The sequence below is a fragment of the Aquipseudomonas alcaligenes genome (genome assembly GCF_003205495.1).
Taxonomy (GTDB): domain Bacteria; phylum Pseudomonadota; class Gammaproteobacteria; order Pseudomonadales; family Pseudomonadaceae; genus Aquipseudomonas; species Aquipseudomonas alcaligenes_B.
In genome coordinates, this window is sequence record NZ_QJRX01000003.1 from 109535 (window position 1) to 162245 (window position 52711).

62 protein-coding genes (2 of these 62 cut by a window edge) are annotated in these 52711 nt (G+C 67.8%); 31 read left to right on the forward strand and 31 right to left on the reverse strand.

Going from position 1 to position 52711, the window contains the following annotated elements:
- Nucleotides 1-916, forward strand: the 3' portion of a protein-coding gene (sbcB, locus tag DMO17_RS05780) for an exodeoxyribonuclease I (protein ID WP_110681556.1). 518 nt of this gene lie to the left of the window's left edge; 916 of the gene's 1434 nt are visible here — the last part of the coding sequence; its start codon lies off the left edge, out of view; its stop codon occupies nt 914-916.
- Between the two features lie 54 nt (nt 917-970).
- On the opposite strand, the gene mvaT is transcribed toward sbcB, so the two are convergent.
- On the reverse strand, nt 971-1348 hold the full coding sequence (gene mvaT, locus DMO17_RS05785) for a histone-like nucleoid-structuring protein MvaT (protein WP_110681557.1): 378 nt from the start codon (nt 1346-1348) through the stop codon (nt 971-973).
- Nucleotides 1349-1653: 305 nt separating this feature from the next.
- On the opposite strand from mvaT, the gene purU reads away from it, so the two are divergent.
- Genes purU through DMO17_RS19695 form a run of 3 tightly spaced genes read left to right on the forward strand, consistent with a single transcriptional unit; the run spans nt 1654 to nt 3134 of the window.
- Nucleotides 1654-2505, forward strand: a complete 852-nt coding sequence (gene purU / locus DMO17_RS05790) for a formyltetrahydrofolate deformylase (protein ID WP_110681558.1) — start codon at nt 1654-1656, stop codon at nt 2503-2505.
- A 25-nt stretch (nt 2506-2530) separates the two neighbouring features.
- On the forward strand, nt 2531-2959 hold the full coding sequence (locus DMO17_RS05795; protein ID WP_110681559.1) for a CBS domain-containing protein: 429 nt from the start codon (nt 2531-2533) through the stop codon (nt 2957-2959).
- Between the two features lies 1 nt (nt 2960).
- Nucleotides 2961-3134, forward strand: a complete 174-nt coding sequence (locus DMO17_RS19695) for a hypothetical protein (RefSeq protein ID WP_181418739.1) — start codon at nt 2961-2963, stop codon at nt 3132-3134.
- 3 nt (nt 3135-3137) lie between these two features.
- Here DMO17_RS19695 and DMO17_RS05800 read toward each other — a convergent pair whose 3' ends face one another.
- Entirely contained in the window at nt 3138-5015 is a 1878-nt protein-coding gene (locus DMO17_RS05800) for a methyl-accepting chemotaxis protein (RefSeq protein ID WP_110681560.1), read from the reverse strand.
- 128 nt (nt 5016-5143) lie between these two features.
- Here DMO17_RS05800 and DMO17_RS05805 point away from each other — a divergent pair, with 128 nt between their 5' ends.
- Nucleotides 5144-6637 (forward strand): helicase HerA-like domain-containing protein, encoded by a 1494-nt coding sequence (locus DMO17_RS05805; RefSeq protein WP_110681561.1) that lies wholly within the window; start codon nt 5144-5146, stop codon nt 6635-6637.
- A gap of 9 nt (nt 6638-6646) precedes the next feature.
- On the opposite strand, the gene DMO17_RS05810 is transcribed toward DMO17_RS05805, so the two are convergent.
- On the reverse strand, nt 6647-6841 hold the full coding sequence (locus DMO17_RS05810) for a hypothetical protein (protein ID WP_110681562.1): 195 nt from the start codon (nt 6839-6841) through the stop codon (nt 6647-6649).
- Between the two features lie 258 nt (nt 6842-7099).
- On the opposite strand from DMO17_RS05810, the gene DMO17_RS05815 reads away from it, so the two are divergent.
- The gene (locus tag DMO17_RS05815) at nt 7100-7264 is read left to right on the forward strand and encodes a rubredoxin (RefSeq protein ID WP_110681563.1); all 165 of its coding nucleotides are present in this window, start codon (nt 7100-7102) and stop codon (nt 7262-7264) included.
- Here DMO17_RS05815 and DMO17_RS05820 read toward each other — a convergent pair whose 3' ends face one another.
- The 3 genes from DMO17_RS05820 to chrA all read right to left on the reverse strand — a co-directional run bounded on the left by DMO17_RS05820 (nt 7265) and on the right by chrA (nt 10881).
- On the reverse strand, nt 7265-8170 hold the full coding sequence (locus DMO17_RS05820; protein WP_110681564.1) for an extracellular catalytic domain type 1 short-chain-length polyhydroxyalkanoate depolymerase: 906 nt from the start codon (nt 8168-8170) through the stop codon (nt 7265-7267).
- Entirely contained in the window at nt 8170-9429 is a 1260-nt protein-coding gene (locus tag DMO17_RS05825) for an NAD(P)/FAD-dependent oxidoreductase (RefSeq protein ID WP_110681565.1), read from the reverse strand. The genes DMO17_RS05820 and DMO17_RS05825 overlap by 1 nt, the downstream gene beginning before the upstream one ends.
- 93 nt (nt 9430-9522) lie before the next feature.
- On the reverse strand, nt 9523-10881 hold the full coding sequence (gene chrA, locus DMO17_RS05830) for a chromate efflux transporter (protein WP_258371477.1): 1359 nt from the start codon (nt 10879-10881) through the stop codon (nt 9523-9525).
- Nucleotides 10882-11065: 184 nt separating this feature from the next.
- Between chrA and DMO17_RS05835 the strand changes: the two genes are divergently transcribed.
- Nucleotides 11066-12652, forward strand: a complete 1587-nt coding sequence (locus tag DMO17_RS05835; RefSeq protein WP_220034065.1) for a sensor domain-containing diguanylate cyclase — start codon at nt 11066-11068, stop codon at nt 12650-12652.
- Here DMO17_RS05835 and DMO17_RS05840 read toward each other — a convergent pair.
- Nucleotides 12649-13344, reverse strand: a complete 696-nt coding sequence (locus DMO17_RS05840; protein ID WP_110681567.1) for an aspartate/glutamate racemase family protein — start codon at nt 13342-13344, stop codon at nt 12649-12651. The genes DMO17_RS05835 and DMO17_RS05840 overlap by 4 nt on opposite strands.
- A 163-nt stretch (nt 13345-13507) precedes the next feature.
- On the opposite strand from DMO17_RS05840, the gene DMO17_RS05845 reads away from it, so the two are divergent.
- Nucleotides 13508-14392 (forward strand): pseudouridine synthase, encoded by an 885-nt coding sequence (locus DMO17_RS05845; RefSeq protein ID WP_110681568.1) that lies wholly within the window; start codon nt 13508-13510, stop codon nt 14390-14392.
- Here DMO17_RS05845 and DMO17_RS05850 read toward each other — a convergent pair whose 3' ends face one another.
- Complete coding sequence (locus DMO17_RS05850; protein WP_110681569.1) at nt 14393-15307, reverse strand: AraC family transcriptional regulator; 915 nt, start codon at nt 15305-15307, stop codon at nt 14393-14395.
- A 118-nt stretch (nt 15308-15425) separates the two neighbouring features.
- Nucleotides 15426-16166: a substrate-binding periplasmic protein gene (locus DMO17_RS05855; RefSeq protein WP_181418741.1), complete on the reverse strand. Its 741-nt coding sequence runs from the start codon at nt 16164-16166 to the stop codon at nt 15426-15428.
- A 194-nt stretch (nt 16167-16360) separates the two neighbouring features.
- Between DMO17_RS05855 and DMO17_RS05860 the strand changes: the two genes are divergently transcribed.
- Together DMO17_RS05860 and DMO17_RS05865 are read left to right on the forward strand one after the other, a co-directional pair.
- Nucleotides 16361-17098 carry an SDR family oxidoreductase gene (locus tag DMO17_RS05860; RefSeq protein WP_110681571.1) on the forward strand — a complete coding sequence of 246 codons (738 nt, stop codon included), beginning with the start codon at nt 16361-16363 and terminating at the stop codon, nt 17096-17098.
- 49 nt (nt 17099-17147) lie between these two features.
- Nucleotides 17148-17432, forward strand: a complete 285-nt coding sequence (locus DMO17_RS05865) for an antibiotic biosynthesis monooxygenase (protein WP_110681572.1) — start codon at nt 17148-17150, stop codon at nt 17430-17432.
- 9 nt (nt 17433-17441) lie between these two features.
- Here DMO17_RS05865 and DMO17_RS05870 read toward each other — a convergent pair whose 3' ends face one another.
- Nucleotides 17442-17747, reverse strand: coding sequence for an I78 family peptidase inhibitor (locus tag DMO17_RS05870; protein ID WP_110681573.1), 306 nt, complete (start codon nt 17745-17747; stop codon nt 17442-17444).
- 68 nt (nt 17748-17815) lie between these two features.
- Nucleotides 17816-18415 carry a short chain dehydrogenase gene (locus tag DMO17_RS05875; protein WP_110681574.1) on the reverse strand — a complete coding sequence of 200 codons (600 nt, stop codon included), beginning with the start codon at nt 18413-18415 and terminating at the stop codon, nt 17816-17818.
- A gap of 113 nt (nt 18416-18528) precedes the next feature.
- Between DMO17_RS05875 and DMO17_RS05880 the strand changes: the two genes are divergently transcribed.
- Nucleotides 18529-19443 (forward strand): LysR family transcriptional regulator, encoded by a 915-nt coding sequence (locus DMO17_RS05880; RefSeq protein ID WP_110681575.1) that lies wholly within the window; start codon nt 18529-18531, stop codon nt 19441-19443.
- On the opposite strand, the gene DMO17_RS05885 is transcribed toward DMO17_RS05880, so the two are convergent.
- Nucleotides 19433-20356 (reverse strand): LysR family transcriptional regulator, encoded by a 924-nt coding sequence (locus DMO17_RS05885; protein ID WP_110681576.1) that lies wholly within the window; start codon nt 20354-20356, stop codon nt 19433-19435. The two genes, DMO17_RS05880 and DMO17_RS05885, sit on opposite strands and share 11 nt — an antisense overlap.
- Before the next feature lie 110 nt (nt 20357-20466).
- Between DMO17_RS05885 and DMO17_RS05890 the strand changes: the two genes are divergently transcribed.
- The 4 genes from DMO17_RS05890 (at nt 20467) to DMO17_RS05905 (ending at nt 23269) form a co-directional block, all read left to right on the forward strand.
- On the forward strand, nt 20467-21309 hold the full coding sequence (locus DMO17_RS05890) for a type 1 glutamine amidotransferase domain-containing protein (RefSeq protein WP_110681577.1): 843 nt from the start codon (nt 20467-20469) through the stop codon (nt 21307-21309).
- A gap of 189 nt (nt 21310-21498) precedes the next feature.
- The gene (locus tag DMO17_RS05895) at nt 21499-22182 is read left to right on the forward strand and encodes a type 1 glutamine amidotransferase domain-containing protein (RefSeq protein ID WP_110681578.1); all 684 of its coding nucleotides are present in this window, start codon (nt 21499-21501) and stop codon (nt 22180-22182) included.
- Between the two features lie 3 nt (nt 22183-22185).
- The gene (locus DMO17_RS05900; RefSeq protein ID WP_110681579.1) at nt 22186-22605 is read left to right on the forward strand and encodes a VOC family protein; all 420 of its coding nucleotides are present in this window, start codon (nt 22186-22188) and stop codon (nt 22603-22605) included.
- 7 nt (nt 22606-22612) lie between these two features.
- The gene (locus DMO17_RS05905) at nt 22613-23269 is read left to right on the forward strand and encodes a cupin domain-containing protein (protein WP_110681580.1); all 657 of its coding nucleotides are present in this window, start codon (nt 22613-22615) and stop codon (nt 23267-23269) included.
- On the opposite strand, the gene DMO17_RS05910 is transcribed toward DMO17_RS05905, so the two are convergent.
- On the reverse strand, nt 23266-24492 hold the full coding sequence (locus DMO17_RS05910; protein WP_110681581.1) for an NADH:flavin oxidoreductase/NADH oxidase family protein: 1227 nt from the start codon (nt 24490-24492) through the stop codon (nt 23266-23268). The genes DMO17_RS05905 and DMO17_RS05910 overlap by 4 nt on opposite strands.
- 77 nt (nt 24493-24569) lie before the next feature.
- Between DMO17_RS05910 and DMO17_RS05915 the strand changes: the two genes are divergently transcribed.
- The 5 genes from DMO17_RS05915 (at nt 24570) to DMO17_RS05930 (ending at nt 28226) form a co-directional block, all read left to right on the forward strand.
- Nucleotides 24570-24986 (forward strand): MerR family transcriptional regulator, encoded by a 417-nt coding sequence (locus DMO17_RS05915; RefSeq protein WP_110681582.1) that lies wholly within the window; start codon nt 24570-24572, stop codon nt 24984-24986.
- Between the two features lie 92 nt (nt 24987-25078).
- Nucleotides 25079-25519: a YqaA family protein gene (locus DMO17_RS05920; RefSeq protein WP_110681583.1), complete on the forward strand. Its 441-nt coding sequence runs from the start codon at nt 25079-25081 to the stop codon at nt 25517-25519.
- Between the two features lie 145 nt (nt 25520-25664).
- Entirely contained in the window at nt 25665-26621 is a 957-nt protein-coding gene (locus tag DMO17_RS05925) for a hypothetical protein (RefSeq protein WP_110681584.1), read from the forward strand.
- 84 nt (nt 26622-26705) lie between these two features.
- Nucleotides 26706-26828 (forward strand): hypothetical protein, encoded by a 123-nt coding sequence (locus tag DMO17_RS19825; RefSeq protein ID WP_258371480.1) that lies wholly within the window; start codon nt 26706-26708, stop codon nt 26826-26828.
- An 84-nt stretch (nt 26829-26912) separates the two neighbouring features.
- A complete protein-coding gene (locus DMO17_RS05930; RefSeq protein WP_110681585.1) occupies nt 26913-28226 on the forward strand; it encodes an NAD(P)/FAD-dependent oxidoreductase in 1314 nt (437 codons plus the stop codon).
- A gap of 171 nt (nt 28227-28397) precedes the next feature.
- Here DMO17_RS05930 and DMO17_RS05935 read toward each other — a convergent pair whose 3' ends face one another.
- A complete protein-coding gene (locus DMO17_RS05935; RefSeq protein WP_220034066.1) occupies nt 28398-30911 on the reverse strand; it encodes a bifunctional diguanylate cyclase/phosphodiesterase in 2514 nt (837 codons plus the stop codon).
- Between the two features lie 147 nt (nt 30912-31058).
- Between DMO17_RS05935 and DMO17_RS05940 the strand changes: the two genes are divergently transcribed.
- A complete protein-coding gene (locus DMO17_RS05940) occupies nt 31059-31592 on the forward strand; it encodes a hypothetical protein (protein ID WP_110681586.1) in 534 nt (177 codons plus the stop codon).
- 16 nt (nt 31593-31608) lie between these two features.
- Here DMO17_RS05940 and DMO17_RS05945 read toward each other — a convergent pair whose 3' ends face one another.
- Nucleotides 31609-32379, reverse strand: a complete 771-nt coding sequence (locus tag DMO17_RS05945) for an SDR family oxidoreductase (RefSeq protein ID WP_110681587.1) — start codon at nt 32377-32379, stop codon at nt 31609-31611.
- 89 nt (nt 32380-32468) lie between these two features.
- On the reverse strand, nt 32469-32687 hold the full coding sequence (locus DMO17_RS05950) for a DUF3820 family protein (RefSeq protein ID WP_110681588.1): 219 nt from the start codon (nt 32685-32687) through the stop codon (nt 32469-32471).
- A 109-nt stretch (nt 32688-32796) separates the two neighbouring features.
- On the opposite strand from DMO17_RS05950, the gene DMO17_RS05955 reads away from it, so the two are divergent.
- Nucleotides 32797-33216: a bleomycin resistance protein gene (locus tag DMO17_RS05955; protein ID WP_110681589.1), complete on the forward strand. Its 420-nt coding sequence runs from the start codon at nt 32797-32799 to the stop codon at nt 33214-33216.
- Between the two features lie 39 nt (nt 33217-33255).
- On the opposite strand, the gene ahpF is transcribed toward DMO17_RS05955, so the two are convergent.
- The 4 genes from ahpF to DMO17_RS05975 form a co-directional block, all read right to left on the reverse strand.
- Complete coding sequence (ahpF, locus tag DMO17_RS05960; RefSeq protein ID WP_110681590.1) at nt 33256-34809, reverse strand: alkyl hydroperoxide reductase subunit F; 1554 nt, start codon at nt 34807-34809, stop codon at nt 33256-33258.
- Between the two features lie 241 nt (nt 34810-35050).
- Nucleotides 35051-35614, reverse strand: a complete 564-nt coding sequence (ahpC, locus tag DMO17_RS05965) for an alkyl hydroperoxide reductase subunit C (RefSeq protein WP_110681591.1) — start codon at nt 35612-35614, stop codon at nt 35051-35053.
- A 143-nt stretch (nt 35615-35757) separates the two neighbouring features.
- Entirely contained in the window at nt 35758-36366 is a 609-nt protein-coding gene (locus DMO17_RS05970; protein ID WP_110681592.1) for a PilZ domain-containing protein, read from the reverse strand.
- A 47-nt stretch (nt 36367-36413) separates the two neighbouring features.
- Nucleotides 36414-36872 (reverse strand): PAS domain-containing protein, encoded by a 459-nt coding sequence (locus tag DMO17_RS05975; protein WP_110681593.1) that lies wholly within the window; start codon nt 36870-36872, stop codon nt 36414-36416.
- Nucleotides 36873-36975: 103 nt separating this feature from the next.
- Between DMO17_RS05975 and DMO17_RS05980 the strand changes: the two genes are divergently transcribed.
- The 6 genes from DMO17_RS05980 to DMO17_RS06005 all read left to right on the forward strand — a co-directional run bounded on the left by DMO17_RS05980 (nt 36976) and on the right by DMO17_RS06005 (nt 41219).
- A complete protein-coding gene (locus tag DMO17_RS05980) occupies nt 36976-37425 on the forward strand; it encodes a flavodoxin (RefSeq protein ID WP_110681594.1) in 450 nt (149 codons plus the stop codon).
- Nucleotides 37425-37892: a cupin domain-containing protein gene (locus DMO17_RS05985; protein WP_110681595.1), complete on the forward strand. Its 468-nt coding sequence runs from the start codon at nt 37425-37427 to the stop codon at nt 37890-37892. Before DMO17_RS05980 ends, DMO17_RS05985 begins: the two co-directional genes overlap by 1 nt.
- A gap of 96 nt (nt 37893-37988) precedes the next feature.
- Nucleotides 37989-38765, forward strand: a complete 777-nt coding sequence (locus DMO17_RS05990) for a class II aldolase/adducin family protein (protein ID WP_375538007.1) — start codon at nt 37989-37991, stop codon at nt 38763-38765.
- The gene (locus DMO17_RS05995) at nt 38762-39667 is read left to right on the forward strand and encodes an alpha/beta fold hydrolase (protein ID WP_110681597.1); all 906 of its coding nucleotides are present in this window, start codon (nt 38762-38764) and stop codon (nt 39665-39667) included. The genes DMO17_RS05990 and DMO17_RS05995 overlap by 4 nt, the downstream gene beginning before the upstream one ends.
- Complete coding sequence (locus tag DMO17_RS06000) at nt 39646-40176, forward strand: DUF1569 domain-containing protein (RefSeq protein WP_110681598.1); 531 nt, start codon at nt 39646-39648, stop codon at nt 40174-40176. The genes DMO17_RS05995 and DMO17_RS06000 overlap by 22 nt, the downstream gene beginning before the upstream one ends.
- A 131-nt stretch (nt 40177-40307) precedes the next feature.
- Nucleotides 40308-41219: an SDR family oxidoreductase gene (locus tag DMO17_RS06005; protein WP_110681599.1), complete on the forward strand. Its 912-nt coding sequence runs from the start codon at nt 40308-40310 to the stop codon at nt 41217-41219.
- A 138-nt stretch (nt 41220-41357) separates the two neighbouring features.
- On the opposite strand, the gene DMO17_RS06010 is transcribed toward DMO17_RS06005, so the two are convergent.
- From DMO17_RS06010 to DMO17_RS06020, 3 genes are all read right to left on the reverse strand, one after another.
- Complete coding sequence (locus DMO17_RS06010; RefSeq protein ID WP_110681600.1) at nt 41358-42431, reverse strand: alpha/beta hydrolase family protein; 1074 nt, start codon at nt 42429-42431, stop codon at nt 41358-41360.
- A 66-nt stretch (nt 42432-42497) separates the two neighbouring features.
- The gene (locus DMO17_RS06015) at nt 42498-43310 is read right to left on the reverse strand and encodes a SirB1 family protein (protein WP_110681601.1); all 813 of its coding nucleotides are present in this window, start codon (nt 43308-43310) and stop codon (nt 42498-42500) included.
- A 69-nt stretch (nt 43311-43379) separates the two neighbouring features.
- Nucleotides 43380-43718 (reverse strand): hypothetical protein, encoded by a 339-nt coding sequence (locus DMO17_RS06020; protein WP_110681602.1) that lies wholly within the window; start codon nt 43716-43718, stop codon nt 43380-43382.
- Between the two features lie 245 nt (nt 43719-43963).
- Between DMO17_RS06020 and DMO17_RS06025 the strand changes: the two genes are divergently transcribed.
- The gene (locus tag DMO17_RS06025) at nt 43964-44779 is read left to right on the forward strand and encodes an ATPase (protein WP_110681603.1); all 816 of its coding nucleotides are present in this window, start codon (nt 43964-43966) and stop codon (nt 44777-44779) included.
- Nucleotides 44780-44783: 4 nt separating this feature from the next.
- Here the strand turns inward: DMO17_RS06025 and DMO17_RS06030 are convergent, their stop codons facing one another.
- The 7 genes from DMO17_RS06030 to DMO17_RS06060 form a co-directional block, all read right to left on the reverse strand.
- On the reverse strand, nt 44784-45371 hold the full coding sequence (locus DMO17_RS06030; protein WP_110681604.1) for a putative glycolipid-binding domain-containing protein: 588 nt from the start codon (nt 45369-45371) through the stop codon (nt 44784-44786).
- 116 nt (nt 45372-45487) lie between these two features.
- Nucleotides 45488-45826: a HopJ type III effector protein gene (locus DMO17_RS06035; protein ID WP_258371490.1), complete on the reverse strand. Its 339-nt coding sequence runs from the start codon at nt 45824-45826 to the stop codon at nt 45488-45490.
- A complete protein-coding gene (locus tag DMO17_RS06040) occupies nt 45826-46116 on the reverse strand; it encodes a DUF1244 domain-containing protein (protein WP_110681605.1) in 291 nt (96 codons plus the stop codon). Before DMO17_RS06040 ends, DMO17_RS06035 begins: the two co-directional genes overlap by 1 nt.
- A gap of 86 nt (nt 46117-46202) precedes the next feature.
- A complete protein-coding gene (folX, locus tag DMO17_RS06045) occupies nt 46203-46574 on the reverse strand; it encodes a dihydroneopterin triphosphate 2'-epimerase (RefSeq protein WP_110681606.1) in 372 nt (123 codons plus the stop codon).
- Nucleotides 46574-47134, reverse strand: coding sequence for a GTP cyclohydrolase I FolE (gene folE, locus DMO17_RS06050; RefSeq protein WP_110681607.1), 561 nt, complete (start codon nt 47132-47134; stop codon nt 46574-46576). Before folE ends, folX begins: the two co-directional genes overlap by 1 nt.
- 22 nt (nt 47135-47156) lie before the next feature.
- Nucleotides 47157-47867 (reverse strand): dihydromonapterin reductase, encoded by a 711-nt coding sequence (folM, locus tag DMO17_RS06055; RefSeq protein ID WP_110681608.1) that lies wholly within the window; start codon nt 47865-47867, stop codon nt 47157-47159.
- 263 nt (nt 47868-48130) lie between these two features.
- Entirely contained in the window at nt 48131-48694 is a 564-nt protein-coding gene (locus DMO17_RS06060; protein WP_110681609.1) for an antibiotic biosynthesis monooxygenase, read from the reverse strand.
- A 217-nt stretch (nt 48695-48911) separates the two neighbouring features.
- On the opposite strand from DMO17_RS06060, the gene DMO17_RS06065 reads away from it, so the two are divergent.
- On the forward strand, nt 48912-49853 hold the full coding sequence (locus DMO17_RS06065; protein WP_110681610.1) for a MerR family transcriptional regulator: 942 nt from the start codon (nt 48912-48914) through the stop codon (nt 49851-49853).
- 134 nt (nt 49854-49987) lie between these two features.
- The gene (locus tag DMO17_RS06070) at nt 49988-51766 is read left to right on the forward strand and encodes an acyl-CoA dehydrogenase C-terminal domain-containing protein (RefSeq protein ID WP_110681611.1); all 1779 of its coding nucleotides are present in this window, start codon (nt 49988-49990) and stop codon (nt 51764-51766) included.
- Between the two features lie 175 nt (nt 51767-51941).
- On the opposite strand, the gene DMO17_RS06075 is transcribed toward DMO17_RS06070, so the two are convergent.
- Nucleotides 51942-52711, reverse strand: partial view of a fumarate hydratase gene (locus DMO17_RS06075; protein WP_110681612.1) — the 3' portion only. Its footprint extends 754 nt past the window's final position; only the last 770 of its 1524 coding nucleotides appear in the window; its start codon lies beyond the right edge, outside the window; the stop codon is at nt 51942-51944.

Here is a 52711-nt window from a genome sequence, read left to right on the forward strand (position 1 = left end):
GGCCCACGATGCGCTGTCCGACGTGCGCGCCACCATCAGCCTGGCGCGCCTGCTGCGCGCGCGCCAGCCGCGCCTGTACGACTTTCTCTACCAGCTGCGCAGCAAGGCGCGGGTGGCCGAGCAGATCCGCCTGCTGCAGCCGTTGCTGCATGTGTCCGGGCGCTTCGCCGGTGATCGTCATTACCTGGCCGTGGTCCTGCCGCTGGCCTGGCACCCGAGCAACCGCAATGCCCTGATCGTCTGTGACCTGCAGGCCGAGCCGCAGCCGTTGCTGGAGTTGGACGGCGAAACCCTGCGCCGCCTTCTCTACACCCGCCGTGACGAGTTGGCCGAGGGCGAGCTGCCGGTACCGCTCAAGCTGCTGCATATCAACCGCTGCCCGGTGGTGGCGCCGCTGAAGGTGCTGCGGGAGCAAGACCGCGAGCGGCTGCAGCTGGACCTGGACCTGTGCGAGCGGAGGGCTTCCTTACTGCGCGACAACCAGCCGCTCTGGCAGGCCAAGCTGGCGGACATCTATGCCGCCGAGGAGTACGCCGGGCTGGACGATCCCGAGCAGCAGCTGTACTCGGGATTTCTCGGCGAGCGTGACCGCCGTCTGTGCGAGCAGGTGCGGCAGGCCTCGGTCGAGCAATTGGCGCGGGATAACTGGGCATTCAGCGATATGCGCCTGCCCGAATTACTGTTTCGCTACCGCGCGCGCAACTTCCCGGGTTCGTTGAACGGCGCCGAGCAGCAGCGCTGGCAGGAATTCTGTCGGATGCGCTTGGAACAGGCGGAAATGGGCGCGCCCAATACCCTGAACAACTTCATGAGCGCCCTGGCGCTGGAGTGGCAGCAGGCGGATGAGGCGCAGCAGGCGGTATTGCGGGCCTGGCAGGAGCACATGGAGCGTTTGCGGGCGAGTTATTGCGGGTAACTGCAAGATAATAAAAAAGCCGGCATCCGCCGGCTTTTTTCAAACTACGGGTGATTAACCCAGCAGGGTGGCCCAGCTTTCCACGGTGGCGGCGCCCCACTTGGCTTTCCACTCTTTCAGGGTCTTGTGATTGCCGCCCTTGGTTTCAATCACTTCGCCGGTGTTGGGGTTCTTGTATTGCTTGACCTTGCGTGCGCGCTTGCCGCTGGCCGGCTTGGCCGCGCGGGCGGTCTTGCCGCTCTTGGCGCCTTCCGGATCGAGCAGGGCGATGATGTCGCGCAGGGATTTCTGATATTCGCCCATCAGGGTGCGCAGTTTGCCTTCGAACTCCAGTTCTTTTTTCAGCTTGTCGTCCTGCGACAGGTTCTTCAGGCGCTCTTGCAGTTCCTTGATGGCTTCTTCGGTGGCGCGGTATTCATTGATCAGGGACATGGGGTTCTACCTTGAGTGGACCGGTTGCAGTTGTAATGTGGACTAATAATAGGCAGGCGCTTCACTCAAGTAAATAACATCGAAAACTTTTGCCTGAATATCGAGACTGTATTGCCGTGTCATAACTCCATCGACCATGTTAGATGGGCCTTCATTGCGCTTGTGTGTAATGAATGTGTTCGGCCAAGTTTGCTCTGCGCAAGTTGTGGCGCAATCCACTGGTGCCGCCGGCACACCGGGATTACTGAAGTTTTCCCCAGCTGTGGCTAGAATGGCGCCCTTCGCGAAGTTTCTGGAGTTTCTTCATGCGCACTTTTCGTCTGGTGATCGCCTGCCCGGACCGCGTCGGCATTGTCGCCAAGGTCAGCAGTTTCCTGGCCACCTATAACGGTTGGATCACCGAAGCCAGTCATCACTCCGATGATCAGAGCGGCTGGTTCTTCATGCGCCACGAGATTCGCGCCGATTCCCTGCCCTTCGATCTGGACGGTTTCCGCCAGGCCTTCGCCCCCATCGCCCGCGAGTTTGCCATGGAGTGGCGCATCACCGATTCGGCGCAGCGCAAGCGCGTGGTGCTGATGGCCAGCCGCGAGTCCCATTGCCTGGCCGACCTGCTGCACCGCTGGCACAGCGACGAGCTGGACTGCGAGATCCCCTGCGTGATCTCCAACCACAACGACCTGCGCAGCATGGTCGAATGGCATGGCATTCCCTTCCACCATGTCCCGGTCGATCCGCAGGACAAGGCGTCGGCCTTCGCCGAGGTGGCCAGGCTGGTGGCGGAGTGCCAGGCCGATGCGGTGGTGCTGGCGCGCTACATGCAGATCCTGCCGCCGCAGCTGTGCCGCGAGTATGCGGGGCGGGTGATCAACATCCACCACAGCTTTCTGCCGTCCTTCGTCGGCGCCAAGCCCTATCACCAGGCTTCCCTGCGTGGCGTCAAGCTGATCGGCGCGACCTGTCACTACGTCACCGAGGAGCTGGATGCCGGCCCCATCATCGAACAGGACGTGGTGCGCGTCAGCCACCGCGACAGCGTCGAGGACATGGTGCGCCTCGGCAAGGATGTGGAGAAGATGGCGCTGGCCCGCGGCCTGCGCTATCACTTGGAAGACCGCGTACTGGTGCACGACAACAAGACGGTGGTGTTTGACTGACCGTCGCGCGCGGTGGGAGGACGATATGCTCAGATCGATCAAGGTGCGCGACTACATGGCCACGCACCTGTTGACGTTCAAGGCCGACACCGATCTCTACCGCGCCATCGGCGTGCTGCTGGAACATCGTATTTCCAGCGCACCGGTGGTCGATGAGCAGGGCCGGCTGATCGGCCTGCTGGCCGAGGCCGACTGCCTGCGCGGCATCCTGTCCGGGGCCTACTTCGAGCAGACCGGCGGTCTGGTCGGCTCCTGCATGAATCCGCGGGTGGAAACGGTTTCTCCCGACTGCAGCGTGATCGAGGTGGCCGAGCGATTCCTGCATGGCGGGCACCGCCACCTGCCGGTGGTGGAGGAGGGGCGGCTGCTCGGGCAGATCAGCTGTCACGACGTGCTGCTGGCGGTCAAGGAATTCGCCCAGCATGACGCCGGTCAGCCGGTGAGCGAGAGATGAAATGAAGCAGCCCGGAACCGCGACACCGCCCCCCACCCTGGGCGAGGGTTGTGTGCGGCGCTATGACCCGCAGGCGTTGAGCGAGGAGGACGGCACCGAGTTTCCCGGTGCCGCCGAGCTGTGGCGCCAGTTGCAGGCGCCGCAGGAGCCGCCGGCGGACGACGAGTCCGCCTGAGCTTCAGATACGGAAGCTGTCGACCAGGTGCTTGAGGCGGGTGGCCTGCTGCTCCAGGTCGCCACAGGCGCGCAGGGTGGCCTGCAGGTTCTCCACGCCTTCCTGGTTGAGGGTGTTGATCTCGGTGATATCCATGTTCAGCGAGTCGACCACCGCGGTCTGCTCCTCGGTGGCGGTGGCGACCGACTGGTTCATGCCGTCGATCTCGCCAATGCGCTGGGTCACACTGCCCAGGCGTTCACCGGCCTGGTTGGCGATCTCCACGCTCTGCTCGCTGTAGCGTTGGCTCTCGGTCATGGTGGACACCGACTCGCGGGCATCCACCTGCAGCTCCTCGATCATCTTCTGGATTTCCTGCGCCGACTCCTGGGTGCGGTGCGCCAGGTTGCGTACCTCGTCGGCCACCACGGCGAAGCCACGGCCTGCCTCGCCGGCCCGGGCGGCCTCGATGGCGGCGTTCAGCGCCAGCAGGTTGGTCTGCTCGGAGATGCTCTTGATCACCTCGAGGATCTGGCCGATGTTCACCGTCTTGCTGTTCAGCGTCTCGATGTTGCGGCAGGAGGCGCTGATCTTCTCCGATAGTTCGTTCATCGCGGCGATGGTCTTCTGCAGCACCTGGCTGCCGTCCTCGGCCAGGTGACGAGCGTCGGAGGCCTGGTGCGAGGCGTCGGCGGCGTTGCGCGCGATCTCCTGGGCAGCGGCGCCCAGTTCGTTGATGGCGGCCGCCACGCTGTTGGTGCGGCTGGCCTGTTCGTCGGAGTTGGCCATCGACGAGTTGGAGGCGTTGACCACCAGCTTGGCCACCTCGTTGAGCTGCTGGGTGGCCGAGGAGACCTCGCGGATCGAGCCGTGGATGCGTTCGACGAACTGGTTGAAGGAGGTCGCCAGCTCGCCGAACTCGTCGCGGCTCTGCACGCTCAGGCGCTTGGTCAGGTCACCCTCGCCCTGAGCGATGTCGCGCATGGCCTTGCCCATCAGCAGCAGCGGCTGCATCAGCACGCGGATCAGCATGCCCAGCAGGAACATGATGATGACCACGGCGATGATGGTGGCGATGATGGCCGAGGCGCGGAACTCGCTGAGGGTGGCGTAGGCCTTGTCCTTGTCGATGGACAGACCGACGTACCAGTCGACCGAGGGCAGGCCCTTGACCGGGGTGAAGGTGAGGATGCGCTCGACGCCATCGAGCTCCGCTTCGGTCACGCCGGCGCTGACGGTCGGCGTGTTCTGCGGGTAGACCTCCTTGAGGCTCTTCATCACCAGATTCTTGTCCGGATGGACCAGGATCTTGCCGTCTGCGCTGAGCAGGAAGGCGTAGCCGATGCCGTCGAAATCCAGCGAGTTGATGATCTGCACCAGGGTGTCCAGGCTGAGGTCGCCGCCGACCACGCCGCTGCTGCCGGCCGGGGTGGCGATGGTGATGATCAGCTTGCTGGTGGCGGCATCCACGTAGGGCTCGGTCAGGGTCGAGCCACCGGCGCTCATGGCGTCCTTGTACCAGGGGCGGGTGCGCGGATCGTAGCCTTCCGGCATCTGCTCGTCCGGGCGCATGGTGAAGGAGCCGTCGGCCGAGCCCAGGTAGGTGAAGGCGAAGGTCGAGGTCAGCACCTTGCTTTCCAGGGTCTTGACCAGCGAATCGGGAGTGCTGGTTTCGTCGATCGACTGGGCCACGTTCTCCACCAGCAGGATGCGCCCGGACAACCAGTTCTGGATGTTGCTGGCGGTGATCTGGCCCAGACTCTCCAGCTCATGCTCCAGATCACTGCGAATGGCATTGCGTTGCAGGTAATCGTTGTACAGGGTGAACAGGGAGAAGGCTGCTATCACCACCAGCGAGGCGGCGAGCAGGATCTTGTGGCTGAACTTCAGGTTCTGGGTCATGGTGGCTTGCGTCCGGTAAGGTCTGGCAGCAGTCTTGTAGGTGGCCGTACGACGCTGCGCCGGCCTTATGGGTAACACCATCTATAACGACATAATTGCAGTAAAGCTTTAGCCCGAGGGATGGCAAGATGCCTGTAACCGATACTTTTGTACTGGGGGCCGATCCGCAGGGGCAGCCCGTGAGCCAGGCCCTGCGCCTGACCAATCGCCACGGCCTGGTAGCCGGTGCCACCGGGACGGGCAAGACGGTGACCCTGCAGCGCCTCGCCGAGCTGTTCAGCGACGCCGGGGTGGCCGTCTTCGCCGCCGACATCAAGGGCGACCTTTGTGGCCTGGGCGCCGCCGGCAATCCGCAGGGCAAGGTGGCCGAGCGCATCGCCAGCATGCCCTGGCTGAATCACAGACCCCAGGCCTATCCGGTGACCCTGTGGGACGTGGCCGGCAAGAGCGGCCATCCGCTGCGCACCACCCTGAGCGAGATGGGGCCGTTGCTGCTGAGCAATCTGCTGGAGTTGACCGACAGCCAGCAGGCCGCGCTCTACGCCGCCTTCCAGGTGGCCGACCGCGAGGGCCTGTTGCTGCTCGACCTGAAGGATCTCAAGGCGCTGCTCAATCACCTCAAGGACAATCCCGAGCTGCTTGGCGAGGATCGTGCGCTGTTCGCCGGCGCCTCCTCCCAGGCCCTGCTGCGTCGCCTGGCGACCCTGGAGCAGCAGGGCGCCGAGGCGCTGTTTGGCGAGCCGGCGCTGCAGCTGGAGGATATCCTGCGGCCCGATGCGGATGGCCGCGGGCGTATTCACCTGCTCGATTCCAGCCGCCTGGTGCACGAGGCGCCCAAGGTCTATGCGACCTTCCTGCTGTGGTTGCTGGCCGAGCTGTTCGAGCAGCTGCCCGAGCGTGGCGATGCCGACAAACCGGTACTGGCGCTGTTCTTCGACGAGGCCCACCTGCTCTTTGCCGACACCCCCAAGGCCCTGCAGGAGCGTCTGGAGCAGGTGGTGCGGCTGATCCGCTCCAAGGGCGTGGGGGTCTATTTCGTCACCCAGTCACCCAGCGATCTGCCGGATGAGGTGCTGGCCCAGCTCGGCCTGCGTATCCAGCATGGCCTGCGCGCATTCACCGCCAAGGAGCAGAAGTCCCTGCGCGCGGTAGCCGATGGCTTCCGCCCCAATCCGGCGTTCGACAGCCTGAGCGTGCTCACCGAACTGGGCATCGGCGAGGCGCTGGTCGGCACGCTGGAAGAGAAGGGCACGCCGGCCATGGTCCAGCGCGTGGCCATCGCCCCACCACAGTCGCGCATCGGGCCGCTGAACGAGGCGGAGCGGGCGGCGCTGTTGCGCGGCTCGCCCCAGGCCGGCCGCTACGACAAGGCGGTGGACCGCGAGTCGGCCTACGAGATGCTCATGGCGCGCGCGGCCGAGGTGCCTGCGGAGACGGCGCCGGTCGGCAAGGGCGCGGCGCCGGCGGAGCAAGGCGGGCTGGGCGGCATGGCCGGTGAACTGCTTGGCAGCCTGGCCAGCCAGGTGATGAAGACGGCCGTGCGCCAGGCCGCCAACCAGATCGGTCGGCAGCTGGTGCGTGGTCTGATGGGCTCCCTGCTGGGCGGCAGCCGGCGCCGTTGAGGCGCCGGATCACTCGGCCTCGCGGGCCTGTTCGATCTTTTGCAGCTCCTGCTGGAACGCCTGGTCCAGCAGGCTGGGGCGCTTGCGCCAGGGTTTGCGTTCGGGGTCGGGCTGGGCCGCGTAGGTGACTACCTCGCCGCCGTAAACATCCTTGTAACGTTGCGCCTGACGCTCCAGTTCGGCGCGCAGTTCGTCTTTCGTCACATGTTCACCAGAATGATTGATCGACCGCGAACTGCGGTCTGTCCTGCGCCCAGTATTAATACTGATTGTTAAGAGCTGTTTTAAGCCAAACGATTATAGCGATAGGTTCTATCGTTTCCATCATATTCGCTGCAGTGCAGGCACCGTGCCGCAGAGCACTTTGGGGAAGTTGATCGGGGCGTCAGCTCGCTGGATTCGCTATTCGCTTCCGTTGCTTGTACAACTTTCTATGCTCAGTGACGGGGGCGGAATGTGACTATGAAGAAATGGCAGTGCGTGATCTGTGGCTTCATCTATGACGAGGCTCTCGGCTGGCCCGATGAAGGCATAGCGCCGGGCACCCGCTGGGAGGATGTGCCGGCCGACTGGCTGTGCCCCGACTGCGGCGCCGCCAAGGCTGACTTCGAGATGATCGAGCTGTGATCACGAACCTTTGGCGAACTGCTTGACGAATTCCCAGGCGGTCTGACTGGCAGAGAAATGACCGCCGAACAGGCGGCGGTTGCGCCGACTGTCGCCACCTGGCCAGACATGCTCGCCGCCGGGAATCAGCAGTAGCTGCAGGGGGGCCTGCTCGCACTGCCAGCGACTCAATATCGAGCCGTCAGCCCGCAGTTCCTGCCTGGGGCTCGCGCAGCCGCGGATATCCGCGATCATCTGCAGGGTCTCTGGCACCGAGCGGTGCGCTACTCCGGCAATGGCATCCTCACCCATGCCGCCCTGGAATGGGACGTTGCGATCTCTTTCTCCATGGATGTGCAGCACCGGGATGTTCTCGATTCCGGGGCAACGGTTCACGGCCATGGTCCCGGCGACCGGGACTATGGCGGCGATCTGGCTGGGCATTTCGCAGGCTAGTCGGTAGGCCAGCATGGCTCCGTTGGACATGCCCGTCACATAGACCCGGCGTCTATCCAATGCCGTTTTCCGGGCAATGTCCGCCAGCATGGCGCGAATGAACGCGACATCGTCGATCCCGCGATCGCTGGCAGGGCCGCAGCAGTTACCGGCATTCCAGGTGCGGCGGTTCTTCAGCAGACGGGCCCTCGTGCCGTTGGGGTAAGCCGCCATGAAGCCATTGGCGCTGGCGACCCGGTTCATGCCGGTGGTGTGCTCGGCCTCGTCAGCATTGCCCAGGCCACCATGCAGCACCACCATGAGTGGCAGGGGCTGCGTTGCACTGTGTGGCGGGACGAACAGCCTGTAGCTGCGCTCCTCACCGCCAGCTGCTATGGCGTGCTGGGAGCTGCGCTCGGTAGTGTCGGCATAGGTATGCAGGCAGAGGACGAGTCCGCCAAGCAGGCAGCGTGCAGACCGCGCCGCGTGCATCAGCCTTGTGCAGCCGGCAGCAGTTCCTTGAGCGGCCTGCCGTCGTCCGCCAGTTGCTCGGCAGTCACGGCAATGCCCTCGGCTACCAGGCGCTTGGCGGCGATGAAGTCCTGCGGGCGGTTCACCGTGTCGGCGGCCAGCACCCTGTCGCCCTTGAGGTAGAAGGCGCTGAAGCTGTCGCTGGCCGGGTCGCCGCGCAGCACCAGGCGTTCGAAGCCTTCGGACAGGCCGACCATCTTCAGCTTCAGCTCGTACTGGTCGGACCAGAACCAGGGCACCGAGGCATAGGTCTTGGCCTTGCCGGCCATGTTGGCGGCGGCCACCCGCGACTGCTCCAGGGCATTGGGCACCGACTCCAGGCGCAGGCGGCGGCCGAGCAGGGCGTTGGGATGGTTGGTGCAGTCGCCGGCGGCATAGATGTGCGGGTCGCTGGTCTGCGCGTGCTCGTCGACCAGGATGCCGTTGTCCACCGCAAGGCCAGCCTCGGCGGCCAGCTCGGTATTGGGAATCAGGCCGATGCCGACCACCACCAGGTCGGTCTCCAGGCGGCTGCCATCGGCGCAGAGCAGCGCCGTCACCGCATCGCCCGTCACCTCCAGGTCGGCCACCTGCACGTTGGTGCGGATATCCACGCCGGCCTCGCGGTGCTTGCGTTCGTAGTAGGCCGACAGTTCGGCGGCGGTGACCCGCTGCAACACCCGCGGCAGCGCCTCCAGCACGGTGACCTGCAGCCCCTGTTGCACGGCCGAGGCCGCCACTTCCAGGCCGATGTAGCCGCCGCCGACTATGGCCAGGCGCTTGCCTGGCGCCAGCTGCACGCGGATCAGCTCGACATCGTCGAGGGTGCGCAGGTAGTGGAAGTTGCCACAGCGCTCGGCCGCTGCCGCATTCGGCACGGCCAGCGGGCGCGGGCGGCCGCCGGTGGCGATGGCCAGCCTGTCGTAGCTCAGCTGCGCGCCATCGGCCAACTCCAGGCGCCGGTTGGCGCGGTCGATGCGCTGCACCCGCACGCCAGCCATGAACTCCACTTTGGCCCGCTCATAGGCGGCCAGCGGGCGGATCGCCAGGCTGCTCTTCTCCACGCTGCCGGCCAGGTAGGCCTTGGACAGTGGCGGGCGGTGGTAGGGCAGGTGCGCTTCCTCGCCGAGCAGCAGGATGCGCCCCTCCCAGCCCTCGTTGCGCAGGGCGATGGCCAGTTCGCCGCCGGCATGGCCGGCGCCGATGATGATGGCAGTGGAGGGGGCGGCAGCGTCAGTCATGGCAGGCTCTCGGCGGGTGAAGATGCCGCCTAGTGTATGCATCCGCGCCGGCCAAGTCCCGGCCGAAGATGCCAATCGCCATGCTGCGGGCGTTCAGCGCAGCAGATGCACCGCCAGGCCGATCAGGGCGCAGCCCAGCAGCACCTCGATCACCCCGCGTTTGAAGCGGAACAGGGCCACGGCCGCGGCCAGGGCGATCAGCGCCGAAGGCCAGTCGAAACTGCCGGAAAAGCCCTGTGGCCAGAGCACGTGGTAGCCGAAGAACAGTGCCAGGTTGAGGATCACGCCCACCACGGCGGCGGTGATGGCGGTCAGCGGCGCGGTGAACTTCAGTTCGTTGTGAGTCGACTCCACCAGGGGCCCGCCGACCAGGATGAACAGGAAGGACGGCAGGAAGGTGAACCAGGTGACCAGGCAGGCGGCCAGGGCGCCGCTGGCGAAGGCCGACTCGACGCCGAACACCGGCTGTACATAGGCGCCGACGAAGCCGACGAAGGCCACCACCATGATCAGCGGTCCCGGCGTGGTCTCGCCCAGGGCCAGGCCGTCGATCATCTGGGTCGGCGTCAGCCAGCCGTAGTGGCCGACCGCGCCCTGGTAGACGTAGGGCAGTACCGCGTAGGCGCCGCCGAAGGTCAGCAGGGCCGCCTTGGTGAAGAACCAGCCCATCTGCGTCAGGGTGCCGTCCCAGCCGAACAGCGCAGTCAGCAGGCCCATGGGCAGCAGCCACAGCGCGGCACCTATGGCCAGCAGCAGGACCAGGCGCGACCAGCGGAAGCGCGCATGTGGCGGTGGCGGCGTGTGGTCGTCGATCAGTGCCGGGCCGTAGGACTTGTCGCTGCTGGCGTGGCCGCCGCCCAGGCTGAAGCGTTGCGGGGCGAGGCGTCCACCGAAGTAGCCGATCACCGCGGCTCCCAGCACGATCAGCGGGAAGGGCAGTTCGAGGGCGAAGATGGCGACGAAGGAGGCGCCGGCAATGGCCCACAGCCAGTTGTTCTTCAGCGCCCGCGAGCCGATGCGGTGGGCTGCCTGCAGGACGATGGCGGTCACCGCCGGCTTGATGCCGTAGAAGATGCCGGCCACCAGCGGCACGTCGCCGAAGGCGATGTACAGCCAGGACAGGACGATCAGGATGAACAGCGAGGGCAGCACGAACAGCGCCCCGGCGATCACCCCGCCCCAGCTGCGATGCAGCAGCCAGCCGATGTAGGTGGCCAGTTGCTGGGCTTCCGGGCCGGGCAGCAGCATGCAGTAGTTGAGGGCATGCAGGAAGCGCCGTTCGGAGATCCAGCGGCGCCGCTCCACCAGCTCCTGGTGCATGATCGCGATCTGCCCGGCCGGGCCGCCGAAGCTGACGAAGCCGAGCTTGAGCCAGAACAGCAGGGCTTCGAGAAAACCGACGGTTTTCTGTGCCGGGCTGTGCTCCGTCAGGGGCAGGGGCGTCTCATTCATCGCTGCGGCTTCCTCTATCATCGGTGTGTTGCTGGGGCAGTTTCCTAACACATTCTCGTTTCAGGCCGACAGCATGACTCATGCAAAGCCGGACATAAGCCGGCGAGGATAACCCGCTGCGGTTGACCATGCCGGGGCTTTTCTATATTGGGAATACAGAGCGTCAGCCGAATGTGGGGCATCCATGGACAACGATAGGCAGGCCGAGGCACGCAGCATGCGTGGCTGGCAGCAGCTGGCCCTGCTGCCGTTGACGCGCGCCTTCGTGGCATTGGTCTGCCTGTCGCTGGTGGCCATCGATGGCTGGCTGATCTGGAAGGCTCGCCAGGTGCAGCTGCGCGATGCCGAGATCGAGACGTCCAACCTGGCCTCGGCCCTCGCCCGCCAGGCCAGCGACACCCTGAAGAAGGCCGATACCGTGCTGTTCGGCCTGGTCGAGCGCTTGCAGGTGGAAGGCACCTCGCCGGAGCACCTGCAACGCCTGCAGCGCCTGATGCGCCGGCACGTCTACGAGCAGGCCGAGCTGCACGGCCTGTTCGCCTACGACCGCGACGGCAACTGGCTGGTCAACTCCTTCGGCGAGATTCCGCCGGGAGCCAACAATGCCGACCGCGAATACTTCATCTACCACCGCGATTTCCCCGACGACCACGGTCCGCATGTCGGCCGGCCGATCCGCAGCCGCACCACCGGCGACTGGATCATTCCGCTTTCACGCCGCCTGGAGGATGCCCAGGGGCGTTTCGCCGGAGTGGTCCTGGCGACCATCTCGATCGACTACCTGCGCCAGTTCTACGGCACCTTCGATGTCCGCGAGAACGGCTCGATCAACCTGGTGCTGAACGATGGCACCATCGTGCTGCGCGTGCCCTTCAGCGAGAGCACCATAGGCACCAGCATCGCCCGTGGGCAGATCTTCACCCGTCTGCTGCCGCAGAGCCCGGCCGGCAGTGCCATGCTGCCCTCGCTGCTGGACGGCGTGGAGCGGCAGTTCAGCTACCGGCAGATCCAGGACTACCCGCTGGTGGTGGTCGCCGCCATGTCCAAGGACGACATACTCGCCGACTGGCGCGCCGACAGCGTGCGCCAGCTGGTGGTGGTGTGCCTGCTGTCCGGGTTGCTCGGGCTGTTCGGCTACTACCTGGTGCGCCTGATTCAGCGCGGCCAGCGCACCGAAATCGAGTTGCTGGCCACCCGCGATGCGCTGCGGGCCTTCAACCAGCGCCTGGAGAAGCAGGCCCTGGAGGACGAGCTGACGCGCCTGGCCAACCGCCGGCGCTTCATCCGTGCCCTCGATGACGAGTTCGCCCGCGCGGCGCGTAGCCAGCGGCCGCTGGCGCTGATTCTTTTCGATGTCGACTACTTCAAGCAGTACAACGACATCTACGGCCACTCGGCCGGCGACGAATGCCTGCGCCTGGTCGCCGAGGCGATTCGTGCCGGGCAGAAACGCCCGGCCGACCTGGCCGCCCGCTACGGTGGCGAGGAGTTCTGCCTGCTGCTGCCGGAGACCGATGCCCAGGGCGCCGTGCGGGTGGCCGAGCAGGTGCGCGCGCTGGTGGAGAAGCTGGCCTTGCCGCATGCCGGCTCGCCCTGGCTGCGCCTGAGCCTGAGCGCCGGCGTGCATGTCTGCCTGCCGCAACCGGGAGCGGCGGACGAGGGGCCGCAGGCCTTGATCCAGGGCGCCGACAAGGCGCTCTACGCGGCCAAGGCCGCCGGCCGCGATCGCGTGCTGCTGTACGGCGAACAGGTCGAGCAGCTGGTCGGTTAATCCAGCAGGGCGTGCTCGGCCGCCGCGCGGGCGTGCAGGGCCGTGGTGTCGAACAGCGGCACGCTGGCGTCATGCGGCCCCAGCAGCAGGCCGATCTCGGTACAGCCGAGGATCACCGCCTCGGCGCCACGTTCCACCAGCCGCGCTATCACCTGCCGGTAGGCCTGGCGTGACGCCTCATGCACGCTGCCCAGGCACAGCTCCTCGTAGATCACCCGGTGCACTATGGCGCGGTCGGCCTCGACCGGTACCAGCACCTCGATGCCGTGCCGGCGCTCCAGGCGTTCGCGGTAGAGCGGCTGCTCCATGGTGAACCGCGTGCCGAGCAGGCCGACCCGGTGCAGACCGGCACTGCGGATGGCCGCCGCGGTCGGGTCGGCGATGTGCAGCAGGGGAATGTCCACGGCCGCCTCGATGGCCTCGTCCACCTTGTGCATGGTGTTGGTACAGAGCACCAGGAAGTCCGCCCCGGCCCGTTGCAGCGCGCGGGCGGCCTCGGCCAGCAGGACGCCGGCGGCGTCCCAGTCGCCGCTGCGCTGCAGCCGTTCGACCTGTGCGAAGTCGACGCTGAACAGCACCAGCCGCGCCGAGTGCAGACCGCCCAGGCGCTCGCGCACCGCCTCGTTGATCTGCCGGTAATAGGGCAGGGTGGACTCCCAGCTCATGCCGCCGAGCAGGCCTATGGTCTTCATGCGCGTTCCTCCGCTGTTCTGGCCCCATGCTGCGGCAGGCGCGTCCGGCCGGGCAGCTACAGTTGCCGGCGAATCGCGCGTGCGGCTGTACGGCCGTCGCCGGGGGCAGCGCGCGCGCGGCGCTTGAGGAATAATGCCGGGCTTTCCCTGCCACGGTTCCGCCATGTCCTCGCGCGCCCTGCACGTTCGCCCCAGCTTCCTGCACCTGCCGCCCGGCGACTGGGCCACGGTGCTCGACTGCCTGTGCGCGCGCTTCCCGCAGATATCCCGCGAGACCTGGCTGCAGCGCATGGCCCGCGGCCTGGTGCTGGACGCCGAGAATCGCCCGCTGGACCCCGCCACGCCCTACCGCGAGGCGCTGCGGGTGCAGTACTTCCGCGAGATCGAGAACGAACGGCAGATCCCCTTCCAGGCGCGCATCCTGTTCCAGGACGAGCACCTGCTGGTGGCCGACAAGCCGCACTTTCTGCCGGTGATGCCGGCCGGCGACTACGCCGAGGAAACCCTGCTCACCCGCCTGGTGCGCGAGACCGGCAATCCGCACCTGGCGCCGCTGCACCGCATCGACCGGCACACCGCCGGGCTGGTGCTGTTCTCCACCACGCCGGCCAGCCGCGGCGCCTACCAGGCGCTGTTCCGCGAGCGGCGCATCGACAAGGCCTACCAGGCCATCGCCCCGGCGTTGCCGCACCATGAGTTCCCGCTGCGCCGGCACAGCCGCCTGGAGAAGGGCGAGCCGTTCTTCCGCATGCGCGAGGTGGCGGGCGAGCCGAACAGCGAGACCTTGCTGGAAGTGCTGGAGCGCCACGGCGAGCTGTGGCGCTACCGGCTCTGGCCGATCAGCGGCAAGCAGCACCAGCTGCGCGTGCACATGGCGGCACTGGGCGCGCCCATCCTCAACGACAGCTTCTACCCGCAGCTGACCGACGAGAAGGGCGTGGACGACTTCAGCCGCCCGCTCAAGCTGCTGGCCCAGAGCCTGGCCTTCAGCGACCCGCTGAGCGGCGCTGTGCGCCACTTCGAGAGCGGCCTGGCGCTGGACTGGTAGTCAGCCGGCCGCGCGCAGGCGCGCCAGGTCGCGCACCGGCGGCGCGCCGAACAGGCGGCTGTATTCGCGGCTGAACTGCGACGGGCTCTCGTAGCCGACCCGGTAGCCGGCGCTCGATACATCCAGGTTCTCGCACAGCATCAGGCGCCGCGCCTCCTGCAGGCGCAGCTGCTTCTGGTACTGCAGCGGGCTCATGGCGGTCAGCGCCTTGAAGCGGTGGTGCAGGGTGGAACTGCTGAGGTTGGCCACCCTGGCCAGCTCCTCGATGCGCAGGGGCTGCTGGTAGTGGCGGTTGAGCCATTCGATGGCGCGGTTGACCCGGTGCGCCTGGCTGTCGGCCGTGGCGATATCGCGCAGCAGCTGGCCCTGCGGGCTGCACAGCAGGCGGTAGAGAATCTCGCGGCGGATCAGCGGGGCGAGCATGGCGATGTCGCGCGGCGCCTCCAGCAGGCGCAGCAGGCGCAGCACGGCATCCAGCAACGGCGCGTCCAGCCGGTCGACATGCAGGCCGCGACCACTGCCGCGGCTGGGTACGCCGATGGGACCGGCGCTGGCGATCAGCTCGCCCAGTTCGGCCGGATCGATGTCCAGGCGCAGGCTCAGGTAGGGCTCGTCGGCCGTGGCCAGGGTGACTTCGCCGGTGACCGGCAGGGTCACCGAGGCCACCAGGTAGTGCAGCGGGTCGTAGCAGTAGCGCTCGTTCTCCAGGCGCACCACCTTCTGGCCCTGGGCCATGATGCACAGGGCCGGGCGGTACAGGGTGTGGGTGATCGGCGAGGGCGTGCTGGCGCGATACAGCACCAGGCTGGCGATGGCGGTGTCGTGGGCGCCGTCCGCCTCGGCGAAACGGGCGATCAGTTCGGCCAGCTGCAGGCGCTGGCTGTGCAGGTCGGGCTCGGTGATGGCGTCTGGCATGCGGCGGTCCTCCCGGGTTGCCCGCAGCTTAGCGCGCAGGCCCGGGGAAATCCCGCTGGCTGGGCAAGCTCGGCAGGATTGGGCAAGTGGCCGGCAGTATCGTGCAGATCGCAGGGGCTCAGTGGGCGAAGCGCGCGTGGAGCTGCCGGTAGCGGCCATCGCGGTTCAGCTGCGCCAGGGCCGCGCGCCAGCGTTCCACCTCGGCCGCCGGGGTGTCCAGCGAGAGGGCGATGTAGCCCTGGTCCTGGCCCAGCGACACGGCGCTGGGCACCACCTCGGCGGTGCCCACGTCGGCCTCCGCCAGCTTGCTCTGCAGGTCGCTGTCGGCCGAGGCCACCAGCAGCACGCGGCCGGCGGCGAGCATGCGGAAACAGCCGGCATAGGAGTTGGCGCGCTGCAGCCGGGTGAAGCCTTGCTCGCCCAGCAGGCTGTCGTGGGAGCTGCCGTTGAGCACGCAGACCGGCAGGCTGGCGGCGTCGGCCAGGCTGCGGATGCCGGTCGGGCGCACGCTCAGTTCGTACAGGTAGTCGGTCTCGCGCAGGGTCGGCCCGACCCAGTGCACCAGGTGCTCGCGCTCCGCGGTGCGGCTGAGGTTGAACAGCACCACATGGGCGCGCGACTGCACCAGAACCAGGCCGCGCGCCAGCGGCACCTCGACTATGGTCTGCGGCTGGCCCAGCTCGCCGAGCAGGGCCCGCACCAGTTCGACGTAGAAGGCGCGCTTGCCGCCGTGCGGGTGGCCGCGCAGCTGGCCGTCGACGCTGCTGGCCTTGTTGCCCAGGCTGTGGGTGTAGACCTGCCAGTCGGCGGCGGAAGCCGGCAGCGCGGCGAGCAGCAGGGCGAGCAGCGAAGGTCTCAAGGGCGATCTCGGCGGATGGGGCATGACGGCAGATTGCAATGTCCGGGCCGTCAGCGCAACTGCGCAGTCCCGAGAGTCATCGGCAGGATCAGGCAAGCGTCGGGCAGTATCCGGCTAACGGCCTTCCCGTTCCCGGGCGCAGTCTCTGCCCTGTCCGGCGCCACTGCCAGTGCGCCCCCGTCGAGGAGTCGTCCATGTCCCGTATCGCAGAGAAAGTCATAGTCATTACCGGTGCCAGCAGCGGCATCGGCGAAGCCACCGCCCGCCTGCTGGCCCTGAAGGGCGCCCGCCTGGTGCTCGGCGCGCGGCGCGGCGAGCGTCTCGAGGCGCTGGCCGCGGAGATCCGCAACCTCGGCGGCAGCGCCGAGTACCGCGTCACCGACGTGACCCGCCAGGAACAGGTGCAGGCCCTGGTGGAGCTGGCCGTGGAGCGCTACGGCCGGGTCGACGTGCTGGTCAACAACGCCGGGGTGATGCCGCTGTCGCCGCTGGCGGCGCTGAAGATCGGCGAGTGGAACCAGATGATCGACGTCAACCTGCGTGGCGTGCTGCATGGCATCGCCGCCGTGCTGCCAGGGATGCAGGCGCAGCGCAGCGGGCAGATCATCAATGTCGCCTCCATCGGTGCCTACAAGCCGATCGCCACCGGCGCCGTGTACTGCGCCACCAAGGCCGCGGTGGTGTCGCTGTCCGAGGCGCTGCGTCAGGAAGTGGGCAGCGCCATCCGCGTCACCGTGATTTCCCCCGGAGTCACCGAGTCCGACCTGGCGCACAGCATCTCCGATGCCGAAACCCGCGTGGCGATCGACGAGTTCCGTCGCGAGGCGATTCCCGCCGGCGCCATCGCCGAGGCCATCGCCTACGCCATCGGCCAGCCGGATACGGTGGACATCAGCGAACTGGTCGTGCGTCCCACCGCCAGCGCCTATTGATCCAGCCCGCCGCCCGCGTGCGGGTGGCCTTCGTTGCGGGAGCGATGCGATGAAGCCAACGATAGTCAGCCTGGCCCGTTTCCAGGCTGCGCAAGGTCATGGTGAAGAGCTGGGGCTGCGTCTGTGCGAGCTGCTGCTGCGGGCGCGCGCCGATACCGCCTGTCTGGGCTGCGAACTGGAGCGCCAGGGCGAGGGCTGGCTGCTGCGTGGCCACTGGGCCTCGCCGCAGGCGCTGGAGGCGCATCTGCAGCTGCCGCACATGCAGGTGCTCGGCCGGCTGCTTGGCGGCGGCCTGGTGCGCCGCCTGCAACTGAGCCTGGCGCCGCCCCCGTAGCGCCGGCGATCAGCCGCAGCTCAGGCGGATGATGATGTCGTCATCGTCGATATCGATGTTCAGCCGCTGCGGGTTGTAGTCCAGGGTCACCGGCTGGTTGGGATGGGTCACCCGCAGGTGTGCGGCGCCGGACTCGATGCGCGCGCGCTCGGCCAGGTCGGTGGTGATGCGTTCTTCCAGCAGGTACTGCACCGGCTCGGCGTTGCAGCGGCCGTCGCCCTTGGCGGCGCCGGCGCTGTCCTGCTGCGGGCTGGAGGCGCAGCCGGCGAGCAGGGCGCCGGCGAGCAGGGCGGAAAGGGGCAGGATTCGGTTCATGGTGGGCGTCCTTGTCTGAAACAGGACTTCACCGTGCCACCGTCTGCCCCGTCAGGCAACCGCCGTGATCAGAGCACGCGGTAGACCTGGCCGGTCTGCCGGCCCTCCGCGCTCTTGGCGTAGGCCAGCGCCACCGTGGCCGCCGGCACCGCCTTGAAGCCGCGGAAGTAGGGGCCGTAGGCCGGCAGCGACTCCTCGAGGATGGTCGGGCTCACGCCGTTGATGCGCAGGCCGCGCGGCAGCTCGATGGCGGCGGCGCGGACGAAGCCGTCCAGCGCGGCGTTCACCGTGCTGACCGCCGCGCCGTAGCGGATCGGGTCTTCGCTGAGCACGCCGGAGGTGAGGGTGAAGGAGGCGCCGTCGTTGGCGAACTCGCGGCCGATCAGCACCAGGTTGATCTGGCCCATCAGCTTGTCGTCCAGGCCGACGGCGAACTCCTTGGCGCTGAGCTCCTCCAGCGCGCCGAAATGAGCGTTGCCGGCGGCGCTGATCAGTGCGTCGAACGGGCCGGTCTGCTCGAACAGGCGGCGGATCGAGGCCGGGTCGGTGATGTCCACCTGCAGCTCGCCGCTGTTGCGGCCGACGCGGACGATGTCGTGGCGCTCGCGCAGCTCGCGGTCGATGGCCTGGCCGATGGTGCCGCTGGCACCGACGAGGATGATTTTCATGCTGTGGCTCCTGAGTGAGGGGGTGTGGAACCAGCTTAGGCGGGATTGGGTTGCCAATAATCCTGGCAATGTGAAACCTTTGGTTCTCATATGGAAACAATAGGTGCCGCGCCATGAGCGAGTTGGAAGACTTGGTCGCCTTCGCCCTGCTGGTCGAGGCCGGCAGCTTCACCGCCGCCGCCGAGCGCCTGGGCTGCAGCAAGGGCCAGTTGTCCAAGCGCATCAGCGGCCTGGAGCGCAGCCTCGGCAGCCAGCTGCTGCACCGCACCACGCGGCGCCTGCACCTGACTGCCGCCGGCGCCGCCCTGCTGCCCGAGGCCCAGGCGCTGCAGGCCCAGGCCCAGCGCGCACGGCAGGCGGTGCGCAGCCTGCAGGACGAGGTGGCCGGTACGGTGCGCCTGACCGTGCCGGTGTCGCTCGGCGAGACCTTCTTCGATGCCCTGCTGCTGGATTTCGCCAGCCGCTACCCGCGGGTGCGCGTCGAGCTGGACCTGGCCAATGCCTACCGCGACCTCGTGGCCGACGGCTTCGACCTGGCCATCCGTTCCGGCGTGGAGCAGGACGAGCGCCTGGTGGCGCGGCCGCTGTTCGCCCTGCAGGAAATCACCTGCGCCGCTCCGGCCTACCTGGCACGCCACCCGGCGCCGCAGACGCCGGCTGAGCTGAGCCGGCACCAGTGCCTGCTCAACACCCACTACAGCGGCTTCGAGCAGTGGCTGTACCACCGCCAGCATCGCCTGGAGCGGGTGCCGGTGTCCGGGCAGCTGGCCAGCAACCACTACAGCCTGCTGAAGAAGGCGGCGCTGAGCGGCGCCGGCATCGCCCGCCTGCCGTCCTACATGGTCCAGGACGAGCTGGCCGATGGCCGCCTGCTGTGGCTTCTGCGCGACTACCAGACGCGCAGCACCCCGGTGTTCCTCGTGCACCCCTGGCAGGGCGCCCTGCCGCGCCGCACCCAGGCGCTGGTGGACTACCTGCTGGGCTGGTTCGAGCGCAGCCGCCTGGCGCTGGACGGCCTCAACGCCTGAGCTCGCCGGCCACCTGCTGGATCTGCTGGCGCAGCCAGCGGCGCAGGCGGTCGGCGTCGGTGCGCTCGTGCCAGATCTGCATCACCTCCACCTGCGGCAACTCCAGGCCCTCCGGCAGCGGATGCAACACCAGCGAGGCGTCGCGCGCCACCGCTTCCTCGGCCACCGAGCGCAGGCAGGTCAGCAGCAGCTGGCTGCCGCGCACCAGGCGGCTCGGCGCGATGAAGCTGGACAGCCCGGCCGCCACCCGGCGCGTTTGCCCCTGGGCCTGCAGGGCGCGGTCGACCAGGCCGTTGAGGTCGCCGGTGAGGGTGGTCAGCAGGTGTTCGCAGGCCAGGTAGGCCGGCAGGTCGAGCCCCCCGGCCAGGCGCGGATGGTCGCGCGCGGCCAGCACCACGAAGTCTTCGGAGAGCAGGCGCTGCTGGCGGAAGGTGTCCGGCAGGTTGGCGTAGAAGCCAGCGATGGCCAGGTCGCAGGTGCCTTTCTCCAGCTCCTCGCGCGGCAGCAGGCCGCGGGTGTTGTGGGTGATCAGCAGCAGGTTGGGCGCCTGCTCGCGCAGGCGCGGCAGCAGGGCGGGCAGCAGGGTCTGCTCGATGTAGTCGGTGGTGTAGAGGTGGATGCGCTCGGCGCGCTGCAGGAAGTCGCGGCCCTCGCACTGGTCGTAGAAGGCCTCCAGTTCGGCCACCAGGCCCTGCACCAGCGGCGCCAGCTCATGGGCCCGCGGCGTTGGCGTGAGGCCGCGCGGGGCGCGCACGAACAGCGCATCGCCCAGCTCGTGGCGCAGCTTGTTCAGCTTGTGGCTCAGCGCCGGCTGGCTCAGCGCCATGCGCGCGGCGGCCAACGAGGCGCTGCGCTCCTGGTAGAGCACGTGGAAGACCAGCAGCAGGTTGAGGTCCTTGTTGGCGATATTCACTTTTTGGATACCAGAAATAAAAGCTTTCGAATTATCGAATCATAACCGCCCGCCTAAGATTCGCCTCATCCGAACGGACCCACGTTCGCCTCATTCAACGGAGACCGCCCATGAAGACCTTCCATCCGCTGGCCCTGGCCGTGCTCGCCGGCCTCGCCGCCACCCCGGCCTTCGCCGCCGAGCCCAAGGGCCAGGTGCTGGTGCTGCTGTCCAGCGAGAACCAGCTGGCGCTCAAGGATGGCCAGCACTACGCCACCGGCTACTACCTCAACGAGTTCGGCGTGCCGGCCGACCGCCTGCTCAAGGCCGGCTATGAACTGGTGCTGGTGACGCCCAGGGGCAATGCGCCGAGCGTGGATCAGAAGTCCGTCGACCCGCAGTACTTCGGCGGCGACGCGGCCGAGATGCAGCGCATCCAGCAGGTGGTGGCCGGGCTGTCGGGCATCGACGACAGCCTGTCGCTCGACGAGGTGCTGGCCGGTGACCTGGGGCAGTATGAGGGGCTGTTCATCCCCGGTGGCCACGCGCCGCTGATCGACCTGGCCAACAATCCGCAGGTCGGCGCGCTGCTGCGCCATTTCCACCAGGCCGGCAAACCCACCGCCGCCATCTGCCACGGCCCCATCGCGCTGCTGGCGGCGCAGGCCGACCCGCAGGGCTACGAGGCGACGCTGGTGCGCGGCGAACGACCGGCGGCCAAGGACTGGATCTACCAGGGCTACCGCATGACCATCTTCTCCGACCCGGAGGAGGCGGTGTTCGAGGGCTCCCTGGATGGTGCGCGCATCCGCTACTACCCGGCCCCGGCAATGGCCGCCGCCGGTGGCGACATGCAGTACGCCAAGGCCTGGCAGCCGCACGTGGTGGTCGACCGCGAGCTGATCACCGGGCAGAACCCCTTCTCCGACAAGGCTCTGGCCGAGGCCCTGATCGACCAGCTGGAGGCGCGCTGAGCCGGCAGGCGCCTGTCCTGAAGGATGCGCCGGGCGCCCCCCGGCGGCTCGGCGAGCGCTGCCCGCCGCAGGTTGGCAGCCTGATGGGCGATATCCGCTCTCTGGATGCGAGAAATATACCGGGCCGTAGCGACCGACCTACCCTCTACCCATAGCCACCGCAGCGGGCCCAGGCCCGAGGAGCTGACCATGAAGATTCTGCTGGTACTCACTTCCCACGACCAACTCGGCAACACCGGCCACAAGACCGGCTTCTGGCTGGAGGAATTCGCCTCGCCCTATTACGTGTTCAAGGATGCCGGGGCGCAGATCACCCTGGCCTCGCCCAAGGGCGGCCAGCCGCCGATCGACCCGAAGAGCGATGCCCCGGACGCGCAGACCGCCGCCACCCGGCGCTTTGCCGAGGACGCCGAGGCGCAGCAGCTGCTGGCCACCAGCCTGCCGCTGGCGCAGGTGCGCGCCGAAGACTTCGATGCGCTGTTCTACCCCGGCGGCCACGGCCCGCTCTGGGACCTGGCTGAGGACGCCACTTCCATCGCCCTGATCGAGCGTTTCATTGCCCTCGGCAAGCCGGTGGGCGCGGTCTGTCACGCGCCGGGCGTGCTGCGCCACGTCAAGGCCGCGGACGGCACGCCGCTGGTGCGCGGCAAGCGCGTAACCGGCTTCAGCAACAGCGAAGAGGCCGCGGTGGAACTGACCGACGTGGTGCCCTTCCTGGTCGAGGACATGCTCAAGGACCATGGCGGCGTCTATGGCCGGGCGGCCGACTGGCACAGCCATGTCGAGGTCGACGGCCTGCTGGTCACCGGGCAGAATCCCGCCTCCTCGGACGCCAGTGCCGAGGCCCTGCTGACCCTTGTGGAACGGAACTGAGCGATGAAATACCTGCACACCATGGTGCGTGTCCGCGATCTGGACGCCTCCCTGCGCTTCTACCGCGATGCCCTCGGCCTGGAAGTGCTCAAGCAGCGCGACTACCCCCAGGGCCGCTTCACCCTGGTCTACCTGGCCGCCCCGGGCGATGCGGATGCCCAAGTCGAGCTGACCTACAACTGGGACCCCGAGGACTACGGCAGCGCGCGCAACTTCGGCCACCTGGCCTATGCGGTTGACGATATCTACGCCGCCTGCCGGCGCCTGCAGGAACACGGCGTGACCATCAGCCGCCCGCCGCGTGACGGCCACATGGCCTTCGTGCGCTCGCCGGACCAGATATCCATCGAGCTGCTGCAGAAGGGTGAGCCGCTGGCGCCGGCCGAACCCTGGGTGTCCATGCCCAACGTCGGCAGCTGGTGAGCTCGCCGTGCGCCTGAACGCCGACTTCGCCCTGCCCGTGGTGATCCGCCCGGGCGATGTGCCCTGGGTAGCCTCGCCGCTGGCCGGGGTGGAACGGCAGATGCTCGACCGCATCGGCGAGGAGCTGGCGCGGGCCACCTCCATCGTGCGCTACGCGCCGGGCTCGCACTTCAGCGCGCACGGGCATCCGGGCGGTGAGGAGTTTCTGGTGCTGGACGGAGTGTTCTCCGACGAGCGCGGCGACTACCCGGCCGGCACCTACGTGCGCAATCCCATCGGCAGCCGCCACGCGCCGTTCAGCCGCGAGGGCTGCACGATTTTCGTCAAGCTGATGCAGTTCGATGCGGCCGACCGCGCCGAGGTGGTAATCGACAGCCATCGTGCCGAGTGGACGCCGGGGGCGCTATCCGGGCAGCGCGAGCTGGCCCTGCACGCGTTCGCCGGCGAGCAGGTGCGCCTGCTGCGCTGGGCGCCCGGCACCGCGCAAGCGCCGCAGGGCTATCCCGGTGGCGCCGAGTTTCTCGTGCTCGAAGGCAGCCTGCAGGACGAGCGCGGGGAGTATCCGGCCGGCAGCTGGCTGCGCTACCCGGCGCAGTTCAGTCACCGCCCGGGCAGCGCCGAGGGCTGCCTGCTGTGGTGCAAGACCGGGCACCTTGCGCCCTAGGCGCTGGCCATCAGGCGCCTGTACTGACGGGCGCGGCGGGCGGTCTTCAGCTGCTCGGCGAGCAGCGCGCGCAGCGGCGATACGCCGGGGTTGGGGCGCCGGCCCTGGCTGAGGCGGCGCAGCTGGTACTTCACCGCCGCCATGTAGGCCAGCGAGGCCAGCGCCTTGCGCTTCCAGCGGATCGGCGGCAGTTCGGCCGTGCTGTCCTGCCCGGCCTGCCACTGGCGCGGCAGGGCCGGTTCGATGGCCAGCGCGGTGGCGATGCCGGCCATGGCCAGGCCGCTGTCCAGCACCTGCTGCACCACCGGCAGGCGGCGGATGCCGCCAGTGACCATCACCGGCATGCGTGCCACCTGGGCGATCTCACGGGCGAATTCGAGGAAGTAGGCCTCGCGTGCCAGGGTGCGGCCGTCGCGGGCATCGCCCTGCATCGCCGGCGCCTCGTAGCTGCCGCCGGACAGCTCGACCAGGTCGACGTCCAGTTCATTGAGCATCTGCACCACGCGCTTGGCATCGCTGGCATCGAAGCCGCCGCGTTGAAAGTCCGCCGAGTTCAGCTTGACCGCCACGCAGAAGCCCGGCGCCACCTGCGCGCGCACCGCCTTGACCACCTCCAGCAACAGGCGCGCGCGGTTCTCGATGGGGCCGCCCCAGCTGTCCGTGCGCTGGTTGCTCAGCGGCGAGAGGAACTGGCTGAGCAGGTAGCCGTGCGCGGCGTGGATCTGCACGCCGGTGAAGCCGGCCTGCTCGGCCAGTGCGGCGCTGCGGGCGAAGCGCTGGATCAGCTCGCCTATTTCCTCGTCGCTCAGCGGCCGTGGCAGCGGGAACATCTTGGAGAAGCTGCCCAGTTCCAGGGCCACGGCCGAGGGCGCCACGGTCGGCTGGCCGAGGTTGGCCTGCATCTGCCGGCCGGGGTGGTTGAGCTGCATCCAGAACTGCGCGCCCCGGGCGCGGCCGATGCGCGCCCAGTCGCGGAAGCGCTGCAGCAGGCGGTCGTCCTCCAGCACCACGCCGCCGGGGCCGGTCATGGCGCGGCGGTCGATCATCACGTTGCCGGTCAGCAGCAGGCCGGCGCCACCCTCGGCCCAGGCCTGGTACAGGCGCAGCAGTTCGGCCGAGGGGCCCTGGTCGAGGGCGGCGAGGTTTTCCTCCATCGCCGCCTTGGCGATGCGGTTGGGAATCTGGGTGCCGTTGGGCAGTAGCAGGGGCTGGAAGGCGTTCATGGATGGCTCCGCGGTGGCGTGTGCGGCAAGACTAAGGTTAAAGTCAACTTCAAGGTCAATAGCCCGGAGGCATCGGCATGAAAATCGGCGAACTGGCCAGGCGCACCGGCCTCGCGCCCTCGCGCATCCGCTTCTACGAGGCCAGCGGGCTGATCGCCGCGCAGCGCCAGAGCAACGGCTATCGCGACTACCCAGTGGAGGCCGAGCAGACCCTGGCGGTGATCGCCTGCGCCCAGCAGTCGGGCTTCAGCCTGGACGAAATCCGCCGCCTGCTGCCCGACCCGGTGGCCAAGAGCTGGCCGCACGACGAGCTGCTGGCCGCGCTCAGGGCCAAGGTCGGCGAGATCGAGGCGATGCAGGCGCGCCTGGCGCAGAACCGCGCGCAACTGCTGGCGACCATCGCCGAGATCGAGAACAAGCCGGCGGGCATGCAGTGCGCGGAGAACGCCGAGCGCATGCTGGCCAGCCTGCGCCAGCGCCGCCAGGCCGAGTGACGGGGCGGGATTTCCCCGCCGCGGCGAATTGGTCATGATGCGCGCCCCGGCGGCTGGCGCCGGGCTCCGTCCCTCTTCCCGAGTGTCCGCGCGTGCTGGAGCTGTCCGCCTATCCCGCCCTGTTTCTCGCCGCCTTCGCCGCGGCCACCCTGCTGCCGGCGCAGTCCGAGGCGCTGCTGGTCGGGCTGCTGCTGGGCGGGCAGCACTCGCCCTGGCTCCTGCTGCTGGTGGCCAGCGCCGGTAACGTGCTGGGCTCGCTGCTGAACTGGTGGCTGGGCGGCTGTGTCGAGCGTTTCCGCCAGCGCCGCTGGTTCCCGGTCAGCGCCAGGCGCCTGGAGCAGGCCCGCCAGTTCTACCGGCGCTATGGCCGCTGGTCGTTGCTGCTGAGCTGGGTGCCGGTTATCGGCGACCCGCTGACGGTGGTGGCCGGGGTGATGCGCGAGCCCTGGTGGAGCTTCCTGGCCATCGTCACCCTGGCCAAGGCCGGACGCTACCTGGCCCTATTGCTGGCCACCCTCGGTTATCTCGGCTGAGGGCCGGGCCTAGCGGAACCTACCGGAACCTATACTTCTCGCTACCGGCGAGAGGGTGGCCGGGCATGTCGCCGGCAGGGGCCGGCCAGCAGCGGGTGCTGCGGCAGGACGGCGGCCTTGGCGGGGCGTGGGACGGGTGGGCAGCATGTGCGGAGCCCGGAGTGTGGTCTATGCGCGGGGCCTGGTGCTGGCCGGGCTGGTGTTGCTGGCCGGCTGCGCCAGCGCGCCGGTGCAGGTGTCTGGCGAAACCTGGCGCCGGCTCGACCAGGACATAGCCGCCGCCTCGCGGGCGGCCGAGGAGCAGTCCCGCGCCTATGCGGTGACGGCCATGGGGCGCTGGCTGCAGCTGGTGCAGCGGCAGACCGACGAAACCTTCATTCCCTGGTTCTCCGGCTACTGGACCCAGCAGTGGCTGGGCCTGCGGGTGTCCTGGTACCGGCTCGGCGGCGACGAGGTGCAGCGCCTGGCCGCCTACCTGCAGGAGGAGTATCGCGCGCAGGTGCTGGAGCCGGTGGCCGAGGACATCTCGCCCGAGCGCATCCAGCGCGGCGCCATGCGCATCTACGTGCGCCAGCTGGACATGCGCCTGCAGGCGCTGCCGGCCCGCCACGAGATACCCCAGGAGCAGTTCGACGCACGCCTGGAGGCCCTGCCGGTTCTGCCTGGGGCCTCGCTGCGGCAATTGCTGCGCGCCGATCCCCTGGAGCGTCTGCCGGCCTATGCGGCGCTGCTCGAACGGGTGCGTGTCGGCCCCGGTGGCGACTGGTCGAGCGACCCCGGCATCTCCCTGGTGGCCCAGCGCACCAGCGAGCGCCTGGTCGAGGAGATGACCACCAGCGGCGCCGCCAGTGCGCTCTCGGCCATGCTCGGGCGGGCCGCCGGCTCGGCATTGTCGCTGGGGGTGACGTTGTTCACCGCCATGGCCCGCGCCAGAGAACGGCCCCAGGCTGAGGCGCAGCTGCGCCTCAGCCTGCAGGCGACGCTGGAGCAGGAGGCCCAGGCCCTGCTGCGCAGCCCGCAGCACGGCGTGCTGGCCGGGGTGCTGGAACTGTCCGGGCAGGTCGAGCGCGGACTGGCGCAGCCGTTCAGTTACCGTCCCTGAGTCCGATTGTTTAGTGCTGGCCTAACTGAAAGTGCAAAGAATCCGATTTAACCCCACTTCGCCGCCGTGCGAGGCTGCGGAATCATGAATCGCAGCATGATCCTCTCCGCGCTGCACGCCTGGTCGGCGTGCGCCTATCCCGTGCTGGCCTTCTGGGCCCTCTGGCACTGCCGCCATGCGCGGCCCCCGGACGCCCTGGCCGCTTGACCCCGGCCGCCGCAGCAGGCAGCGGCGAACCCCGAACAGAACAAGAACCGCCGGCACAGCTCGCCGGCTGCAGAGGAAAACCGCATGAACGCCGCCATCCAGCCCGTGATCCCCGCCGCCGAGCGGGCCAAGTCCTACTACAGCGCCACGCTCAACGAGGAAACCAACTACCCGACCCTGCAGGGCCAGGTCAGCGTCGACGTCGCCATCATCGGCGGCGGCTTCACCGGCGTGGCTACCGCCGTGGAACTGGCCGAGCGCGGGCTCAAGGTGGCCATCGTCGAGACCCACAAGATCGGCTGGGGCGCCACCGGGCGCAACGGTGGGCAGGTCACCGGCAGCCTGTCGGGCGACGCGGCCATGCGCAAGCAGATGCGCAACAGCCTGGGCGAGGAGGTCGACGACTTCATCTGGCACCTGCGCTGGCGCGGCCACGAGATCATCAAGAACCGGGTGCAGAAGTACGGCATCCAGTGCGACCTGAAGCACGGCCACCTGCACGCGGCGATGAAGCCCTCGCACATGGACGAGCTGCACGCCTCCTACGCCGAGGCCGTGGAACGCGGCATGGGCGACGAGGTGACCCTGCTCGACGCCGCCGGCGTGCGCGAGCACCTGGCCAGCGACCTGTACCTGGGCGCGATCAAGAACACCCGCAACATGCACCTGCACCCGCTGAACCTGTGCATCGGCGAGGCCAAGGCCGCCGAGAGCCTGGGCGCGCTGATCTTCGAGCATTCCGAGGTGCTCGACATCGTCCAGGGCGCCAAGCCGGCGGTGGTCACCGCCCAGGGCCGTATCGACGCCAAGCAGATCCTCCTGGCCGGCGACGTCTACCACAAGCTGGCGCGCAAGCAGCTCAAGGGCATGATCTTCCCGGCCATGGGCGGCATCGTCACCACCGCGCCGCTGGGCGAGCTGGCCAAGGAGCTCAACCCGCAGAGCCTGGCGGTGTACGACTGCCGCTTCGTGCTCGACTACTACCGCATGACCGCCGACGGCCGCCTGCTGTTCGGCGGCGGCGCCAACTACTCCGGCCGCGACTCGCGCGACATCGCCGGCGAGCTGCGCCCGTGCATCGAGCGCACCTTCCCGCAGCTCAAGGGCGTGCAGATCGACTTCCAGTGGAGCTGCGCCATGGGCATCGTGATGAACCGCATCCCGCAGCTGGGCAAGCTGTCGCAGAACGTCTGGTACTGCCAGGGCTACTCCGGCCACGGCATCGCCACCACCCACATCATGGGCGAGATCATGGCCAACGCCATGACCGGCACCCTCGGCCACTACGACACCTTCGCCGCCTGCAAGCACATCAAGGTGCCGATGGGCGATGTGTTCGGCAACCCGATGCTGGCCGCCGGCATGTGGTACTACCAGATGCTGGAAAAGCTGCGCTGAGAGCCTGACAGAGGGCTGCTGCGCGCCGGCCTGCGACGTTGACAGCAGGCCGGGACGCGGCGCCTCGGATGCTGATTTGCCCGCCGTAAAATCGCCCGCGACTCCGACCGCTCCGCGCCAGTTGGCGCGCGCGCCTGGCCCTGGCTCGCGAACCTTGGGGCAGATCCCGGGTCAGCCGGGCTGGGGTAGGCCGAGCAGGCCCTCGTCGCGCACCAGGGTGTCGAACTCGGCCGCCGGCAGCGGGCGGCCGAACAGGTAGCCCTGCACTTCCTGACAACCCATGGCGCGCAGCTGCTGCAGCTGCTCGCGGGTTTCCACGCCCTCGGCGAGGGTCAGCATGCCCAGGCCGTGGGCCATGCCGATGATGGCCTGGACGATGCGCTGGTCGCTGCCGCTGCGGTTGATGTCGCGGACGAAGGACTGGTCGATCTTCAGCTTGTGCACCTCCAGCCGCTTGAGGTAGCTGAGCGAGGAGTAGCCGGTACCGAAGTCGTCGATGGCCAGGCGCACGCCGAGCGCGCGCAGGCGCTGCACCACCTGCACCACGCTGTCCGGCTTGTGCATGGCCACGCTTTCGGTCAGCTCCAGTTCCAGGCAGTGGGCCGGCAGGCCGCTGTCGCGCAGCACGTCGTCGATCAGTTCGAACAGGCTGGGCGCGCGGAACTGCGCCATGGACAGGTTCACCGCCACGCTGGTGTGGGCCGGATAGCCCTGGTCCAGCCAGCGCTTCATCTGCGCCGCCGCCGTGCGCAGCACCCACTCGCCGATGGCCAGGATCTGCCCGCTGTGTTCGGCGATGGGGATGAACTCGGCCGGGCTGATCCAGCCCAGTTGCGGGTGCTGCCAGCGCAGCAGGGCCTCGGCGCCGACCAGGCGGCCGTCGGCGGACAGCTGCGGCTGGTAGTAGACCTGCAGCTCGCCGCGCGGCAGCGCCTCGCGCAGCGCATTCTCCAGTTGCAGGGTGCGCACGGCCTGGTTGTGCATGTCCGCGGTGAAGAAGGCGTACTGGTCGCGCCCCTCCTGCTTGGCCCGGTACATGGCGATTTCCGCGTGGCGGGCGAGGCTGTCCACCGTGCCGCCATCCTCGGGGAACATGGCGATGCCGATCGAGGCGCTCAGGCGCAGGTTGTGGCCGTGCAGCTGGCAGGGCGCGGCCAGCGCCGCCTGGATGCGCTCGGCCAGGTGCGCGGCCTGCTGGGCGTCGACATAGGGCAGCACCAGGAGGAATTCGTCGCCGCCCTGGCGCGACAGGGTGTCTTCCTCGCGCAGCAGCGCACGGATGCGCCGGGCGGCCTCGACCAGCACCGCATCGCCGACCGGGTGGCCGAGCAGGTCGTTGATGTTCTTGAAGTGGTCCAGGTCCATGAACAGCACGGCCAGGGCCTGCTGGTTGTGCTGGCACAGGCCCAGCGCCTGCTCGATCAGCGAGGCGAACAGGGTGCGGTTGGGCAGGCCGGTGAGGGCGTCGAAGTGCGCCAGGTGCTCGATATGGCGCTGGTCGCGCAGGCGCTGGCTGATGTCGCGCACCAGCACCACGTAGCGATCGCTGTCACCCTTGCGCAGCACGGCAATGGACAGCTCGAAGCAGCGTCCCTGCTCGGCGCTGCCCAGCAGCAGCTGGCGGCCGTTGCTGAAGCCTTCGTGGCGCGCCTCGTCGAGCGCACGCTGGCAACTGGTGGCGGCCTCGGTGGGCAGCAGGTCGACCAGGCGCCGTCCCAGCGGCGAATGCTGTTCATCGAACAGCGCACCCTGCTGCGGGGTGTGCACGCGCAGGCAGAGCCCCTGTTCGTCCAGCTCGAACAGCTGGTCGGGAATCGCCTCGACTATGGCCTGAGCCTCGCCGCGCGCCTCGTCGAGGGCGTGGTAGGGCGCGGAGATGGTCTCGACGAACATCACCCGGTACAGCACCAGGTAGGCCACTACCTTGTACAGGTGGCCGCCGAGGTTGTAGAGGTCGGTGACCGAGGAGTAACGGGTGAACAGCAGCTCGCTCATGATCATCGCCAGCAGAGCGGCGATCAGCAGCTTGGCGTCGATGTTGCCCGGATGCCGCAGGTTGCGCGCCAGCAGGACGATGCTGAGGGCGTGGATGGCGATCACGCCGTACTCGGCCACCACCTTGAACGGCGTCAGGCCCTGGCCCTCGATGAAGGTCTGCGGCACCCACTCGGGGCGCCAGAGGAAGATCAGGTGGGCCGGCAGCAGCAGCGCCAGCATGGCCAGCATGCTCGCCAGGCGCCAGCCATGGGTGGCACTGCTGTTGTCCTTGTCTGCCGGGCGCCAGGGCAGCCAGGCCACCAGTAGCAGCGCCAGCGCCGCCAGGTAGCGCGCCAGCAGCCAGAAGTCGATGGCCTTTTCCACCCCATTGGCGGTGATGAAGTCGGGCATGCCGCGGTACGACAGCATGTGCGAGAAGTCGGCGATGGCCACGCCGAGGAAGGCGCAGGACACCACCAGGATGTTGCGCTGGCGGTGCAGGCGGTAGGTGTTCCAGCCGACCGCGAAGATCAGCGCGGAGACCACGATGGACAGGGTCTCCAGCAACTGGTGCCAGGTCAGGAAGTGCTGGCTGGGCGGCACCCGCGCGCCACCCAGCTCGATCAGCAGCAGGCCGCCGAACAGGCCGGCGAGCAGCAGCAGGATCAGACGAGCAGGCGTGCGCGGTGGCGGATGGAGCTCGGTCACAGGGTGCTTCCTAGTGGCAGGGCGGTCTGGCTGGACAGCATGCCGCACATTGAAGGGGCAGCGCTTGCCCCCAGTCAATTAGCCGGCAGTTCTAGACGGTCCTTCGCGCTATCCTGTGCAGCCTAGACCGAACCAGGAACCCGTCCCATGAAAGCCCAGCTCCTCGAACTCATCACCCTGATCAGCTCCGGCTGCATGACCGACGAGGAGATCGCCCGCATCGCCGACGAGGCCGCCCAGGCCTACGCCGACCCGCAGGCCTTTCTCGCCGCCAACCCGGACATCAACTACGACGACGATTTCCCCATTCCGCTGGGCGAGTGGGTGGTGGTCGGCAGCCTGCCGGACACCGTGCTGTTCCAGGCCGACAGCTACGACCAGCTGCTACAGCAGATCATCGACTCCTTCGGCCCGAGCGTGACCTTCAACATCAAGCCCAAGCAACTGCTGAAGGTCGAGCCGCTGAAGGCGCTCAACCGCATCCAGGTGCAGCTCTCGGCGCTGTACAAGGAGAAGGGCGGCTACGTGCTGCTGGACTTCAGCGAGCCGCTGGATGACGAGCTGCAATGCGTGCTCGTCTACACCAGCGACCTGCCGCGCTTGCTGGCGCTGGCGGTGGAAGTCGGCATCTACGCCGCGCCGGCCTACGAGGCGCTGAAGGCCGAGCTGGAGCAGGAGTAGTCGCGCGGCAGCCTGTTCACAGGCTGAAGCCACCGTCGATGGGGATGATGGCGCCGGTCATGTAGGCGCCGGCCGCGCTGCACAGGGCGATGGCCAGGGCGGCCATCTCCTCCTCGCGGCCCCAGCGGCGCATGGGGATCTGCGCCACGTCCTCGGCCATGGCCGCCTCGTCGCCGGCGATGTGGCGGGTCATCTTGCTCGGGAAGCGCCCGGGCGCGATCACGTTGACGTTGATGTGCTCGCCGACCAGCTCGCGGGCCAGCAGGCGCGACAGCTGGTGCAGCGCCGCCTTGCTCGGGCCGTAGGCGTAGGCCTGCTCGCCGAACGAGCTGATGCCGGCCACCGAGCCGATGTTGATGATGCGCGCGGGGCTCTGCGCGCTGCCTGCCCTGCGCAGTAGCGGCAGCAGCTGCTGGATGCAACTGAACACGGCGGTGACGTTGAGCTGCATGACCTTCTCCCAGCCCTTGGCCGGGTAGCTCTCCAGCGGTGCGCCCCAGGTGGTGCCGGCGTTGTTGACCAGGATGTCGAGGTGCTCGCAGCGCGCACCCAGTTCCTCGGCCAGGGCGCGGGCGCCTTGCTCGCCGGAGAGGTCGGCGGCCAGACCGATGCATTCGCCATGGGCCGACAGTTCCTCGGCGGCCTGGGCACAGGCGGCGCCGTCGCGGGCGCAGATAAATACCCGCGCGCCGGCTTCGAGCAGGCCCTGGGCGATCATCCGACCGATGCCGCGGCTGCCGCCGGTGACCAGGGCGGTGCGGCCCTGCAGGCTGAAGTAGGGATGCATGGCGATTCCTCGAGACTGGATACGAGCCCGTACCCTAAACGAGGCGGCCGGCGGATGCGGCGCTTATAGCCGGCGCAAATGCCGGGGCATCAGCGCCGGCCCTGGCGCAGCGGTTCCAGCAGGGCGTTCAGGCCGTTGTGGTCGATCTCGTGCATCAGCGCCAGCAGGCGGCCCAGTTCGCCCTTGGGGAAGCCCTGGCGGGCGAACCAGGCCAGGTAGTGGCCGGGCAGGTCGGCGAGCAGGCGGCCCTGGTACTTGCCGAAGGGCATGCTGCGGGTGACGAGAAGTAACAGGTCTTCGGGTTTCATGGCGGGGCATTCGAACGGGATGCGCCCAGTCTGCCGCTTTTTCGCCGCGAGCTCTACCGCCCGTCCGGCGCGCTGGCTATGCTCGCCGCTCGACACGAGGAGAGTTTCCATGGAATGGAACAAGCTGGTCCCGGAGCTAGTGGTGGCCGACTACCGGGCTTCGCGGCGCTTCTACACCGAGGTGCTGGGTTTCACCCTGTTCTTCGAGCGCACCGAGGATCGCTTCGGCTACTTCGATCTGGATGGCGCGCAGATCATGCTGATCGAGCAGCCCGGCGGTGACCTCTACGGCCTGCGCCCGGACACCGAGAAGGGCCGCGGGCTGCACCTGCAGATCGAGGTCGAGCGCATCGCCCCGCAGCTGCAGGCGCTGCAGCGGGCCGGGGTGGCCCTGGCGGCGCCGGTGACCGAGGCCTGGTACCGCGCCGACGACATCGAGCACGGCCAGCGCGAGTTCTTCGTCAGCGACCCCGACGGCTACCTGCTGCGCTTCTTCGAATACATCGGCGAGCGTTTCCTGCCGGTATGAAAAAGGGCCCCGCGGGGCCCTTGGTCCGAGCCTGTCCGCTCAGCTGCGGATCAGGTGGTCGAAGGCGGAGAGCGAGGCCTTGGCACCTTCGCCGATGGCGATGACGATCTGCTTGTAGGGCACGGTGGTCACGTCACCGGCGGCGAACACGCCGGGCACGCTGGTCTGGCCCTTGGCGTCGACGATGATCTCGCCGAAGCGGCTCAGCTCGACGGTGCCTTTCAGCCAGTCGCTGTTGGGCAGCAGGCCGATCTGCACGAAGATGCCTTCCAGTTCGACGGTATGCAGCGCGTCGGTGGTGCGGTCCTTGTAGGTCAGGCCGGTGACCTTCTGGCCATCGCCGATCACTTCGGTGGTCTGCGCGCTCTTGATCACGCTGACGTTGGGCAGGCTGTAGAGCTTCTTCTGCAGCACGGCGTCGGCCCGCAGGCTGTCGGCGAATTCCAGCAGGGTCACGTGGCTGACGATGCCGGCCAGGTCGATCGCCGCCTCGACGCCGGAGTTGCCGCCGCCGATCACCGCCACGCGCTTGCCCTTGAACAGCGGGCCGTCGCAGTGCGGGCAGAAGCACACGCCCTTGGCCTTGTATTCCTGCTCGCCGGGCACGCCCATCTCGCGCCAGCGCGCGCCGGTGGAAAGGATCAGGGCCTTGGCCTTGAGGCTGGCGCCGCTCTCGAACCGTACCTCGTGCAGGCCGCCTTCGCTGCTGGCCGGGACCAGGGCGGTGGCGCGCTGCAGGTTCATGATGTCGACCTCGTACTGACGCACATGCTCTTCCAGGGCGCGTACCAGCTTCGGGCCTTCGGTTTCCTGCACCGAGATGAAGTTCTCGATGGCCATGGTGTCCAGCACCTGGCCGCCGAAGCGCTCGGCGGCGACGCCGGTACGGATGCCCTTGCGCGCGGCGTAGATGGCCGCCGCGGCGCCGGCCGGGCCACCACCGATGACCAGCACGTCGAAGGCCTCCTTGGCGCTCATCTTCTCGGCGTCGCGGTTGGCGGCGCCGGTGTCGATCTTGGCGAGGATTTCCTTCACGTCCATGCGGCCGGAGGCGAATACCTCTCCGTTCAGGTAGATACTCGGCACGGCCATGATCTGGCGGCGCTCGACCTCTTCCTGGAACAGCGCACCGTCGATGGAGACGTTGCGGATGTTGGGGTTGAGCACGGCCATCAGGTTCAGCGCCTGGACCACGTCCGGGCAGTTCTGGCAGGACAGCGAGAAGTAGGTCTCGAACTCGAAACGGCCTTCGATGCCCTTGATCTGCTCGATGGTTTCCGCGTCCAGCTTGGACGGGTGGCCGCCGACCTGCAGCAGGGCCAGTACCAGCGAGGTGAACTCGTGGCCCATGGGGATGCCGGCGAAGGTGATGCCGATATCCGCGCCCGGACGGTTCAGGGCGAAGGACGGGCGGCGGCTGTCGTTGCCGTCGGTCCGCAGGGTGATCTTGTCGGTCAGGCCGACGATGTCGTTGAGCAGTCCGAGCAGCTCCTGGGATTTCTCGCCGTCATCGAGGGAAGCGACGATCTCGAACGGCTGGGTGACCTTCTCGAGGTAAGCCTGCAACTGGGTTTTCAGAGTGGCGTCCAACATGACGGGTTTCCTTCAGCGAATTTCGGACAAACAAACGCCCGGGCGGATCGCGCCCGGGCGTTCGGGCACCTTAGGAAGTCCTGTGGGACTTCTTGAGGCGGAAAATGGGATGGAGCGCGTCGCGAGCGACGGCAGTGCAAGGCGAACTGAGGCGAGGGCGCGCAGTTTACGAGCTGTAAATGAGCAGCCCGAGCTTCAGTTCAACGCAGCAATGCCTAGCGCAGCAGCGCTACGCCCATTTTTAGATCTTGCCGACCAGGTCCAGGGAAGGAGCCAGGGTCTTCTCGCCTTCCTTCCACTTGGCCGGGCAAACCTGGCCCGGGTTGGCGGCGGTGTACTGGGCGGCCTTCAGCTTGCGCAGGGTCTCGGAGACGTCGCGAGCGATTTCGTTGGAATGGATTTCCAGGGTCTTGATCACGCCTTCCGGGTTGATCACGAAGGTGCCGCGCAGGGCCAGGCCTTCTTCGGCGATGTGCACGCCGAAAGCGTTGGTCAGCTGGTGGGTCGGGTCACCGATCAGCGGGAACTTGGCCTTGCCCACGGCCGGGGAGGTTTCGTGCCAGACCTTGTGGGAGAAGTGGGTGTCGGTGGTGACGATGTACACCTCGGCACCGGCCTTCTGGAACTCGGCGTAGTTGTTGGCGGCGTCTTCGATTTCGGTCGGGCAGTTGAAGGTGAAGGCGGCCGGCATGAAGATCAGCACGGACCACTTGCCCTTCAGGCTCTGCTCGGTGACTTCGATGAACTCGCCGTTGTGGAAAGCGGTGGCCTTGAACGGCTGAACCTGGGTGTTGATCAGGGACATGAGAGAACTCCTGTTGGGGGTTGGAAACTTGATGCTGCGCATACTAACCGCATCGGCTGTAATCGCTAAATTGAATGAAGGCATGGACACGATTGGTTTGGTCTATGTGCATGCTTATAAATAGTGGCAGCGATCTATGACAGTCAGCCGGCGATCTGCAGCTGCGGGTGGCGCAGGCGGTATTGCTCGAAGATGAACTGGCGGATGCGTTCGGCATGCTCGCGGTGCTGCAGGCTCAGGCGATAGGCCGCCCGCCGCGGGCCGGCCAGGCGGATGCGCCGGCCCTCGATCGGCAGGCTGTCGCGGCCCGGCAGCGGCAGCCACAGCTTGAACCGCTGCGGCGGCTCGCCGCTGTCGCTGCCGAGCAGCAGGCTGGCGGGGGCCAGCTCCAATACCCGCAGGTCGCTGGCCTGGCCACGCTCGTCGCGCAGCGACAAGGGCTCCGTCAGCACCAGGCGCCAGGGGCGGCGCACCAGGCCTTCTTCGATAATGCTTGGCGCGCCCATCTCCAGCTGCAGGCCGTGCAGTTCGTCCTCCACCAGTTGCAGGGGGAAGGTCACGCGGCAGTTGCCCAGCTGCGCGTCCAGGCTGAGCCGGGCGTGCAGGCCGAGGCGGGCGAGCAGGGCGTTGGCCTGGGGGCCGCCGTCGACCTTGAAGGCCGGGATCGGCAGGGCCTTGCCGATCAGCTGGCTGTTGAACACCTGGCGGATGTAGTCCAGCTCTTCGCGGGACAGGGTGGAATGCTCGGACATGGGCCCTCCACGGGCAGGGCATGCATGATCACGAGCAAGGCGCGGGCCTACTGGGTGGCCTGCGCCTTCAGCGCCGTGATCTCGTCCTTGAGACGCGCCACCTCGGCTTCGAGTTCCCGCACCCGCTGCTTGGCCTCGACTTCCTCGCTGACGTCCTTCTGGATGCCGATGTAGTAGGTCAGCTGGTCACCCTCGTTGAACACGGGCGTGATCGACAGCTCGTTCCAGAAGGCGCTGCCGTCGCGGCGGTAGTTGCGGATGATCTGCCGGCACGGGCGCTGTTCGCGGATGGCCTGGCGGATGGCGTTCAACCCGGCCTGGTCGCGTTCGCTGCCCTGCAGGAAGCGGCAGTCCTGGTAGAGAATGTCGTCGCTGGCGTAGCCGGTCAGGCGCTCGAAGGCGGCGTTGGCATAGATCAGGATGTTGTCGTCACCTTCCTGTTCGGCCACCACTATGCCGTCGTTGGACGCGTCTACCACCAGTTGCAGAAGCTTGGCATTGATCATGTGCGGGTTCCCCATCCGTATGGGCTGCATTCTATGGCATCCCGGCGGGCTGTCCACTTGCGGCATAATGCGCACCGGTTTTCAGTGTGTTGCGGAGTGATTCATGAAAGTTGCCATCCTCTCCGGTTCGGTCTACGGCGCCGCCGAAGACGTTGCCCGCCGTGCCGTCGACGTGCTCGAACGCGCCGGCCTGCAGGCCTGGCACAAGCCGGGCGTGGCCCTCGACGAGCTGCTGGCCTTCGCCCCCGAGGCGGTGCTGGTGGTGACCTCGACCACCGGCATGGGCGAGTTGCCGGGCAATATCCAGAACCTCTACTACGCCCTGCGCGACCGCTTCCCGGCCTGGAGCGGCCTGCCCTGCGCGGTGCTCGCCCTGGGCGATTCCAGCTACGACGTGTTCTGCGGTGGCGGCGAGCAGATGCGCGAGCTGCTGCTCGAACTGGGCATGCGCGAGGTGCTGCCGATGCTGCGCCTGGACGCCAGCGAGACGGTGACCCCGGAAGACGACGCCATGCCCTGGCTGGCCGAGCTGGCTAAGGCGCTCAAGGCCTGATGGTTCCGCGCGCCGTCGAGCTGGTCCGCGAGCTGCAGCTGGCCGCCCACCCCGAGGGCGGCTACTACCGCCGCCTGTTCGCCTCGGCCCAGGTGGATGCCGAGGGGCGCGGTGCCTGCAGCAGCATCCTGTTCCTCCTGCCGGGTGGCGCCGCCAGCCGCTGGCACCGGGTGGACGCCGACGAGCTGTGGTTCTTTCACGAAGGCGCGCCGCTGGAGTTGCTGGTCGGTGAGTCGCCCAGCGTGCTGCACGTCGAGCGCCTGGGGCCGGTGGCGCCCGGCCAGTTGCCGCAGCGTGCGGTGCCGGCCGGGGCCTGGCAGGCCGCGCGCAGCCTCGGTGACTTCACCCTGGTCAGTTGCAGCGTGGCGCCGGAATTCCGTTTCGAGGGTTTCCGCCTGCTCGCCGACGATCCGGCCGCCCAGGCCGGGTGGCCGCTGCTGCTCGAGCGGTATCCCGAGCTGTTATGACCCGCAGGGCCAGTGTGCTGGCCTGCAAGGCAACTGGTGAGGGCGGCGAGCCTCGCTAGACTCCTCGGCACAACAACAAGTGCCGAGGTGACTGCCGTGAACGCTCCGCTCAATCTTCCCAGCCTCAAGAATCAGGTGTCCGCCGCCGAATGGCAGACCCGCGTCGACCTGGCCGCCTGCTACCGGCTGATCGCCCTGTACGGCTGGGACGACCTGATCTTCACCCACATCTCGGCCAAGGTCCCGGGCACCGAGGACTTCCTGATCAACCCCTACGGCCTGATGTTCCACGAGATCACCGCCTCCAGCCTGGTGAAGGTCGACCTGGCCGGCAACAAGCTGATGGACGGCCCGTTCGACATCAACCCGGCCGGCTACACCATCCACAGCGCGGTGCACGAGGTGCGCCACGACGTCGGCTGCGTGCTGCACATCCACACCCCGGCCGGCATCGCCGTGTCGGCGCAGAAGCAGGGTCTGCTGCCGTTGTCGCAGCAGTCGCTGTTCGTCCTCGCCAGCCTGGCCTACCACGGCTACGAGGGCGTGGCCCTGAACCACGACGAGAAGGCCCGCCTGCAGGCCGATCTGGGCGACAAGAACTTCATGATCCTGCCCAACCACGGCCTGCTCACCGCCTTCGGCAGCATCGCCGACGCCTTCCTCGGCATGTTCACCCTGCAGCGCGCCTGCGAAATCCAGGTGATGGCGCAGAGCGGCGGCAGCGAGCTGATCCATATCCCGCAGCAGATCCTCGACGGCGCCCGGGCGATGATCGCCGAGGTGATGAAGAGTCCGCAGGGCATGGGCGGCTCGCTGCCCTGGCCGGCACTGCTGCGCAAGCTCGACGCGCAGATGCCGGGCTACGCCCAGTGAGCGGCCTGCCGGGCATCGCCCTGGCCGAGTGGCGGGCGCAGGGACGCGGCTTCAGCTTCAACGGCCAGGCCATCCGCTACTGGACGGCGGGGCAGGGCGAGCCGCTGCTGCTGATCCACGGCTTCCCCACCGCCAGCTGGGACTGGCATTACCTGTGGCAGCCGCTGGCCCAGCGCTACCGCGTGATCGCCTGCGACATGCTCGGCTTCGGCTATTCGGCCAAGCCGCGCTGCCATGCCTACAGCCTGCTGGAGCAGGCCGACCTGCAGCAGGCGCTGCTGGCCCATCTCGACGTGCGCGAGCCGGTGCATGTGCTGGCCCACGACTACGGTGACAGCGTGGCCCAGGAACTGCTGGCGCGGCACCAGGAGGGGCGCATCCAGCTGGCCAGCTGCGTGTTCCTCAACGGCGGCCTGTTTCCCGAAACCCATTACCCGGTGCTGATGCAGAAGCTGTTGCTCGGTCCATTGGGCCCGCTGCTCGGCCGGCTGTTCTCGCGCGCCACCCTGGCGAAGAACTTCGCCAAGGTGTTCGGCCCGCAGACGCAGCCCAGCGAGGCCGAGCTGGACGCCTTCTGGGAGCTGATCGCGTACAACGACGGGCCCAAGGTGATGCACCGGCTGATCCGCTACATCCTCGATCGCCGGGCCAACCGCGAGCGCTGGGTGGCGGCCATGCAGGAGACGGCCGTGCCCATGAGGGTCATCGACGGCGCCGTCGATCCGATCTCCGGGGCGCACATGGTCGAGCGCTATCGTGAGCTGATCGAGAGTCCGGACACGGTTTTGCTGCCGGCCATAGGCCACTATCCGCAGACCGAGGCACCCGCAGAGGTGCTCGACCACTATCTGCAATTCCGTGACCGGCTGGAGGCCAACACATGCAGCGACGCACTCTGTTGAAAGGTGCCGCCCTGGGCGGCGTGGCGGCTCTGGGCACCGGCTTCTGGGCCCTGCCCAGCGGCGCCGCGCCGGCCGCCGTCAGCCTGGACGGCGCGCGCAGCGTGCTGGCAGGCCTGCAGGGCAAGGCCCTGGCCAGCATCCAGGGCTGGACCCCGGTCGAGGTGTTCAACCACTGCGCGCAGAGCATCGAGTACTCCATGGACGGCTACCCCGAACTGAAGCCGGCCTGGTTCCGCCACAGCGTCGGCCCGGCCGCCTTTGCCGTGTTCAGCGCCCGCGGCGCCATGCGCCACCCGCTGACCGAGGCCATACCCGGCGCCGCGCCGCTGGCCGAGCCGGCCGGCCAGGAAGCCGCGCTGCAGCGCCTGCAGGCCGCCTTCGCGCGTTTCGCCGCGCATACCGGCGAGCTCAAGCCGCACTTCGCCTATGGCGCCCTCAGCCATGAGGAATACGCCGCGGCTCATGTGTTGCACCTGTACAACCACCTGAGCCTGATCCGCCCCGCCTGATCGGTTGCCGCCCGCATGGCGGCCATCCCCCGGCCTTATCGGGCGATATTCAGTCTGCTCGCGGTTCATTGCCCGGGCCGCTTCGCTGCGGGACACTCCGGGCTTTCGCCGACTGCCCAGAGGAGCCTTTTATGAGCGACGCCATCCGTTTCGAAAACCAGGTCGTGATTGTCACCGGCGCCGGCGGTGGCCTCGGTCGCGCCCACGCGCTGCTGTTCGCCAAGCATGGCGCCAAGGTGGTGGTCAACGACCTGGGTGGCAGCACCCACGGCGAGGGCGCCAACGCCTCGGCGGCGGACAAGGTGGTGGCCGAGATCAAGGCCTTCGGTGGCGAGGCGGTGGCCAACCATGATTCGGTGACCGACGGCGGCCAGATCGTGCAGTGCGCGCTGGACAGCTTCGGCCGCATCGATGTGGTGGTGAACAACGCCGGCATCCTGCGCGACAAGTCCTTCCACAAGATGGAAGACACCGACTGGGACCTGGTTTACAAGGTCCACGTCGAGGGCGCCTACAAGGTGACCCGCGCCGCCTGGGAGCACCTGCGCGAGCAGCAGTACGGCCGCGTCATCTTCACCGCCTCCACCTCGGGCATCTACGGCAACTTCGGCCAGTCCAACTACGGCATGGCCAAGCTCGGCCTCTACGGCCTGACCCGCACCCTGGCGATCGAGGGGCGCAAGAACAACATCCTGGTCAATGCCATCGCCCCCACCGGCGGCACGCGCATGACCGAGGGCCTGATCCCGCCGCAGGTGTTCGAGCAGCTCAAGCCGGAGCTGGTCAGCCCGCTGGTGGTGTACCTGGGCAGCCGTGCCTGCCAGGACACTTCCGGTCTCTACGAGGTCGGCGGCGGCTGGGTCGGCAAGGTGCGCTGGGAGCGCAGCCTGGGCGCCGGCTTCGACCCCAAGGCCGGCTTCAGCCCGGAAGACGTGGCGGCCAGCTGGAAGCAGATCGGCGACTTCGCCGGCGCCGTGCACCCGGACGACAACGTCACCGCGCTGCGCGAGATGATGGCCAACCTGCAGAAATACGCGGGCTGACCCCAGCCTTGAAGCAGAGGCACAAAGGCCGGCAGCGATGCCGGCCTTTGCGTTTGCGGGCAGTTGGGAACCGCCAGGCCCTGCTAGCAGGGTGACGATGCGCAGGCCGGATTGCCCCGGGATGGCCTGCGCATCGTTCTAGCGGGCCTGCAGCTTGAAGTTGTCGTCCGAGGGCTCCTTGGTATAGGCGCCTTGATCCTGTACCAACTTCTGGGTGCCATTCATCAGGGTGGTGATGCGGCTGTCCGAGGTCTTGGCGGATGCGGCCTGGTTGGTGGTGCCGGTAATCAGCGGCGGGTTGAAGCTGAACGACCAGAGGTAGTGCCAGACGGCGGCATTGTGCTTCTCGACCTGTTGCGTGGCGAGGAAATACCAGGGCTTGAGTTCGGTGAAGGCGGTCATGTTCATCAGTCCCTTGTTCTCGTCGCCGACGAAAAGGGTGCTGGTGACCGACGAACTGCGATAGGCCTCGAAAATCACGCCCTTGCTTTTCAGTTCGCTGACGTAGCTGCGGCTGACCGCGCCGGTCCACTGGTTGCCCAGCCAGCTCTTGGCATAGTTCGAATAGAAGGGATCGAGCAGGGCGACGCGCTTGGGCAGCAGTTTGCTGTTCATGGTGCCGGCACTGATGGCGTCACTGATCTTCTTGGTCAGGACGATGGCCATCTGGTTGCCCAGCGAGTGCCCGAGGATGCGGATGTTGCTGCCGGTGTAGCCGGCCATGTTGGCCTTGTAGCTGTTGAACAGCAGGTCGCCGGCCGACTGGCTCGGTCCGGCGCTGTAGCTGCCGCTGCTGTTGCGCCAGCGCATGCCGCGTGGGCCATTGGCCGTCCAGATCTTGGCTTCCGCGTCGGTGACTTCGTTCTCATCGGCGAACTGGTTCCAGTACAGCACGCCGACGTTGTAGCCGGCATTCAGCCAGGCGGCGGCCAGGTCCAGGCTGGGACCGCCGGCTCCTTCGCGGTTGAAGGTTTCGCGATCCTTGCGAATGCTCGAAGTGTTCTGCCAGCCATGGATGTAGATCACCGTGGGCTTGCTGGCGCCGAAGTAGGCGTTGCTCTGGCCGGGTACGGCCTTCTGCCAGGTGTCGCCATAGCCGAACCAGTACAGGCCGTAGTCGAGGTTGTTGAAGGTGGAGTCGGGGAAAACGCCGGGGGCGGCGTGGACGAGCGAGGAAAAGCACAGCAGGCAAAGCATGAGCAGCTTGCGCATGGTGAACGTCCCTTATGTTGTTGTTGTGTGGGGCGCGTCCGATTAGGCAGCGAGTCGTCGCGGCTGTCAATGCAGTGCCGGGCTGTGCTCCTGGCGTGCCAGCTGGTCGAGGCGTTGGGTGAGGTGCAGGCGCTCACGCTCGTCCTCGCACAGCAGCAGGGCGCGTTCGAGGTCGAAGCGCTCGGCCTGGGGGCAGTCCAGTTCGCGGTAGATGGCGGCGCGCAGCTGGTGGTCGGCGCTGTTCGGCGGGGCCAGCAGGAGGATGCGCTCGGCATCCTTCAGCGCGGCCACATGCTCGCCGGCGGCGCCGTGCAGGTGGCACAGGTTGCGCGACAGGCGCAGCAGCAGGGCAGGGCCGTCGCAGGTCTGGAAGTGCTGGGCATTGAGCTCGGCACCGGGGCCGGCGATGCGGCTGAGCAGGTCGCGGCAGTCGCGGGTGTACAGGCGCCGGCCGTTGCACGGGTCGAGCAGGTGATCGGCGCCGGGAACCCGCAGCAGCAGATGGCCGGGGAAATTCACCGCCTGCAGCGGGATGTCCAGGCGCCGGGCCAGTTCCAGGGCGATCAGCGCCAGCGACAGCGGCTGCCCCCGGCGGCGCTGCAGCACCTGGTGTAGCAGGGCGGCGCGGGGGCGCAGGGGCAGGTCGTCGTCCTCGTGGAAATCCAGCTCGCCGAGGCGGCGCAGCAGCGGCTGGGCGAGGTCGCTGGCGGCCAGGTTGGGCAGGCCTGCGGACACCTGCTGGCGCAGGTTGGCGAACTCGCGCAGGACCTGCTCCGGCTGCAGCGCCGGATCGTGTTCGCGGGCGATCCACAGGGCCGCCTCCAGCAGGGCGGGCGGGTCGGACTCCAGGCAGTGCAGCCAGGCGGGGCGGGCGGGCATGCGGTTCTCCGGTGACGAGACACAGTCCACCCGACTATTAACCGGGCGCCCCCGGTTCGTCCAGCCGTCTCAGGCGTATACGCGCTGGCCGCGGTACATGCGCACCGAGTGGCCCCGCGGCGCCTCGTCGAGCGCCGGCGCGGTGGCGGCCGCCTGCGGCAGCTCGTGGCCCCGGTACTGGCGCGTCGGCTGGGTCGCGGCAGACTGGCGCGCCGGGCTGTGGAAGTCGCTCAGTTCGGCGAGGCGGATGCCGAGGTTGCGGGTTTCCTGGTCGCCGGAGCGCAGGCAGGCCAGCAGCATGGCCTCGACGGCGTCCGGCTGGCTCAGACGGATGTCCACGGACAGTTCTTCGCGCAGACGGCGGCGCAGCGCTTGCATGCAATCGAGAACGGCTTTGTTCAGTTCCATGTCGACTCCCCAGGCTTTCGATGCTCCGGCACCCGGCGTGGCCGGGCTTCCCCAGGTAGGGCTCTGCAAGTGGCGTACCACTGTGCCGGGGCGGCGAACTGTGCGGCTCTTCACAGGTCCATGCTGGCGGGGACGCACGGCGCTGGTGCAGGTCGCACTCGTCTGGCGCCCCGCTGAAGGTCGGCCGGCATGACGGTATACTGCGCGCCCGGCTTCATCTTTCCTGCATTTTCCCGAAGGTTTCTATGCGTAACGACGCTCACGACGAGCTGGAGCATGTGCCCAGCCTGACCACCGATCCGCGCGATCGCGACGACTTCCAGGTCGGCCACGCTGCAGCGCCGCAGCGCAGCGCACCCACCTATCCGCAGGTGGAACGCCGCCGCGGCTTCGGTACCGGCCCGCTGTGGGCCCTGACCGGCGCCCTGTTGATCGCCCTGGGCGGCCTGAGCTGGTGGAGCTACCAGCAGATCGCGCAGATGCAGGCGCAGCTGGTGGTGACCCAGGAGACCTTCGCCCGGCTCAGCGAGGATGCCGCCGGGCGCATCCAGGACATTTCCGGCAAGGTGGTGGCCACCGAGTCCAGCGTCACCAGCGACAGCGAGGCGCTCAAGCTGCGCATCAAGCAGCTGGAGACCCGGCTGGCCGAACTGGCCAAGGCGCAGCAGAACGTCGCCGGCCAGCAGAGCGGGCAGGGCAAGCGCCTCGACCAGCTGGCCGCCGAGCTGAAGAGCCAGCAGAGCAGCAGCGCGCAGTTCGACGGCCGGCTGGACAAGTTGGCCAGCGAGCAGAAGGCCGGTCTGGCTGGGGTCGGCCAGCTGCAGGAGCAGCTCAAGGGCCAGGCCGCGAGCCTGGAGGCGCTGAAGAAGCAGGGCGATCCAAGCCAGGCCATCCGCAACCTGGAGCAGGACCTGCTGGTGCTGCGCAGCGAGCTGGATAGTCGCGCGGCGCAGAACAGCACCGCCGAGTTCGACGCCTTCCGCGCTCAGGTGACCCGCAACATCAACACCCTCACCGCTCAGGTGCAGAACCTGCAGCAGCAGCTCAACGCGCGTCCCTGAATCGTCAGGCGCACTCGGCCTCGCGCAGGGTGCGCTGGCTGACCCGCACGAACTGGCCGATGGCCTGCACCAGCAGGCCGCTGGCATCCAGGGTCAGCTCGCAGGGCGCATGGCCTTCCGCCTCGCACAGGTAGACGGCATGGCTGGCCTGGCGGTGCAGGCACTGGTAGCGCTGCTGGCGGGCCTCCACGCGCAGGCTGAGCAGGTCGACATGGGCCACGCAGAAGCGCTCGCTGTCGCCGACGGCGAGCGGGCTGCGCTGCAGCAGCGGGGTATGGGGAAAGGGCGAGGCGGAGAGCATGACCTGCTGGCACTCGCCGAGGTCTTCGCGCAGCTGGTCACCCAGATGCCAGCGGCCGCGGATGTCGCGGCGCAGTTCGAGGCTGCGCTGGCCGTGGTTGTCGGCCTTCAGCCAGAGGCGGCGGAAGCGCCAGCGCTCGTCGTACTTGAGCAGGTAGGCGGCGGCGATGCTGTTGCCGCGCGTGCTCTGGATCAGGTGGCTGCTGGCGCTGATGCCATCGCCGGCGCTGGCCAGGCCGAGATGCTCGACGCCATGGCCGTCCCACGGCTTCCACACCAGATTCTGTTGCATCCTTGCGCTCTCCACACGCCAGCCTCCGTGCCGGCGTTTCCATGGCGCCCAGTCTAGGCGGCTGGCGCGCGCCTGTCTGTCAGCCAAAGCCGACAGTCGAGCAACTTCTTGCGCAGTCAGGCCTTGCGCGTGAGCGGCGCCTGGTCGAAGCGCACGCCGGCCAGGCCGGTGTTCTGCAGGGCGCGGATATTGGCGTGGTCGTTGCCGTCGGGGCTGGCCAGCACGGCGCGGTAGTGCTCGCCGAAGGCGCGCAGGGCTTCCTCCAGGCTGAAGCCTTCGAGCAGGGCCAGGCCGAGGGTCTTGCAGGAGCCTTCGTTCTGTCCGGCGGCGTTTGTCACGCTGCCGTTGCAGAAGGCGCTGGGCCGGTAGTCGTAGTGCTCGGCGACGAAGGCCAGGGTCTCGGCGAACTGGAACTGCTCGCCATGCAGGCGGGCGCGGAAGTCTTGCAGGGTCATCAGGATTTTCCTTTGGCGAAGGCGGCCTGCTGCTCGGCGCTGGCTTCCTTCTGGTGCTTGGCCTTCCACTCGGCATAGGGCATGCCGTAGATCTCTTCGCGCGCCTGGTCCGGGCTGACGTCCAGGCCGAGGTCGTCGGCGGCGGCCTTGTACCACTTGGCCAGGCAGTTGCGGCAGAAGCCGGCCAGGTTCATCAGCTCGATGTTCTGCACATCGGGGCGCGAGCGCAGGTGCTGGACCAGGCTGCGGAAGGCGGCGGCTTCCAGTTCGAGGCGTTCTTGATCGGTCATGGCGGACTCCCGGACTTCAGGGTGCGCAGATGATAGAAGCGCGCTGGCCCAGCGGCAATGCCCGTGGCAGAGCGCGGGCCGGCGTCTCAGCGGTGGCCGGACAGGGTGATCGAGACCGACTCGGCGAAGCGCAGGGCGTGCAGCTTGTCCACCTCCACCTCGGCGTAGCGCACGTCGGGGTTGGCCATTACCAGGTCGAGGATCTCCTGGGTCATGCGTTCGAGCAGGGCGAAGCGGTTTTCCTCGACGTGGCGGATCACCGCCTTGGTAATGGTGCGGTAGTTCAGCGCGTGGTCGATGTCGTTGTCGCGCACCGCCTCGGCGGCCGGGTAGAGGATGGTCAGGTTGATCAGCACGTCCTGCTTGTTGTTGATCTCCTCTTCCTTGATGCCGATGTAGGTGCGCAGGCGCAGGTCCTTGACGCGGATGCGCGCCATCCCGGGTTCCAGTCGCGGCATTACTTGCTCCGTCCGATCAGTTGCAGGAATTCGTGGCGAGTGTTGCAGGACTCGCGGAAGGCGCCAAGCATCACCGAGCTGCTCATCACCGAATTCTGCTTCTCCACGCCGCGCATCATCATGCACATGTGCTTGGCCTCGATGACCACGGCCACGCCGGCGGCGTTGGTGACCTGCTGGATGGCATCGGCGATCTGCTTGGTCAGGTTCTCCTGGATCTGCAGGCGGCGGGCATACATGTCGACGATGCGCGCCACCTTGGACAGACCCAGCACCTTGCCGGTGGGGATGTAGGCGACATGGGCCTTGCCGATGAAGGGCAGCAGGTGGTGCTCGCACAGCGAGTACAACTCGATGTCCTTGACGATCACCATCTCGTCGTTGTCCGAGGCGAACAGTGCGCCGTTGACGATTTCCTCCAGCGACTGCTGGTAGCCGTGGCAGAGGTACTGCATGGCCTTGGCCGCGCGCTTGGGCGTGTCGAGCAGGCCTTCGCGCTCGGGGTTCTCGCCGAGGCCTAGAAGGATCTCGCGGTAGTGATGGGGCAGTTGAGTATTCATCGACTATTCCTCGCGGCGGCTCTCAGACGAGATGGCGGCCGCCATTGACGGTCAGCGTGGTACCGGTGACGTAGGGGTTGTCCAGCAGGTAGCGCAGGCTCTGGTAGATGACTTCGGCGCCGGGCTCGATGCCCAGTGCCGACTCGGCCAGGCGCTTGACGCGGTATTCGGCGCTGTCTCCCGGATTGAACTGGATCAGCGCCGGGGCGATGCCGTTGACCTTGATGGCCGGAGCGAAGCGCGCGGCGAAGGACAGGGTCAGGCTGTCCAGGCCGGCCTTGCTGGCGCAGTAGGCCGGGCGTTTGGCGCTGCCGCTGCGGGTCACGTCATCGCCGATGTGGATGATGTCGGCCGGCTTGCTGCGGCGCAGCAGCGCTTCGCAATGCAGGTTGATCAGGTAGGGTGCCAGCATGTGCACGCTGACCATGCGCTGGAATACCTCGGCCTCGTGGCCGGGGGTCTCGGCTTCCCAGTCGGAGGCGTTGTGCACGATGGCGCGCAGGCTGTCGGTGTGGCCCTTGAGTTGTTCGACGAAGGCCAGGATACCGGCCTCGCTGGAAAAGTCCGCATGGATGGCGCAGGCGCCACGCTGGCGCAGGCGCTGCACGCCCTCGCGCTCGCTGCGGTAGGTGAAGATCAGTGGCTGGCCGTCATCGAGCAGGCGCTCGGCGCAATGCAGGCCGAGGCGCTGGCCGGCACCGGTGATCAGGATGGGGGCGGTGGAACCGCTCATGGCTGCCTCGCAGATGGCGAACGGGGGGTGCGCATGCGAGCAAAGTTATACCAGGTGCATGCTTTGTACAACCATGCGCTGCGTGTGGAGATAGCTCTGGCGATTGGTGATTTGTCTAAGATTTTGAAAAATATAGATAAATGCTGATTGCGTGGTTCTGTCGCGCCTGTCTCGATCTGTACATGCTCTGGGTTCATGTACAAGTTCTGTAGAGTCGGGGGCGGCTGCGCGCTTGGCGCCGGCCGCCACCCGCCCGGCGCGGCTCAGCGGATTTCCACGGTCCGCTCGCCACCGCTGCGGGTGCGGCCCTGCAGCCAGGGCTCCAGCAGGCGGGTGGACAGCGGAATGAACCAGTAGGTCATCAGCGGGGTGAGGGCCAGGGTGCTGAGCAGCACCCGCAGGACCAGCGGCAGTTCGGCCAGCCAGGTGCCGAACAGCAGGTTGAAGGCCAGCGAGACCGGGAAGAAGGCCAGCCAGATGGCCACGCTCTGCTTCCAGCGCGGCGGCCGGCGCAAGGCGTTGCCGAACCAGGCGTCGAGGCCGCTGACCCGACGCTCGTGCGGCTGGGCGAACAGGCCGCTGCCGCGTTGCAGCCAGGCACGGCGCGAGGCGGAGTGTTCCCAGGCGGCGAGGGTGGCGCGATCGGCGAAGCGGAAGACGATCTGGAATTCGTCGTCGTCGGGCGGCGGGGCCAGCACGCCGGAGCCGAGGTAGCCGGGAAAGTCGGCGGCGAGTTGCTGGCCCTCGTGCAGCCAGGTGCGGAAATCCTGCAGGCATGCGCGTGGCACACGGCGTGCCACCAGCATGGTGACCGGTTCGGTAGACATCGTGTATCTCCAGAGCGACAGGCGCGGGCCCGGGTAGGGCGTTGCGCGGTATGCGCCGCCGGGGTGGTGGCGGGCGTGCAGAGAGTATTCCTCTTGCTCCGTGCCGGCCAGAGCTGCCGTGTGCGGCGGGCGGCTATTCGTCGGGTCGTGCGGATTTCAGACTGCGGCCCTGGCTGGGGTACACTCGGCGCAACACCACTCGGCACCCCCCCTGGCCATGACCGAACTCGCCCCGTCCCCCGCCCACTCCGACTCCTTCAGGGAGCAGGAGCTGTTCCCCATCCGCGAAGTGTCGCGGGTCACCGGCGTCAACCCGGTCACCCTGCGGGCCTGGGAGCGGCGCTACGGCCTGATCCAGCCGACTCGTACCGACAGCGGACATCGGCTCTATTCGGCGGCCGACATCGAGGCGGTGCGCAGCATCCTGGCCTGGATCGAGCGCGGTGTGTCGGTGAGCAAGGTCGGCAAGATCCTGGCGCGCAGCCAGGCCATCCGCACCCCGGCGCCGGTCTATGTCGAGGTCGCCTCCAGCGAGTGGGGCGAATGGCAGGGGCGCATCCGCAGCGCCGTCGCCGCCTTCGATGCGCCGTTGCTGGAGCGCCTGTATGGCCAGGTGTTCTCCACCTATCCGCTGCTGGTGGTGTTCCAGGAAGTGTTCATGCCGCTGTGGCAGGAGCTCCTGTTGCGCCGCGACGAGCCCGGCCAGGTCAGCGAATGGCTGTTCCTCGATGCCTTCCTGCGCGCCCGCGCCCTGCAGCGTCTGCAACTGGGCGGCGGGCAGACGCGGGTGCTGCTGGCGGCGCTGCCCGGCCATTGCCGCGAGCTGGAGCTGCTGGTGGCCGGCCTGCTGCTGGGCAACGAGGACCTCGGCATCCAGGTGCTCGGTCCCGGCCAGCCTCTGGAGGAGCTGCCCCTGGTGTGCACCCGCGTGCGCCCGCAGGCCCTGGTGCTGTTCTCCAACCAGCCGCCGGCCGATGACCTTGGGCAGCAGCTGCGCCGCCTGGCCCTGGCCCTGGATTGCCCGCTGGCGCTGGCCGGCGACGCCGCCGACCTGGCCGAAGACGAGCTCGACGGTTCGCCCGTCGCCTGCCTGGGCAACGAGGGTCGCCTAATGCAACACCGCCTGCAGCAGTTCCTCGCCGGCCACCTGGATACCTGATCCCGCCTGACCTGTGACTCCGCGGCCCGGCCGCGGAGCGTTTCGTCGTGCGCAAAAAAAAGCTTGCACTGGGGATGGGTTTGGCTATACAAAAATTGTACACAGATTGTTTTTGTACATGTAGAGAGCAAGCCATGCCTTCGTACCGTGCCCCCTTGCGTGACATGCAGTTCGTCTTCGATGAAGTTCTCGATGCCTACAGCCACCTGCAGGCCCTGCCGAGCCAGCGCGAGTTCGGTGCCGACCTCGGCAGCGCCATCCTCGACGAGGCGGCCAAGCTGGCGGAGAACGTGCTGGCCCCGGTCAACGGTCCCGGTGACAAGCAGGGCTGCCAGTACGACCCGGCGAGCAAGACGGTGAAGACCCCGGATGGTTTCAAGGCCGCCTACAAGCAGTTCGCCGAGGGCGGCTGGACTGCGCTGGCCTGTACCCCGGAATTCGGCGGCCAGGGCCTGCCGCATGTGCTGAACATGATGGTTGAGGAGATGGTCTGCTCGTCCAACCTGTCGCTGGGCATGTATCCGGGCCTGACCCACGGCGCGATCAACGCGCTGACCCAGCACGGCACCCGCGAGCAGCAGGAGCAGTACCTGCCCAGGCTGATCAGCGGCGAGTGGACCGGCACCATGTGCCTGACCGAGCCGCAGTGCGGCACCGACCTGGGCCTGATCCGCACCCGCGCCGTGCCGCAGGCCGACGGCAGCTACGCCATCAGCGGTACCAAGATCTGGATCACCGGCGGCGAGCAGGACCTGGTCGATAACATCATCCACCTGGTGCTGGCCAAGCTGCCCGATGCACCGGACAGCGTGAAGGGCATCTCGCTGTTCCTGGTGCCCAAGTTCCTCGAGGACGGCACGCGCAACCCGGCCTTCTGCGGCGGCCTGGAACACAAGATGGGCATCAAGGGCTCGGCCACCTGCGTGATGAACTTCGAAGGCGCCAAGGGCTGGCTGATCGGCGAGCCGAACAAGGGCCTCAAGTGCATGTTCACCATGATGAACTCGGCGCGCCTGATGGTCGGTATGCAGGGTCTGGGGATCGCCGAGAGCGCGTACCAGATCAGCCTGGGCTTCGCCAAGGAACGCCTGCAGAGCCGCTCGCTGTCCGGTCCCAAGGCCGCCGACAAGCCGGCCGACCCGATCCTGGTGCACCCGGACGTGCGGCGCATGCTGCTGCGGCAGAAAGTGATCATCGAAGGCTGCCGTGCGCTGGCCTACTTCACCGGCCTGCACCTGGACATTGCCCACGACCACGAGGATGCCGAAGTGCGCCAGCAGGCCGACGATCTGGTGCAGCTGCTGACCCCGGTGGTCAAGGCCTTCCTCACCGACGAGGGCTTCACCTGCGCCAACGAGGGCCTGCAGGTGTTGGGCGGCTCCGGCTTCACCGAGGACTGGGGCATCGAGCAGCTGGTGCGCGACTGCCGCATCACCCGCATCTACGAAGGTACCAACGGCATTCAGGCGTTGGACCTGGTCGGGCGCAAGCTGGCCCTGGGTGGCGGGCGTGCGGTGCGCGGCTTCTTCGCCCAGGTCGAAGGCTGGCTCAAGGCCAACCCCGAGGCGCCGCATGCGGCTGCGGTGGGCAAGGCGCTCAAGCAGCTGCAGCAGGCCACCCTGTGGATTGCCAGCGAAGGCATGAAGGACCCGGAGCAGGCTGGCGCCGCCTCGGTGCCCTACCTGCGCCTGTTTGCCCTGACCACCCTGGCCTGGCTGTGGTCGCGCATGGCCCTGGTGGCCCGCCACAAGCTGGAGCAGGGCAGCAGCGAAACCGTCTTCTACGGCGCCAAGCTGAAGTCGGCCGATTTCTACATGGCCCGCGTACTGACCGAGACCGACAGCCTGCTGGCCGAAGTGCTGGCGGGCAAGGCGACCCTCATGGCCTTTGCCGAGGAGGAGTTCGCCGCCTGACGACTGCGCAACCCGGCAGCCATTCTCCCCCCCCTGTCCCTTTGGGCTGCCGGTTTTTTTATTTCTCGGCACGGTCACCTGCCCGGCCCGCCGATTGCGACCCGCTTCCCGGCGGGTCTTTTTTTGCCCAAGAAAAAGCCCGGCGCGGGCCGGGCTTTTCGCGAGGGCGGGGCGCTTACTTGACTTCCACCGCCAGGTTCTCGGCGATCTTCTTCTGCCAGATCGCCGGGCCGGTGATGTGTACCGACTCGCCCTTGGTGTCGACGGCCACGGTGACCGGCATGTCCTTGACCTCGAACTCGTAGATCGCCTCCATGCCCAGTTCCGGGAAGGCCAGCACCTTGGACTTCTTGATTGCCTGGGCCACCAGATAGGCGGCGCCGCCGACGGCCATCAGGTACACGGCCTTGTTGTCGCGGATCGCGTCGATGGCGATCGGGCCGCGCTCGGACTTGCCGATCATGCCCAGCAGGCCGGTCTGCTCGAGGATCTGCCGGGTGAACTTGTCCATGCGCGTGGCGGTGGTCGGGCCGGCCGGGCCTACCACTTCGTCACGCACCGGATCGACCGGGCCGACGTAGTAGATGAAGCGACCCTTGAGGTCGACCGGCAGTGCTTCGCCCTTGTTGAGCATGTCGACCATGCGCTTGTGAGCGGCGTCGCGGCCGGTGAGCATCTTGCCGTTGAGCAGGATGGTCTCGCCCGGCTTCCAGCTCTGCACCTCTTCCGGGGTGATCTCGTCGAGGTTGACGCGGCGCGCGCTCGGGCCGGCTTCCCAGACGATCTCCGGGTAGGCGGACAGGTCCGGCGCTTCCAGTTCGGCCGGGCCGGAGCCGTCGAGCACGAAGTGGGCGTGGCGGGTGGCGGCGCAGTTGGGGATCATGCACACCGGCAGCGAGGCGGCGTGGGTCGGGTAGTCCATGATCTTGACGTCGAGCACGGTGG

Bases quoted from the DNA above. Each gene is read 5' to 3' on its own strand.
- mvaT (WP_110681557.1), bottom strand. From the start codon at position 1,348: ATGTCCCTGATCAATGAATACCGCGCCACCGAAGAAGCCATCAAGGAA.
- purU (WP_110681558.1), top strand. From the start codon at position 1,654: ATGCGCACTTTTCGTCTGGTGATCGCCTGCCCGGACCGCGTCGGCATT.
- DMO17_RS05795 (WP_110681559.1), top strand. From the start codon at position 2,531: ATGCTCAGATCGATCAAGGTGCGCGACTACATGGCCACGCACCTGTTG.
- DMO17_RS19695 (WP_181418739.1), top strand. From the start codon at position 2,961: ATGAAGCAGCCCGGAACCGCGACACCGCCCCCCACCCTGGGCGAGGGT.
- DMO17_RS05800 (WP_110681560.1), bottom strand. From the start codon at position 5,015: ATGACCCAGAACCTGAAGTTCAGCCACAAGATCCTGCTCGCCGCCTCG.
- DMO17_RS05805 (WP_110681561.1), top strand. From the start codon at position 5,144: ATGCCTGTAACCGATACTTTTGTACTGGGGGCCGATCCGCAGGGGCAG.
- DMO17_RS05815 (WP_110681563.1), top strand. From the start codon at position 7,100: ATGAAGAAATGGCAGTGCGTGATCTGTGGCTTCATCTATGACGAGGCT.
- DMO17_RS05820 (WP_110681564.1), bottom strand. From the start codon at position 8,170: ATGCACGCGGCGCGGTCTGCACGCTGCCTGCTTGGCGGACTCGTCCTC.
- DMO17_RS05825 (WP_110681565.1), bottom strand. From the start codon at position 9,429: ATGACTGACGCTGCCGCCCCCTCCACTGCCATCATCATCGGCGCCGGC.
- chrA (WP_258371477.1), bottom strand. From the start codon at position 10,881: ATGAATGAGACGCCCCTGCCCCTGACGGAGCACAGCCCGGCACAGAAA.
- DMO17_RS05835 (WP_220034065.1), top strand. From the start codon at position 11,066: ATGGACAACGATAGGCAGGCCGAGGCACGCAGCATGCGTGGCTGGCAG.
- DMO17_RS05840 (WP_110681567.1), bottom strand. From the start codon at position 13,344: ATGAAGACCATAGGCCTGCTCGGCGGCATGAGCTGGGAGTCCACCCTG.
- DMO17_RS05845 (WP_110681568.1), top strand. From the start codon at position 13,508: ATGTCCTCGCGCGCCCTGCACGTTCGCCCCAGCTTCCTGCACCTGCCG.
- DMO17_RS05850 (WP_110681569.1), bottom strand. From the start codon at position 15,307: ATGCCAGACGCCATCACCGAGCCCGACCTGCACAGCCAGCGCCTGCAG.
- DMO17_RS05860 (WP_110681571.1), top strand. From the start codon at position 16,361: ATGTCCCGTATCGCAGAGAAAGTCATAGTCATTACCGGTGCCAGCAGC.
- DMO17_RS05865 (WP_110681572.1), top strand. From the start codon at position 17,148: ATGAAGCCAACGATAGTCAGCCTGGCCCGTTTCCAGGCTGCGCAAGGT.
- DMO17_RS05870 (WP_110681573.1), bottom strand. From the start codon at position 17,747: ATGAACCGAATCCTGCCCCTTTCCGCCCTGCTCGCCGGCGCCCTGCTC.
- DMO17_RS05875 (WP_110681574.1), bottom strand. From the start codon at position 18,415: ATGAAAATCATCCTCGTCGGTGCCAGCGGCACCATCGGCCAGGCCATC.
- DMO17_RS05880 (WP_110681575.1), top strand. From the start codon at position 18,529: ATGAGCGAGTTGGAAGACTTGGTCGCCTTCGCCCTGCTGGTCGAGGCC.
- DMO17_RS05890 (WP_110681577.1), top strand. From the start codon at position 20,467: ATGAAGACCTTCCATCCGCTGGCCCTGGCCGTGCTCGCCGGCCTCGCC.
- DMO17_RS05895 (WP_110681578.1), top strand. From the start codon at position 21,499: ATGAAGATTCTGCTGGTACTCACTTCCCACGACCAACTCGGCAACACC.
- DMO17_RS05900 (WP_110681579.1), top strand. From the start codon at position 22,186: ATGAAATACCTGCACACCATGGTGCGTGTCCGCGATCTGGACGCCTCC.
- DMO17_RS05910 (WP_110681581.1), bottom strand. From the start codon at position 24,492: ATGAACGCCTTCCAGCCCCTGCTACTGCCCAACGGCACCCAGATTCCC.
- DMO17_RS05915 (WP_110681582.1), top strand. From the start codon at position 24,570: ATGAAAATCGGCGAACTGGCCAGGCGCACCGGCCTCGCGCCCTCGCGC.
- DMO17_RS05925 (WP_110681584.1), top strand. From the start codon at position 25,665: ATGTGCGGAGCCCGGAGTGTGGTCTATGCGCGGGGCCTGGTGCTGGCC.
- DMO17_RS19825 (WP_258371480.1), top strand. From the start codon at position 26,706: ATGAATCGCAGCATGATCCTCTCCGCGCTGCACGCCTGGTCGGCGTGC.
- DMO17_RS05930 (WP_110681585.1), top strand. From the start codon at position 26,913: ATGAACGCCGCCATCCAGCCCGTGATCCCCGCCGCCGAGCGGGCCAAG.
- DMO17_RS05940 (WP_110681586.1), top strand. From the start codon at position 31,059: ATGAAAGCCCAGCTCCTCGAACTCATCACCCTGATCAGCTCCGGCTGC.
- DMO17_RS05945 (WP_110681587.1), bottom strand. From the start codon at position 32,379: ATGCATCCCTACTTCAGCCTGCAGGGCCGCACCGCCCTGGTCACCGGC.
- DMO17_RS05950 (WP_110681588.1), bottom strand. From the start codon at position 32,687: ATGAAACCCGAAGACCTGTTACTTCTCGTCACCCGCAGCATGCCCTTC.
- DMO17_RS05955 (WP_110681589.1), top strand. From the start codon at position 32,797: ATGGAATGGAACAAGCTGGTCCCGGAGCTAGTGGTGGCCGACTACCGG.
- ahpF (WP_110681590.1), bottom strand. From the start codon at position 34,809: ATGTTGGACGCCACTCTGAAAACCCAGTTGCAGGCTTACCTCGAGAAG.
- ahpC (WP_110681591.1), bottom strand. From the start codon at position 35,614: ATGTCCCTGATCAACACCCAGGTTCAGCCGTTCAAGGCCACCGCTTTC.
- DMO17_RS05970 (WP_110681592.1), bottom strand. From the start codon at position 36,366: ATGTCCGAGCATTCCACCCTGTCCCGCGAAGAGCTGGACTACATCCGC.
- DMO17_RS05975 (WP_110681593.1), bottom strand. From the start codon at position 36,872: ATGATCAATGCCAAGCTTCTGCAACTGGTGGTAGACGCGTCCAACGAC.
- DMO17_RS05980 (WP_110681594.1), top strand. From the start codon at position 36,976: ATGAAAGTTGCCATCCTCTCCGGTTCGGTCTACGGCGCCGCCGAAGAC.
- DMO17_RS05985 (WP_110681595.1), top strand. From the start codon at position 37,425: ATGGTTCCGCGCGCCGTCGAGCTGGTCCGCGAGCTGCAGCTGGCCGCC.
- DMO17_RS06000 (WP_110681598.1), top strand. From the start codon at position 39,646: ATGCAGCGACGCACTCTGTTGAAAGGTGCCGCCCTGGGCGGCGTGGCG.
- DMO17_RS06005 (WP_110681599.1), top strand. From the start codon at position 40,308: ATGAGCGACGCCATCCGTTTCGAAAACCAGGTCGTGATTGTCACCGGC.
- DMO17_RS06010 (WP_110681600.1), bottom strand. From the start codon at position 42,431: ATGCGCAAGCTGCTCATGCTTTGCCTGCTGTGCTTTTCCTCGCTCGTC.
- DMO17_RS06015 (WP_110681601.1), bottom strand. From the start codon at position 43,310: ATGCCCGCCCGCCCCGCCTGGCTGCACTGCCTGGAGTCCGACCCGCCC.
- DMO17_RS06020 (WP_110681602.1), bottom strand. From the start codon at position 43,718: ATGGAACTGAACAAAGCCGTTCTCGATTGCATGCAAGCGCTGCGCCGC.
- DMO17_RS06025 (WP_110681603.1), top strand. From the start codon at position 43,964: ATGCGTAACGACGCTCACGACGAGCTGGAGCATGTGCCCAGCCTGACC.
- DMO17_RS06030 (WP_110681604.1), bottom strand. From the start codon at position 45,371: ATGCAACAGAATCTGGTGTGGAAGCCGTGGGACGGCCATGGCGTCGAG.
- DMO17_RS06035 (WP_258371490.1), bottom strand. From the start codon at position 45,826: ATGACCCTGCAAGACTTCCGCGCCCGCCTGCATGGCGAGCAGTTCCAG.
- DMO17_RS06040 (WP_110681605.1), bottom strand. From the start codon at position 46,116: ATGACCGATCAAGAACGCCTCGAACTGGAAGCCGCCGCCTTCCGCAGC.
- folX (WP_110681606.1), bottom strand. From the start codon at position 46,574: ATGCCGCGACTGGAACCCGGGATGGCGCGCATCCGCGTCAAGGACCTG.
- folE (WP_110681607.1), bottom strand. From the start codon at position 47,134: ATGAATACTCAACTGCCCCATCACTACCGCGAGATCCTTCTAGGCCTC.
- folM (WP_110681608.1), bottom strand. From the start codon at position 47,867: ATGAGCGGTTCCACCGCCCCCATCCTGATCACCGGTGCCGGCCAGCGC.
- DMO17_RS06060 (WP_110681609.1), bottom strand. From the start codon at position 48,694: ATGTCTACCGAACCGGTCACCATGCTGGTGGCACGCCGTGTGCCACGC.
- DMO17_RS06065 (WP_110681610.1), top strand. From the start codon at position 48,912: ATGACCGAACTCGCCCCGTCCCCCGCCCACTCCGACTCCTTCAGGGAG.
- DMO17_RS06070 (WP_110681611.1), top strand. From the start codon at position 49,988: ATGCCTTCGTACCGTGCCCCCTTGCGTGACATGCAGTTCGTCTTCGAT.